Consider the following 57,671-nt stretch of genomic DNA (forward strand, 5'->3'; position numbering starts at 1 on the left):
AAGTCGGCCCCTGCCCCCATGGCGTGCACCAGATAGAAGACGGTGTCGATGCCCGCCAGCGCAGGCAACAGGGTGATGGGCTTGAGGCTGTCGGCGAGGCGAAACTCCACCCCGGGCGGCAGCCGGCAGGGGCGCCGCGCCCCGGCAATCACCCGATAACCCAGCTCCTGCAGATGGGGCACCAGGTAAGAACCTATGTAGCCCGCAGCCCCCATCACCAGACAATTCCTCATTCACTCGCTCCTGCTCTGCATCCCTCGTCAACCACACCACCATAGGGCAAAGCGGGCCCTGACAGAACGCCGACCAATAAAAAAGGCGCCCATCGGGCGCCTTTTTCAGAATTCTTCAGAAGTAAAATTACTTCTTGGTGGTCATCGCACCGAAACGCTTGTTGAACTTGTCTACGCGGCCGCCGCTAGAAACTTCTTTCTGCTTGCCGGTGTAGAACGGGTGGCACTCGGAGCACACGTCCAGGTTCAGATCTTTACCAACGGTAGAGAAAGTGTTGATGACGTTACCGCAAGAGCACTTGGCGGTGATGGCTACGTAGTCAGGGTGGATACCAGCTTTCATGGACAACCTCAAAGTAATAGGCCGTGTCGCCATCCGATCTTCTGTCGGACACCACACGATTGTTGAACACAGTTTCAAAGGCTGCGAATAATATAGGAAATGCCTGAGATCAGGCAAGTGGCTTCGCAGAAAAAATAGGCAATCTCTGGTGAATTCTTCCCAAACCCTGGATCTGGTTCGTGTGGCTGTGCCGGTACCGTTACGCCGTCATTTCGACTATCTCTCCCCCCTGCCCTTGCCTGCCCCCGGCTGCCGGGTCGAGATCCCGTTCGGCCCGCAAACCTTGGTCGGACTGGTGGTGGATCACCCGGCCGAGAGCCAGGTATCGCGCAACAAGCTCAAACCCATCAAGCGGGTATTGGACGCAGCGCCGGTGCTGGGGCCGGATATTCTGGCGCTGATGAACTGGAGTGCCAGCTACTACCAGCATCCACTGGGGGAGGTACTGCCCCACGCCCTGCCGGTGCTGGTGCGCAAGGGGGAGCCCGCCGCCTATCGCGAGCTGGAGTTCTGGTTTGCCACCGAGGCCGGCATGGCCATAGATCTCAACGAGCTCAAGCGGGCGGCCAAGCAGCAGCAGGCCCTCGCCCTGCTGCGCAAGGGGCCGCAGACCCCCTCCGCCCTCAAGCAGGAGGAGATCCAGAGTGCAGCACTCAGCGCACTGGAGAAGAAGGGGCTGCTGGAGAAACGCTCGCTGGAGCCAAGCCATGAGGGTGACTGGGCCGCCCGCTTCGAGCCGGGCGAGGGGCTTCGCCTCAACGGCGAGCAGGCGCTGGCGGTCTCTGCCGTCACCAGCCAGAGCGACAGGTTCGGCGCCTTTTTGCTGGACGGCATCACCGGCTCCGGCAAGACCGAGGTTTATCTGAGCATCCTCGAGCCCCTGCTCAAGGCGGGCAAGCAGGCGCTGGTGATGGTGCCGGAGATAGGCCTCACCCCACAGACCATCAACCGCTTTCGCCGCCGCTTCAACGTGCCCGTGGTGGCGATGAACTCGGCCATGAACGATCGGGAGCGGCTCGACGCCTGGCTGGCCTGCCGCGACGGCGGTGCCGCCATCCTGATCGGCACCCGCTCCGCGGTGTTCACCCCGTTTCACGACCTCGGCATCATCATCATCGACGAGGAGCACGACGGCTCCTTCAAGCAGCAGGACGGCTTTCGCTACCACGCGCGGGATCTGGCGGTGATGCGGGCCCATCGCGCCGGTATTCCCATCCTGCTGGGCTCAGCCACCCCGTCGCTGGAGACATTGCACAACGCCCGCAGCGGCAAGTATCACCACCTCAGCCTGACCCGGCGTGCAGGCAACGCCCAGACCGCCCGCCAGGTGATCCTGGACATCAAGAACGTGCGGCTGCAGGCCGGCCTCTCACCCCAGCTGGAGCAGCTGATGGCGGAGCATCTGGCGGCCGGCAACCAGGTGATGCTGTTTCTCAACCGCCGTGGCTATGCCCCGGCCCTGATCTGCCACCAGTGCGGCTGGAGCGCTGCCTGCGAGCGCTGCGACGCCTGGTACACCTGGCACCAGGCCGGGCGGCGGCTGCACTGCCACCACTGCGACAGCGTGCGCCCGCTGCCCCACCACTGCCCCGAGTGTGGCAGCAACGAACTGATCGGATCCGGGGTCGGCACCGAGCAGCTGGAGCAGCTGCTCGGCACCGTGTTCCCGCAATATCCGGTGGTGCGCATCGATCGGGACAACACCCGTCGCAAGGGGGAGCTGGAAACTCACCTCGGCGACATCAAGGCGGGCAAGTACAAGATCCTGATCGGCACCCAGATGCTGGCCAAGGGCCACCACTTCCCGGACGTGACATTGGTAGGACTGCTGGATGTGGATGGTGCCCTGTTCAGTGCCGATTTTCGCGCCGCCGAGAAACTGGCCCAGCTCTACACCCAGGTGGCGGGCCGTGCCGGTCGCGCCAGCAAGCCCGGGCTGGTGGTGTTGCAGAGCCATCATCCGGAACACGCCCTGCTGCAGGACCTGACCCAGAATGGCTATGGCCATTTCGCCGACACGGCACTGAAGGAGCGCCGCCTGCTGGGGCTGCCCCCGTTTAGCTATCAGGGGCTGTTTCGGGCCGAGGCCAACGGCCGCGACGAGGTGCAGCTGTTCCTCGCCCGCCTCGCCGACACCCTGCGCAGCGCCCGCTACCCACATGTGCAGGTGCTGGGGCCCATCAGCGGCTTCATGGAGCGCAAGGCGGGCAAGTTTCGCATGCAGTTGCTGGTACAGGGGCCGAGCCGGGCGCCACTGGCCCAGCTGCTGGATTGGGCGGTGAAAGAGCTGGAGGGGTGGCCCGAGACCAAGCGGGTGCGCTGGAGCCTCGATATCGACCCCACCGAACTGAATTGAGTCAGGTTCTGGTTGCTGAGGGTGAAGCGGCCGGGTTTGCCATGCGGGCGCAGGGTTCAGACCCGCAGGTCGACCTGCTGCACCCAGCCTCCCTTGCCCTGCTCGGTCACATAGAGGCCGGACTGGCGCAACACCCCCTGATTGCCGTTTTCCCCCAGATGGTTGAAGGGGGTGTCGAGGGGATGCAACAGGATGGCTCCTATCCCTAGCTCCACCAGGGCGATGGGTGACTGGTCCGGCTGCCAGAACTGCAGCGCCGAGAACTGGCTGTCCCGCTCGTCCAGCACCCCATTGCCATCCTCATCCAGGGTCGCCAGCTCGCCAAACCCGTTGCCGGAGCGGGCGCCGAACAGCTCGCCGCCGTCATCTATGGTGCCGTTGCCGTTGCGATCCAGCGCCACGAAGCCACTCCCCTCACTCAGGCCGGGCAGGCTGTCCGCCTTGCCATCCTGATCGAGGTCGAAATTGACCCGGGCGTCGGTCAGGCCGGCTATCTTGCCGTCCAGGCTGAGCACCAGCGGATCCTTTAAGGCATTGAGGGTGGTGCGGCGCTGGCTGATGTCGAGCTGGCGCCAGTCCAGCACAAAGCCCAGATCCAGCTGCAGGTTCTGGCCATCCTGGGTCTGCACATTCGCCGCCGCCACCACGTTGAGCTGCTCTTTTTGCAGCAGGCTGTCGGTCACCTCCACCAGCTGATCCGGCTCGGCGGCGGGCTGGGCCCCCTCACCCGTCGGGGCACTCACCCCCTCCGCGCCCTGCTCGGCCGGCTTGATGGGCTCCGGCAGCTCTATCTTGTGGCCCAGCATGGCTTCGATCATCAGCTTGATCAGCCGCTGACGATTGTCGAGCCCGTCGTTAGGGATGCCATCCTGTTCGCTCTTGCCGGTCTCGGTGGACTTGGCCGACGCCGATTCAGGGGCACTCTGAGCCGCACCGGCGGCGCTGCGGCTGGCCATCTGCAGCGTCAGCAGGCTGCTGCGGGTGAAGGTGAGCTGGCTGCCGCTGGCAGCAGCGGGTGCAGAGTCCGCCGGCGCCGTGGCAGGGGACTGCACCTGGCTGGCTGGCGGCACGGGGCCGAGCCGGCGCACCTTGCGGGCCTGGGCCTGTTGCTGCTGGTATTGCACCTCCCCCTGGAGGTCGTAGTGATCGATGCGCATATCTTCGCCCTCGGCGCCATACATCTGGTCAGTTATCGACCAGCTGCCGGGGCGGGCTTAACACCGATTGGCTATATCAGCCGGCAGGCACCTCGCCGTCGGCGCATAACAGCGCCAATGCCAGCGACCTTGCCTGCACCAGTGCCAGCGGTTGCTGATAGCTGTGTGCCATCACCACGGCCCCCTCCAGCAACAGGCAGATGCCGGTGGCTTGCGCCTCGTGGCAATCGAGCCTGGTGCTGACCCAGTCCAGCAGCGCCTGCTTGTGCGCGACCACCAGCTTGCGAACCGGATGGCGAGGATCGGCAAACTCGGCGCTGGCGTTGATGAAGTTGCAGCCATAGAAGTCGCTGCGGCCAAACCACTCCCCGAAGCCGTCGAACAGAGCGTGCAGGCGGCTCTCCCGCCCTTCCAGCCCCTGCAGGCGCGCTTCCAGCAGGGCGAAAAACTCCCGCTCGCGGGACTGCAGCACCTCCTCGATCAGGGCATCCTTGGTGGGAAAATGGCGGTAGAGGGTGCGCTTGGTACTGCCGGCCTCCGCCCAGATGCGGTCGATGCCGGTGGCGTGAAAGCCATGGCGGTTGAACAGACGGTAGGCCGTCTCCATCAGCAGCTGCCGTTTTTCGCTCATCGCGTTTTTCCCCTTGAAGTACACCGATCTGTCTACCTAATGTGCCTAATCACGGCTGACAAACCAAGAAGGAAACCGTGATGACGAGATGGTATGGCCCCTTGTGGGCAGGAGTGGGGGCGGCACTGGCGATAGGTGTGCTGGGCTGGTTGAACATCAGCTGGCATACCGCCCTGATCATGGCGCCCTTCGGGGCCAGCTGCGTGTTGCTGTTTTCCCTGCCGGCGAGCCCGCTGGCACGGCCGTGGAACGTACTCGGCGGCCATCTGCTGACGGCCACCGTCGGTTTGCTGGTACAGGAGCTGCCCCTGCCGCTGGAGCTGCAACTGGCCCTGGGAGTGGGGCTGGCCATCGCGCTGATGCAGGGGCTGGATTTGATCCACCCGCCCGCCGGCGCCAACCCCCTGCTGGTGTTGATGACGGGGCAGCAGTGGCCCTTTCTGTGGCACACGGTACTGCCCGGCGCCCTACTGCTGATCCTGCTGGGTTACGGCTTCCAGCGGGTCAAATGGCAGCGACGACTTGGTACCGGTTAAACAGACGAGGGAGGCCTGGGCCTCCCTCGTCGTTCATGCTGACACCCTGGTCATTGCGCCTGCTGGGAGACCCCCTCCAGTCGCACTTCCACCCGCCGATCCGGTGCCAGGCAGGCGATCAGCGCCGGTCTGGAGCCGCTGCTGCAGTTGTGGCCGGTGATCGGAGAAGACTTGCCGCGCCCCTCGACCCGCACCTTGTCGGCAAACAGCCCCTTCGCAATCAGGTAGTCGGCCACGCTGCGGGCGCGCTGCTCGGAGAGCGCCTGGTTGTAGGCATCGGAGCCGATGCGATCGGTGTGGCCGATCACGGTTGCCACCCCGTCTTTCGGATTGGCCGCCACTATCTGGCTGAACAGAGCGTCGAGCGCCTGGCTGGCAGCCGGCTTCAGGGTCGCCTTGTTGAACTCGAACAGCACGTCCGAGCTCAGGCTGAAGGTCTTGGGCACCACAACCACCGCGGGAGCAGGCGCCGCAGCCGGGGCCGGTACGGGCGCCGCCACTTCGCCGCCCTGCTGACCGAAGCGATAGAGCATGGCGAAGGCCAGCAGGCCGTTGTCCATCTCGATGCCGGAACGATCGAGGGAGGTATCCCCGAGCGGGGTGGTGTACTGGTATTCGAGGCGGGCGGCCCAGTCACGGTCGATGGCGTATTCGGCCCCCAGCGCCCCGACGAACACGGCGCCATGCTTGTTGCCGGTATCCTTGATGAAGTCGGTGGCCGTCTGGGCCGACAGTTCGCTGTTGGTCCAGGCGTAGCCACCGCCGATCCGGCCATAGAGATCCAGCGCATCGTTGACCGGGAACCCTATCTTCATGGTGGTCTGGATCATCTGGCTCTTGGCTTCCCCTTCCACCCTCACCCCGCTCAATTCGCCGGACGAGGTGTACTTGCCGAACCAGTCATAGCCGAATTCGAAGCCCAGGTTGGGGTTGAGCTGATAGCCTGCAAAAGCGCCCAGCCCGAGCGTATCCTTGCTGGTGCTGGTGTTTTGCAACGCCCCCAGGGTGTCGGAGACGACCTGCTTCTGATCCACGTCGAAGAACTTGGACCAGCCGGCCTTGCCGCCGACGTACCAGGTGTTGTCCTGAGCGGCAGCCTGCACGGCCCCGCTGACGAGCAGGCCGCTGACCAGCACGGCAAGTATCGATTTGTTCATGGTAAAAGCCTCTGCAATGAGTCGTGATGGGCGCTCTTGCGCCTCTCTTCCCTGATGGGGCAAACCCGGCCCCGCCCATCAGGTTATCCCATCTGTTGTCAGCCTCAAATGACTTGGGACTCAAGAGTGTGAAGCGCCCGGCATTCCCGGCCGTAAAACGCCCCATGCAGGGGTATCCACGGGTGCGCCGGCAACACCATGAAAAAGGGAGGCCGATGGCCTCCCTCTTGTTGCTTGCAACGCACCTAGCTGGCCAGAAACAGCCGGTAGGCGGGGTCGTCGCTCACCTCTTTCCAGCCGTAACCAATCTCGTGCAGGTAGTCGTGGAATGACGCCACGTCCTCGTCCGGCAGCTCGAAGGCACAGAGCACCCGGCCATAATCAGCGCCGTGGTTGCGGTAGTGGAACAGGCTGATGTTCCAGCGACAGCCCAGAGTCTCCAGAAAGCGCATCAGGGCGCCAGGCTGCTCCGGAAACTTGAAGCTGTAGAGACGTTCACCGAGGGGCCGGGCCGGGCGGCCGCCAATCATGTAACGCACGTGGTTCTTGGCCAGCTCGCTCTCGGTCATGTTGACCACCGGATAGCCGTTGCCACCGAGCTGATCGATGATCTGGCCGAGCTCCTCGTCACCGCCGCTGAGGCGCACCGAGACGAACAGCGACGCCTGCTCGGCATCGGCGTAGCGGTAGTTGAACTCGGTCACCATGCGCGGCCCCAGATTGCGGCAGAAATCGAGGAAGGCCCCCTTGCGCTCGGGGATGGTCACCGCCAGCATGCCCTCGCGCTTCTCGCCTATCTCGCAGCGCTCCGACACGTAGCGCAGGCTGTGGAAGTTGACGTTGGCGCCGGACAGAATGGCCGCCATCCGGCCCCCCTTGACCTGCTCCCGCTCGCTGTAGGCCTTGAGACCGGCCAGCGAGAGGGCCCCCGACGGCTCGGCGATGGCGCGGCAGTCGTCGAAGATGTCTTTGAGCGCGGCGCAGATCTGGTCGTTGGAGACGGTCACCACCTCGTCCAGATACTGGTTGCAGAGGCGGAAGGTCTCCTCGCCGATGCGCTTGACCGCCACCCCGTCCGCAAACAGCGAGACTCGCTCCAGATTGACCGGCTCGCCGGCCGCCAGCGCAGCCTTGAGGCAGGCGGAGCCCTCCGCCTCCACCCCGATCACCTTCACATCCGGCAGCAGCTGCTTGATGTAGACCGCCACCCCGGCGGCCAACCCGCCGCCCCCCACCGGCACGAAGACGTGGGTGAGATGGGTGTCCTGCTCCAGCAGCTCCTTGCCGATGGTGCCCTGCCCGGCGATCACCTCGACATCGTCAAACGGCGGGATCAGGGTGTAGCCCTCCAACTCGGCGAGGCGGCGGCTCTCGCCGTAGGCCTCGTCGAAGCTGTTGCCAAACAGCATGACGTTGCCGCCCTGGCGGCGCACAGCGTCGATCTTGATGTCCGGCGTGGTCTTGGGCATCACGATGATCGCCTTGATGCCGAGCCTGGCGGCCGACAGGGCGACCCCCTGGGCGTGGTTGCCGGCAGAGGCGGCGATGACGCCGCGCTCCTTCTGCTCCTGGGTCAGGGTAGCGATCTTGTGGTAGGCGCCGCGCAACTTGAAAGAGTGAACCGGTTGCAGATCCTCCCGTTTCAGACTGACGTGATTGCCGAGCCGCTCGGAGAGTTTTTTCAGGGTTTGCAAAGGGGTGACCCGCGCCGCCTCGTAGACGGGGGAGAGCAACACCTTGCGTAGATAATCCGCCGCAGAGACCATGACTTATTCCCCCAGCATCGAGCGATCGCGCCACATCAACCCTTTGTCGGCGCAAAGACCGACCAGTCGGGTCGACTGCTCATAGTTCATATTGGAATTCATCTTTATTCCCCCAACAGGGTGCGATCACGCACCGCGCCTTTATCTGCGCTGGTAGCGAACATGGCGTAGGCGCGCAGGGCAAAAGAGACCTGACGCTGGCGATCGAGTGGCTTCCAGCCACGGGCCTCGACGGCCACGCGGCGGGCGGCCAGCACGCTGTCAGCCACCTCCAGCACCATGCTGCGGGCCGGGATGTCGATGTTGATGATGTCGCCATCCTCCACCAGACAGATAGTGCCGCCAGAGGCCGCCTCCGGCGAGACGTGACCGATGGAGAGACCCGAGGTGCCGCCGGAGAAGCGACCGTCGGTGATCAGCGCGCACGCCTTGCCGAGACCCATGGATTTCAGATAGGTGGTGGGGTAGAGCATCTCCTGCATGCCGGGGCCCCCTTTCGGGCCCTCGTAGCGGATCACCACCACTTCACCGGCCTGGACTGTGCCATCCAGGATGCCGGCGACCGCCGTGTCCTGGCTCTCGAATACCCGGGCCGGGCCACGGAAGGTGAGGTTCTCCTCGTCCACCCCGGCGGTCTTGACGATGGCGCCGTTAAGCGCCAGGTTGCCGGCCAGCACGGCCAGGCCGCCCTCCAGGCTGTAGGCGTTGTCCAGCGAGCGGATGCAGCCCTCGGCGCGGTCCAGATCCAGCTCCGGCCAGCGGCAATCCTGGCTGAACGCCTTGGTGGTACGGATGCCGGCCGGGCCGGCGCGATAGAAGTCCACCACCTCCTGACTCGGCTGGCGGCTGACGTCATACTCGGCCAGCAGCTCCACCAGCGAGGTACCCAGCACGTTGCGGGCATCGCCGTGCACCAGGCCCGCTTTTTCCAGCTGGCCCAGGATGGCGATGACGCCGCCGGCGCGGTGCACGTCTTCCATGTGGTACTTCTGGGTGGAGGGTGCCACCTTGCACAGCTGGGGCACCTTGCGCGACATGCGGTCAATGTCGGCCATGGTGAAGTCGACGCCCGCCTCCTGGGCCGCCGCCAGCAGGTGCAACACGGTATTGGTGGAGCCGCCCATGGCGATGTCCAGCGCCATGGCGTTCTCGAACGCCGCCTTGGTGGCGATGTTGCGCGGCAGGGCACTCGCATCATCTTGTTCATACCAGCGCTTGGCCAGCGTGACGATGCGCTGGCCCGCCAGCTTGAACAGTTGCTCACGGTCTGCGTGGGTCGCCAGCAGGGAACCGTTGCCCGGCTGGGAGAGGCCCAGCGCCTCGGTCAGACAGTTCATGGAGTTGGCGGTAAACATGCCGGAGCAGGAGCCGCAGGTGGGGCAGGCGCTGCGCTCCACCTGTTCGCTCTGGGCATCGGAGACCTTGGGGTCAGCGCCCTGGATCATGGCGTCCACCAGATCCAGCTTGATGATCTGATCGGAGAGCTTGGTCTTGCCCGCTTCCATCGGGCCGCCGGAGACGAAGATCACCGGGATGTTGATGCGCAGGGCGGCCATCAGCATCCCCGGGGTGATCTTGTCACAGTTGGAGATGCAGACCATGGCGTCGGCGCAGTGGGCGTTGACCATGTACTCCACCGAGTCGGCAATCAGCTCGCGCGACGGCAGGGAGTAGAGCATGCCGCCGTGGCCCATGGCGATGCCGTCATCCACGGCGATGGTGTTGAACTCCTTGGCGACGCCGCCGGCGGCCTCGATCTCGCGGGCCACCAGCTGGCCCAGATCCTTGAGGTGGACGTGGCCCGGTACGAACTGGGTAAAGGAGTTGACCACGGCGATGATGGGCTTGCCGAAATCCTGATCGGTCATGCCGGTGGCACGCCAGAGGGCGCGGGCCCCGGCCATGTTACGTCCGTGGGTGGTGGTGGCGGATCTCAACTTCGGCATTGTCTCTACTCCCTGAATGCCCAGCGGGCTCATTATCTTTGGAAATGAAAAAGTGACTCTCGGATCGGGAATCGATCCTGGTGAGGGCACCGCCGGATGCCCTGACCGGAAGCGACTCGGGGAGGCACATCGCCTCCCCTCATTTGTCAGTCAGCCACCGGCGTCAACCAGCCCCACTTGTCTTCGGTCTGGCCGTTGAACAGGCCGAAGAAGGCGTTCTGCAGCTGCTCGGTCACCGGACCGCGGCAACCGGCACCCACCTGCATCCGATCGACGGAGCGCACCGGGGTCACCTCGGCTGCCGTGCCGGTCATGAAGATCTCGTCTGCGACATACAGGGCCTCACGGGGCAGCGCCTGCTCGCGCACCTCGTAACCCAGATCGCGGGCCAGCGTCATGATGGTGTCGCGGGTGATACCGGGCAGGATGGCGGCGGTAGCGGGCGGGGTGAACAGCACGCCGTTCTTCACCAGGAACAGGTTCTCCCCCGCCCCTTCGCTCAGGTAACCGTTCACGTCCAGCGCCAGCCCCTCGGCGAAGCCGTTGCGCTTGGCCTCGCGACTGATCAGCTGGGAGGACAAATAGTTGCCGCCCGCCTTGGCACCGGTGGGAATGGTGTTGGGAGCGAGCCGGTTCCAGGAGGTGACGCACACATCCACCCCGTTCTTCAGTCCCTCTTCGCCGAGATAGGCGCCCCAGGGAATGGCCGCCACGATCACGTCGGCCTTGGCATCCTTGGGAGGATGCAGGCCAAGGCCCACGTTACCGATGAAAGCCAGCGGGCGCAGGTAGCCGCTTTTCAAGCCGTTCTCGCGCACCACGGTGCGGCAGGCCTCATTGATCTCGGCCTCGTTGTAGGGAACCTCCATCCAGTAGATCTTGGCGGAGTCGAACAGGCGGCGGGTGTGCTCCTGCAAACGGAAGATGCAGGTCCCCTTGGGGGTGTCGTAGGCGCGAACCCCCTCAAACACCGAGGAGCCGTAGTGCAGGGCGTGGCTCATCACGTGCACCTGGGCATCATGCCAGGGCACCAGTTTGCCGTTGAACCAGATGTATTGGGGATGAGTGGCGGATTGGGAAGGCTGTGACATTGGCTTGGCTCCTTAAGCTCTGATCCGGGGTTGCTGTTCCAGTGCATCGACCCGGGAGACGTCCACCAGCTTGACCAGCTGGCTCCACAACTGCTGGATGGGACGCACCGACTCGACAGTAACCGTGATCCGCAGTTGTTGGCAATCCTGCTCCATGTTGAGAGCGCAGAGGTTGAAACCGCGGTGACGCACCACCCGCAGCACCCGCTCCATCACTTCGGGTCTGGGCTGGGCATGGATTTGCAAGGTATTGAACTGACTCATGGGCGTTGCTCCATCATCTGGTGGTTGGCGACTCCTGGCGGAACCAGGGGCCAGACGTTTTCTTCCTCTGAAATGGCCACATGCAGCAGATAGGCGCTCTCACTCGCCAGCAGGCGGTCGAGGGCCGGGACTATCTCCTCCTTGCATGTGATGGTCTCGCCCGGAATGCCGAAGGCGGCGGCCAGGGCCACGAAATCGGGGTTGTCGGAAAGGATGGTCTCGCTGTAGCGGCCGTCGAAGAACAGCTCCTGCCACTGGCGCACCATGCCGAGGCGCTGGTTGTCCAGCAGCACCATCTTCACCTTGAGCTGGGCCCGGCGGATGGTGCCAAGCTCCTGCACGTTCATCATGAAAGAGCCGTCGCCGCTCACCAGCACCACCTCATCTTCGGGGCGCGACATCTTGGCGCCGATGGCGGCGGGCAGGCCGAAGCCCATGGTGCCGAGACCGGCGCTGGAGAGGTGGTTGCGCGGGCTGGTGAAGCGCATGTGCTGGGCCACCCACATCTGGTGCTGACCCACGTCGCAGGCCACCACGCTGCTCTCCGGCAACCTGGCAGAAAGCTGCTTGAGCAGTGCCGGGGCATAAATGGGCTGGCCGGGATGGTCGTAACGAAAGGCGTACTCGCGGGCCATGTTCGCGCAGTGCTCACGCCATGGGTCGACGGCAAGGGACATGGCGAGGCGCGGCAGCACCTGTTTCAGATCCTGGGTGATGCCCACTTCGGCGGCGCGGCGCTTGCCGAACTCGGCGGCATCCACATCGAGATGGATGACTTTTGCCTCGGGGGCGAACTCCTCCAGCTTGCCGGTCACCCGATCATCGAAACGGGCACCCACCACCAGCAGCAGGTCGCACTGCTGCACCGCATAGTTGGCGGCCTTGGTGCCGTGCATGCCGAGCATGCCCAGATAAACGGGGCTGTCGGGATCGAGCGCCCCTATCCCCTTGAGGGTGGTGACCGCAGGCATGCCAGTGGCGGCGGCAAAGTTGCGCAGCTGCTGCTCGGCGTTGGCCATCCCCACCCCGCCACCGACGTAGAGCACCGGACGCTCGGCAGCAGCAAGCAGGGTGCGAGCGGCCGTCAGCTCGGCCGGATTGAGATGCTCGGGCTCCGCTACCGCAAACAGCGGGCTCTGGGCCGGCGCTTTGGTCAGTTGAACATTGGCCAGTTGCACGTCCTTGGGCAGATCGATCAGTACGGGGCCGGGGCGCCCCTCGCTGGCGATGGCGAAGGCCTCGGCGATCACCTGAGGCAAATCCGCCACGTCCGTCACCATAAAGGAGTGCTTGGTGCAGGAGAGAGACATGCCGAGCACATCCACTTCCTGGAACGCATCGGTTCCCACGGCAGCGCAGGGCACCTGGCCGCTGATGGCCACCAGCGGCACCGAATCGAGCAGCGCCTCCGCAAGGCCAGTCACCAGGTTGGTGGCACCCGGGCCCGAGGTGGCGATGCAGACCCCCACCTGACCGGAGGCGCGGGCAAAGCCCACCGCCGCCATGGCGGCCCCCTGCTCGTGGCGGCAGAGCTGGTGCGCCAGACCGCCGTCATACAAGGCATCGTAGACCGGCATGATGGCCCCGCCCGGGTAACCAAACACCTGGGTCACACCCTGTTTCTTGAGAGCCTGTACCAAAAACTGCGCACCGTTCATCTGGAAAATCCTGTCCTTTGGTCGAAAAAAAACCCCCGGGCCGTGAGGCTCGGGGGTCGCTTGTTTCGTTCTGTCCGGTGGTGGGTCTATCCCTTGTTCCGTGCAGCTAAACGAGCCCCGAGCGGTGAGATAATAATCACCACTAGGACCACAATAATGCTGACGAAACGGGAGGCCATGTTCATAGTTACAACCGGAAATCCTGTGAAATTGGGGGCGGTTTTTACCGCGAATGGCTATTAGAACTAGCACGGCGGATTTTATTGGGCAAGCGTTTTTTGCCTGACAAGACTCTGATTTTCACTGAGTCCAATCGCGTCAGTTGGAACAAAAAACTAATAAAAAACGGTTAACCAGCATATACATCAAACCAAGGACGGGATTTATGTCATTAGCTGTGGTTTATAGCCGTGCCAGCCTGGGAATAGCGGCCCCGCAAGTCACGGTGGAAGTGCACCTCTCCAACGGTCTGCCCGCCTTCAACATGGTGGGCCTGCCGGAAACCTCGGTGAAGGAGTCGCGGGATCGGGTGCGCAGCGCCCTGCTCAACGGCAATTTCGAGTTCCCGAGCAAGCACATCACGGTCAATCTGGCCCCCGCCGATCTGCCCAAGGAGGGGGGCCGTTTCGATCTGGCTATCGCCATCGGCATCCTCGCCGCTTCCAAGCAGATACCCGCAAAATACCTGCTCGATCACGAATTTTTAGGCGAATTGGCCCTGACCGGCGAGATCCGTCCCGTGCTCGGCGTGCTGCCCGCCGTGCTCGCCTGCCGGGACGCGGGACGCACCCTGCTGGTACCGCGGGAGAACGGCCCCGAGGCCTCGCTGATCCAGGACGCCGAGGTGCGCACCGCCCATCAGCTGCTGGCCGTCACCGCCTGGCTGGCGGGTCAGTACGAACTGCCGCTGCCGGATCCCCAGAGCGCGGAGAGCCTGCCCGATGTGCCGGATCTGCAGGATGTGATCGGCCAATCCCAGGCCAAACGGGCGCTGGAGATCGCCGCCGCCGGCAGCCACAACCTGCTGTTCATCGGCCCGCCCGGCACCGGCAAGAGCATGCTGGCCAGCCGCTTGCCCGGCATTCTGCCACCCCTTAGCGAACAGGAGGCGCAGCAGACCGCCGCCATCCACTCCATCGGCGGCCTCACCCCTCGGGCCGGTCACTGGCACCACAGACCCTATCGCACGCCGCACCACAGCGCCTCGGCCGTGGCGCTGGTGGGCGGTGGCAGCCACCCGCGGCCCGGCGAAATATCCCTGGCCCACAACGGGGTGCTGTTTCTGGATGAACTGCCGGAGTTCGAACGCAAGGTGCTCGACTCCCTGCGCGAGCCGCTGGAAACGGGCCACATCACCATCAGCCGGGCCGCCCGTCAGGTGGATTTTCCCGCCCGCTTCCAGCTGGTCGGCGCCATGAACCCCAGCCCTTGCGGCCACTACGGCGATGGCCAGACCCGCTCCAGCCCGGATCAGATACTGCGCTACCTCGGCAAGCTCTCCGGCCCCTTTCTCGACCGCTTCGACTTGACGGTGGAGGTGCCACTGCTGCCCAAGGGGAGCCTGACCGGCAAGGCGGAGCGGGGGGAGTCGAGCCAGCAGATCCGCGAACGGGTGCTGGGCGCGCGGGAGCGCATGCTGAGCCGCAACGGCAAGCTCAACAACCTGCTTGATAGCCGTGAAATCGAAGAAATTTGCCGATTATCGCCGCAGGATGCCGAGTTTCTGGAGAACGCCATCCAGAAGCTTGGGCTCAGCATCCGGGCCTGGCACCGCATCCTGCGGGTATCGCGCACCATCGCCGATCTGGCGGGGCACGCCACCATCGCAAGAGAGCACCTGATCGAGGCGCTCGGTTACCGGGCGATGGATCGGCTGCTGTCACGGCTGCGCAGCGGCTGATGGGTCGCAAGCGCACCTGACGGCCCTGCATGGTCTCGCGGGCCATCGGCTGATATTATGGCCACAGATCTGACCACTTGATGGCCCTTTATCGACAGCAAGACGGACCCGACCCATGCCCAACAAGCTGATTGAGCGACTGCGCGGCAGCCTCTCGACCCTGCTCTATTTTCTCAACACCCTGTTCTGGTTTATCCCGATCCTCTCGCTGGGCCTGCTCAAGCTGATGCTGCCCCTCAAGGGCTGGCGCACCTTCTGCAATGCCCTGCTGGATGGCAGCGCCGGCTGCTGGATCGGTTTCAACAACCTGATCCAGAAAACCATCATCAGAACCCCTTTCGATGTGGTCGGAGTGGACAAAGGGCACCGGAATGAGTGGTATATGGTGATTGCCAACCATCAATCCTGGGTCGACATACTGGTACTGCAGCGGGTTTTTAATCAAAAAATCCCCTTCCTGAAGTTTTTCCTCAAGAAAGAACTGATTTGGGTACCTTTTCTCGGGCTGGCCTGGTGGGCGCTGGACTTCCCCTTCATGCAGCGATATTCCCGCAAACTGCTGGAAAAGAAGCCCCATCTGAAGGGAAAAGACATAGAGACCACGCGCAAGGCCTGTGCCAAGTACCGCCACATGCCGGTGAGCGTGATGAACTTCGTGGAGGGCACCCGCTTCACCGCCCGCAAACACGACAAACAGGCAGCGCCCTATCGTCACCTGCTGCACCCGAGGGCTGGCGGCATTGCCTTCACCCTGGCAGCCATGGGCGATCAGCTGCACAAGCTGGTGGATGTGACCATCGCCTATCCGGGCGGCATCCCCAGCTACTGGGACTTCATGTGCGGTCGGGTCAAGGAGATCAAGGTTCGGGTCCGCTTTCTGCCGATCGAACGCAATCTGGTGGGGGATTACTTCAATGACCCCGAGTTCCAACAAGAGTTTCAGCAGTGGTTGAACGGGATCTGGCACGAGAAGGACCAGACCCTGAACCAGCTGCTGGCAGACAAGACGCCCCAAACTACGCCATGCTAAGCCTGCTCCCGGGTCCGCTGGTGCTGCTCATCAGCGCCAGCCTGACCATACTGTTTACCGCCCTGTGCGCCAGCCTGATCCTGCTGGTGTCGCTGGTCAAACTGCTGCCCGTTCCGCCCCTGGCCCGTGCCTGCAGCCGGCTCAACAACCGCTTCATGCGGCTGTGGCTGGCCTGCAACGCCCTGGTGATCCGCCTCACCACCCGCATCGACTGGCAGGTGGAGGACGACACCCGGCTGCGCAAGGATGGCTGGTATCTCATCATCAGCAACCACATGAGCTGGACCGACATCGTCGTGCTGGGTCACCTGTTTCGCGACCGGCTGCCGGTGCCCAAATTCTTCATGAAGCACGAGCTCATCTATATACCGCTGCTGGGGCTGGCCTGCTGGGGGCTGGACATGCCCTTTATGCGTCGCTACTCACGGGAGTTCTTGCTGCGCAACCCGCATCTGCGGGGCAAGGATATCGAGACCACCCGCAACGCCTGCGAGCAGTTTCGCCACATCCCCACCACCGTCATCAACTTCGTGGAGGGGACCCGCTTCACCGAGGCGAAGCGCGATGCCTCCCGCTCCCGATACCAGCATCTGATGCCGCCCAAGGCGGCGGGGCTGGCCTTCACCCTGGCGGCCATGGGGGAGCAGTTCGACAGCCTGATCAACGTCACCATCAGCTATCCGGACAACGTCGAGACCCCCTTCAAGGACTTCCTGATGGGGCGAATGAAGCGCATCCGGGTGCGGATCGAGGAGCTGCCGGTGGACGAGCAGCTGGTGGGGGATTACTTCAATGACAAGCAGTTCAAGCGCGGCTTCCAGGAGTGGCTGAACCAGCGCTGGCAGGAGAAGGACGCCGTGCTGGCGCAGTGGCAGGCGGCCGATGCGGCGGCTCAGACCGATCCGCAGGCCGCCGAGGCGAGCGCCGAGGCCAGCTCGGGCAGCTGATCCTCGCTGAACACGGCGATGCCGTGGCGACGCAGCAGGGCAGTGGTCATGCCCTCGCCCGCCACGGACTGCCCCTCGAAGCGGCCGTTGTAGATGCGGCCGCTGCCGCAGGAGGGGCTCCCTTCTTTCAGCAGGGCGAAGCGAATCCCCTGCTGCTGACAAGTCGCCAGCGCCAGTGCGGCGCCACGGGCAAACTCCGCCGTCACATCCAGTCCGCTTGCGGTCACCACTCGCTCCCCCTGCCGCTCGGCAGGGGGGCGCGGCGTCGGCAGACCGCCCGCCACCTCGGGACAGAAGGCCAATGCCCGCCCCTCGGCCCCCAGCGTTTGCAGCCAGTCGCTGACGATGCCCTTGCTCTGGCCGTCGTAACGAACCGGCTGACCCAGCAAGCAGGCGCTCACCAGTACCTTGTGCACGCTGGTCTCACTCATGCTTTGCTCCCCCGCTGGCTAAAACCAGGGCCCTCGTAGCGCAACGAACATGGTCCCAGCAGACAGGCGCTTACCAATACCTTGTGCACACCTGCACCACTCATGCTTCCGCTCCGTGCATCACCTGATCGAACATCACGCAGCAGGGGCTCTCCAGCCGGTAGAGGATGGCGGGACGCTGCTTGCCGGTGCGCTTGCGGCCGGTGTCCACCAGGATATCGGCGCGATGGATGCGCTTGCGAAAGGCGGCCGTGTTCATCGGGGTCTGCAGGATGATTTCGAAGGCCCGCTGCACCTCGGAGAGGGTGAACTCGGCCCCCAGCAGTTGTAGCGGCAGGGTGCTGTAACGGCTCTTGATGCGCAGTCGCTCCAGCCCTCTGGCGATCAGCTGGGTGTGGTCGAAGGCGAGGCTGAGCCCCGGCAGGGCAGAGAGCGGGTGCCAGCAGCCGTGGAGAACCTCCACCTCGGGATCCACCAGACAGAGGTAGACCAGGGTGGTGGACCAGCCACGGGGATCCCGCTCCAGGTTGCCCAGGGTGCAGACCTGCTCGCTGTAGCAGTGGCCCAGCCCCCATTCGGTCAACAGACGATGGCGAGCCGCGTCCAGATCCCGATCCCGGGTCTCGTCGATGCGCAGGGCCGGCAGTTGCCAGCAGTGGGCAAAGGGCGGGCGATCGCGGGTCTCCAGCAGCAGCTCGAGCCGCTCCTCGTTCAACCGCAGCACCACCATATCCAGACTCATTCTCAACATGCCGATCGCCCTGCTCGCCTTCGATTAATGTTTGGTAGATAATATCACACGAATAGTATGTGCAGGAGCCACTCAATGGGAACCGTCGCCAGCCTGGATATTGATGCGCAGAAGGGGTTTACCCCCCTCTGCCCGAACGAACTGCCCGTCGCGGGCGGGGATGATATTGTGGCTGCGCTCAACGCTCAGGCCACCCTCGCCAGCCTGCGGGTCGGCAGCAAGGATTCACACCCGGCCAACGCCGCCTGGGCCGTCAGCGACCCTGCCGGCATGCTGCTGCCGCTGGATATGCCCAACGCCGACCTCACCTGGCCGGTGCACTGCGTGCCGGGCACTCGCGGCTTCGAACTGCTCGACGGCCTGCCGGCCCCGGTCGATTACGACTTCTTCGTCTGGAAGGGGGTCGAGCCGGATCTGCACCCCTACGGCACCTGCTTCCACGATCTGGCCGAGCGTCGCAGCACCGGGCTCATCGAGTTCCTGCAGTCCCGCGGCGTCGCGACCGTGCTGGCCGGCGGTCTCGCCACCGACTACTGCGTCAAGACCAGCGTGCTGCAGCTGCGCCGCGCCGGCTTCCGGGTGATCGTCCACCTTGATGCCTGTCGTGGCATTGCCCCCGAAACGGTCGCTCAGGCCCACACCCAGATGATCGAGGCCGGCGCCGAACTGGCCCAGACCCTTGCCGATGTACAACGCCTGCTGGACGCCTGATATGCCTCCCATTCTCAACAGCCTGCCCGATACCGGCGTCTGCAATCTACAAAAGCGGCAGGGGAGCGCTCTTGCGTTCACCCGCCTGCGGGGAGTCTGATATGCCACCCATACTCAACAGCCTGCTCGATACAGATGCTTACAAGCTGCACATGCAGCAGGCGGTGTTCCATCGCTATCCGGATGCCGAGGTGGTGGCCGAGTTCCACAGCCGCAACGAGGAAGATCTGCTGCCAATGATGGGTCAGATTGAGGAGCAGCTGCGCCTCGCCGGCTCCCTGCGCCTGACCCGGCCCGAGCTCAACTTCCTGGCGGAGCGCCCCTTCTTTACCCCTGACTACCTCGACCACCTGCGCCGCAAGCCGCTGGATGCCTCCCTGCTCAAGGTGTTCGAGCAGGATGGTCGCATCAACGTGCGGGTCGAGGGCCCCTGGCAGGACGTGATCCTGTGGGAGATCCCGGTGCTCGCCATCATCAGCGAGATGCGCAACCGCTTCCGCTACCCCCAGTTTGGCGTCACTCAGGCGCTGGAGCGGCTCGATCAGAAGCTCGACAAGCTGGAGCGGGAGCTGAGCCGGGAAGAGATGAGCGAGTTCAACCTCATCGACTTTGGCACCCGTCGCCGCTTCTCCCTCGCGGTACAGGATGCGGTGGTGGGTCGCCTCCAGGAGCGGCTGCCGGCGTTTCGCGGCACCAGCAACTACCTGCTGGCCCAGAAGTACGGCCTGCCGGCGGTAGGCACCCAGGCTCACGAGTGGTTCCAGGCCCATCAGCAGCTCGGCTTCCCGCTCGAGCACAGCCAGCGTGCCGCCCTCACCAGCTGGCTGGATGAGTTCACCAACCACCTCGGCATCGCGCTCACCGACTGCATCACCATGGATGCCTTCCTGCGCGACTTCGACTTCGAGCTGGCCAGCCGCTATCAGGGGCTGCGTCACGACTCCGGCGATCCCGTGGTATGGGGCGAGAAGGCCATCAGCCACTATCAGCGGCTCGGCATCGACCCCACCGAGAAGACGCTGGTCTTCTCCGATGGCCTCAATCTCGACAAGGCCGTCGAGCTGCTGCGCCACTTCCGCGGCCGCATCAACACCAGCTTCGGTATCGGCACCAAGCTCACCTGCGATCTGCCCGGCGTCAGCCCGATGAACATCGTCTTCAAGCTGATCGAGTGCAACGGCGGCCCGGTCGCCAAGATCTCCGACAGCCCGGGCAAGACCCTGTGCCGGGACGCGGACTTCATCCGCAACCTCAAGCAGGCCTTCCACGTCGGGGTCTAACGCCTATTTTTGGGGGCGCATCTTGCGCCAGTGGCCAGTGGCCCCCTACCATTCTCTCCTCGTCAGGTCCGACTGGTGTCGGGCCTTTCTATTGCCCGAACGACAGCCCACCAAGGAGTGCACCATGACCCGCAAATGGATATTCGCCCTCACCACCCTGTTCACCAGCCTGAGCGCCATCGCCACCGAACCGCTGCGGGTCTCCGCCATCCCGGACGAGGCCCCCACCGAGCTGCAACGCAAGTTTGCCCCGCTGGGTGACTACCTGGCCGAGAAGACCGGCCGCGAGGTGGTGTTCGTGCCGGTCAACGACTACGCCGCCGTGGTCGAGGCGCTGGCCGCCGGCAAGCTGGACATGGCCTGGCTCGGTGGCTTCACCTATGTGCAGGCCCATCGTCGTGCCGACAAGGTGGTGCCCCTGGTTCAGCGCCAGGAGGATGCCCAGTTCACCTCCAAGTTCATCGCCAATGCCGACAGCGGCATCAAGACCCTGGCCGACACCAAGGGCAAGGACTTTGCGTTCGGCTCCCCCTCCTCCACCTCCGGTCACCTGATGCCACGCCACTTCCTGGCCGAGCAGGGCATCAACCCGGAGCGTGACTTCGCCCACGTCGCCTTCTCCGGCGCCCACGACGCAACCGTCGCCTGGGTCGCCTCCGGCAAGGTGCCGGCCGGTGCGCTCAACGCCTCCGTGTGGGAGAAACTGGTGGAAGAGGGCAAGGTCGACACCGCCAAGGTCAAGGTGATCTGGACCACACCGACCTACTTTGACTACAACTGGACCGTGCGCGGCGGCCTGGATCCGGCCCTGCAAGAGAAGATCAAGCAGGCCTTCCTCAGCCTGGATCCGGCGGTGCCCGCCCAGGCCGAAATCCTCAAGCTGCAGCGCGCCAGCCGCTTCATCGAGACCAAGCCCGAGAACTACCTGGGCATCGAAGCCGCCGCCACCCAGGCCGGCCTGCTGAAGTGATCGCCGTCGCGCTGGACGGGGAAGGATTGCGGCTCGGCCAGAGCCGCATCCTGCAGCCGTTCAACCTGCAGATAGCGGCAGGCGAGTGCGTGGCTATCATAGGGCCAAGCGGCGCTGGCAAGACCAGCCTGCTGCGGCTGATCGGCACCGAGCTGCGTGGCGAAGGCAGGCTCGCCCTCTGGGAGCAGGATCCCTGGTCCCTCTCCACCCGGGACCGCCAGCGGCTGCGCAGCCGGATCGGCATGGTCTGGCAGCAACCGCCGCTGCCCGCCTCCCAGCAGGTGGTGACCGCCGTGCTGGCCGGCCGGCTCGGCCAGTGGTCCCTCGGCCGCTCCTTGCTCTCCCTGCTGCGCCCCTGCGACCCGCAAGGCGCGCGGGCCGAACTGGCCCGCCTCGGCCTCGCCGACAAGTGGCAACAGCGCTGCGGCGAGCTCTCCGGTGGCCAGTTGCAACGGGTCGGCATCGCCCGGGTGCTCTATCAGCAGCCTGATCTGATCCTGGCCGACGAGCCTGTCTCCGCCCTCGATCCCGTGCTCGCCCAGAGCAGCCTGGATGCCCTGCTGGCCCAGGCCCGCGCCCGGGGCAGCACACTCATCGCCAACCTGCATGCGGTCGAGCTGGCGCTCGGCCGCTTCCCCCGCATCATCGGCCTGCGCGAGGGGCGAGTGCAGTTCGACTGTCCGGCGACGGCCGTCACCCCAGCCATGCTGGCCGAGCTCTACGCCGGTGATGACGAGGCGGCTGCGTGTTTGAACTGACCCACCGCTGGCGCCATCCCCTGCCCTGGCTGTTGCTGCTCATCGGCTACAGCCTGTGGCAGCAGGCCGACGGCTGGCTCGGCCTGTTCGACGGCCAGAGCTGGCGGCAGATGGGTAACTTCCTCGCCACCAGCTGGCCACCCCGTTTTGATCGGGACTTTCTCGCCCTGACCCTGACCGCGACCCTGGAGAGCCTGGCCGTCGCCACCCTGGGGCTGGCGGGCGCCCTGCTGCTCGGCGTGCCGTTTGCCCTGCTCGGCTCCCGCGCCCTGTCGCTGGCCGAACTGGGGCCGGTGCCCAGCCCGCTGCGCAGCGCCTTGCGAGCCCTCTCGCGCCTCGTCGCCATCGTGCTGCGCAGCCTGCCCGAGCTCATCTGGGCACTGCTGTTCGTGCGCCTGTCCGGGCTCGGGCCGCTGGCCGCCATCCTGGCCATCGCGGTCAGTTACGGCGGCATGCTGGCCAAGGTTTACAACGAGATCATGGAGAGCGGCGCCCTGCAACCAGCCCGCGCCCTGCTGCTGGGTGGTAGTGGCCGGCTGCAGGCACTCTGGTACGGCGTGCTGCCCGCAGTGCGCCAGGAGCTGCTCTCCTACACCGTCTACCGCTGGGAGTGCGCCCTGCGCGCCTCCGTCATCATGGGCTTCGTCGGTGCCGGCGGGCTCGGCCAGCAGCTCGAGCTCTCCCTGCGCATGTTTGCCGGTGGCGAGGTGGTGACCCTGCTGCTGGCCTTTATCCTGCTGGTAACCCTGGCGGATGGCCTCAGCGCCTGGTTGCGCCACAGCCGCTCCCCCGGCCTGCTGTTGCTGATCTGCCTGGGGCTGGCCGCAACTCTCGCTCTTTATCAACTCGACTGGCGCATGCTGAGCTTCTCCTTCGGGGGGCTGGGCACCTTTCTGGGGGAGTTCTTGCAACCGGACTGGTCATGGCCCTTCCTCAAGACGGTGGCCAGCGGCCTGCTCGATACGGTGCAGATGGCGCTGCTGAGTACCCTCTTCAGCGCCCTGCTGGCCCTGCCGCTGGCCTGCCTCGCTCGCCACTGCTGGCCGCTGCGGCTGTTGTTCAACCTGCTGCGCTCGGTACCCGAGCTCATCTTCGCCAGCCTGCTGGTGATCGCGGTCGGGCTGGGGCCGGTGGCTGGCATACTGGCGCTGACCCTGCACACCACCGGGGTGCTGGCGCGCCTCTTCGTGGAGACCCTGGAGAACGCCGATCCTGCCCCCCGCCTCGCCCTGCAGCTGAGCGGGGCCGGGTCCATTGCCAGCTTCTGGTACGGGCTGTTTCCCCTGGTCACGCGCCAGTGGCTGGCCTACAGCCTCTATCGCGGCGAGATGAACCTGAGGGCCGCCACCATACTCGGCGTGGTCGGCGCCGGCGGACTGGGGCAGCAGCTCTATGTTTCCCTGAGCCTGTTCCGTTACGATCAGACTGCCACCCTGCTGCTGGCCATCCTGCTGCTGGTCTGGCTGGCGGAGGCCATCAGCCGCCGCACCCGCTTGCCGCGCCCGGCCCCCACTCAGCGGGATTGCCAGATCTGACGCAGGCTCCTGATAAACAAAAAGCCCGCCGGTTTGCACCGGCGGGCTTTTTTCATGGGATCAGACGAGGTCAGTCTTTCTTGGCCAGCAGGAATTTCACCAGCTGGTTGAACTGCTCCTGGGAAGTAATGGATTCGATTTTCACCATGTACTTGCCGTTCACCAGGAAGGCCGGCACACCGCGGATGTTGTAGCTCTCGGTGTTGCGGTCAAACTGGGAGACCATGCCGGAGACGGCGAAGCTGTCGACGGCACCGTCGAACTCTTCGGCCGGTACGCCGTTGTCCACGAAGATCTGCTTCACGTCGGCGCGGCTCTGCGGGATCTGACGCTGGGTGTGGATCTTGTCGAAGATGGCCGGGGTCAGCTTGCCTTCAACGTTCAGCAGGCTGGCAACGGCGTAGGCACGCTGCATCTCCGGACCCATTTCGCGGCCCAGGAAGGCCACCGGGTTCTTCTTCATCGGCACGCCTTCCGGCAGGTTCTTCTTCAGATCCTCGGCAATCGGCTCGAACTTGGCGCAGTGGGGGCAGTAGTAGGAGAAGAACTCCAGTACTTCCGGCTGGGCGCTACCGGTCTGCTTGACCACATCATAGTTGACGCCTTCCTTGAATTCGGGGGCGGCGTGAACCATGGGCATCATCAGCATGGCAGCAAGGAAAAACAGAATTTTTTTCATGACGTTTCCTGTTAAGGGATCACTGTGAGGCACGCCCGGCGAACCGAAGCAGTGCCAAGCCTATTGCGTCACCACTGCACAGTCAATGATCAAGCAGGGGTGCGAGTCCCATCCCTCGCGCACCAGGTCGTCAAGCTCTCTCCCCGGCGCCCGCGTCAGCGCGAACGCCTTGATAGCCTGCCGCGGGTCTGCGGCAGGCATGGCGAACGGCCGGCAACCCGCCACATCACCAGCCCGGCATCAGGGTCAGGGGCGGCGCCTTGAGTGCCTCCAGCTGATCGTGCAGGGTGGCGATCTGCTGGCGCCAGTAGTGCTCGGTATTGAACCAGGGGAAGTGGCGGGGGAAGGCGGGATCCTCCCAGCGCCGCGCCAGCCAGGCCATGTAGTGGACAATGCGCATGGCCCGCAGCGGCTCGATCAGCGCCAGCTCGCGCGGGTCGAACTCCATGAACTCCTCGTAGCCCGCCAGCAGGGTGTCGAGCTGGATCTGCTGCTCGCTGCGCTCGCCGTTCAGCATCATCCAGAGATCCTGGATGGCCGGACCGGTGCGGCAGTCGTCGAGATCGACAAACATGGGACCGTCGCGCCACAGGATGTTGCCCGGATGGCAATCGCCATGCAGGGAGATCTGCGCCACATCCAGGGTCATGGCGTCACTGACATGCTTGATCAGCTCGTCGAGCACCCCGAAGAATTGCTTGGCCAGCCCGCTCGGCAGCCACTCGCCGGACGCCAGCAGCTGACGCGGCTCGTGCAGCATGGTCTCCACGTCGAGCCGGATCCGGTGGTGAAACGGCTTGCTGGCACCGAGCTGATGGATGCGGCCGAGGTAGCGCCCCACCCACTCCAGCTGGTCGAGGTTGTCCACCTCGAACTGGCGTCCCCCCACGCTCTGCCAGATGGCAAACGGGTAGCCCTGATGCTCCAGCAGGGTCTCGCCGGCAAAGGCGAGCGGGGCGGCGACCGGGATCTCCGCCTCGCACAGGCGAGCGGCAAACTCGTGCTCCTCGAGGATCTGGGCCCGGCTCCAGCGGCCGGGACGGTAGAACTTCACCACGTAGCGGCGACGCTCCTCGTCCTGGAACTGATAAACCCGGTTTTCGTAGCTGTTGAGCTCGATGAGGCCCGAGTCGAGCCGCAGACCGCTGAGATCCAGCGCATCCATGATGAGGTCGGGTGTGAGATCGGAATAGTTGAAACGCATGTCATCCACCATGAGAAAGGGGCGCCGTTGCGCCCCATTCTATCACTACTGTCCGCCGTTGCCGTGCATGGCAGTGTGCCTTGCCGTCACAACCGGCTGATGAACTTGCTGGGCTGGCGCAGGGTCCCCTTGCTGTCGTCCGGCGCCGCCCCTTCGCGTTTGAGCACGAAGCGGATGTCCAGGGTCGGCTTCTTCAGGTTGTAGGGGTCGACGGCCACGCTCACCGGCAGGGTATAGATCTCGCCGGCCTTCAGGGTCACCTCGCGCGGACCAAACCACTCGTGCTCCGGCAGCCCCTCCACATCCAGCTGATAGGTCTGGGGATGCAGGGTCTTGTTGAGGATCTTGAGGGTATAGGTGTTCTCGATGAGCCCCTCGCTGTTCTCGCGGAACAGCTGGTTGCGATCCCGCAGGATGTCGAGCCCCATCGGCATGATGGACATGGCGTTGTAGACGAACACCCCCAGCATGATGGCCATCACCAGGCCGTAACCGATCAGCTTGGGCCGCGCCACATGGGTGGAGTCGTTGGCCAGCTTGTGCTCTGTGGTATAGCTGATGAGCCCTTTCGGATAGCCCATCCGCTCCATGGTCTGATCACAGGCGTCGACGCAGGCGCCGCAGTTGATGCACTCGTACTGCAGGCCGTCGCGGATGTCGATGCCGGTCGGGCAGACCTGCACACAGAGGTCGCAGTCGATGCAGTCCCCCAGTCCCAGCGCCTTGGGATCGGCCTTGCGGGCACGGGCCCCCCGGGTCTCGCCGCGCTTGGTGTCATAGCCGACGATGAAGGTGTCCTTGTCGAACATGGCGGACTGGAAGCGGGCATAGGGGCACATGTGAATACACATGATGGCGCGCATCCAGCCGGCGTTGCCGTAGGTGCAGGCGGCGAAGAGCACCACCCAGAAGATGACCCAGCCGCTGGCCTGCAGGGTGAAGAAGTCAGGCACCAGCTGGAACACATCCTGGAAGTAGGCGACGAAGGTGAGGCCGGTACCCAGCGACAGCAGGAGCCAGGCCAGGTGCTTGGCCCCCTTGCGGGCCAGCTTCTCGCCGTTCCAGGGCGAGGCGTCCAGCTTGCGGCGCTTGTTAGCGGAGCCTTCCAGCTTCTCTTCGAACCAGATGAACATGAAGGTCCACACCGTCTGCGGACAGAGGTAGCCGCACCAGACCCGCCCCAGGAAGGTAGTCACGAAGAAGAGGGCAAAGGCGGCGATCATGAAGACCCAGGCCAGCAGGGTGAGATCCTGCGGCCAGATGGTGGCACCGAAGATGTGGAACTGCTGATGGCCGATATCGAACAACACGGCCTGTCGACCGTCATAGCGCAACCAGGGAATGGCGACGAAGAGCACCACGAAGAACCAGCCCATGGCCTTGCGCATCCGCTGCCAGTAGCCGGTCTGGGCCCGGACATAGATGCGGTTGCCGGGGTTGAACCTGTCGTCGCTGGCTTTGAAGGTATTGGGGTTGAACGTCCCCGTTACATCGCCGGTGACATCCTTGATATCGATCTTGTCCTGGTCGGCCATTGCAACACTTCGCTCCATTAATTAATTGTTATGGGGCGGATTATATCTTAAACAGCCTGCTAATTGTGTGGGTAAAATGTATCTAATGTTCGAGTGGTGTCGCAATTTCAAGCAACAAAAAAGACGTATCGCCAGTTGACGAAACGCCTTTTCAAGAGATTCCTTTGAAAACCTTCAAGCTTCCAGCAAGCGCACTCTTTACTTGATGCCGCGGGCCTTGAGCAGGGCTTCCTTGAAGTCGGGCACGTGGTCCTTGGCCAGACCGGGGATCATCGCCTGCTTGTCGGATTCACGCATCTTGAGGTGGTAGATCAGCATGTCGTCGGTCAGCTCGGACAGAGGCCCTTCAAATCCCGCTTCCTCGGCCAGTTTGGCAACAAACTGTACCAGGCTGAGATCCTGTTCCTTGATCCAGGCAGGCTGCAACAACTCCAGCAGCTCTTCGATACGATGACATTGCATAGACGACCTCTTTAATCTGTCTTGTGAAACTCAGGCAACCTTACCCATCAAGGCTACTTCGATACGATCCCGCCCATTATGCTTGGCCTGATAGAGGGCCGCATCCGCTTTTTGTATCAGCTCGCTGATGGAGAGGGTCTGATCCGGTACCAGGGTCGCCACCCCGAAACTGCAGCTGACCCGACCGGAAACTAGGGACTTCTGATGGGGAATGCTCAACTCCTTGAGGGCCACCCGCACGTTTTCGGCGATCTGCATGGCCCCCTGCATGCTGGTGCAGGGCAGCAGCAGCGCAAACTCTTCACCGCCGTAACGGGCGGCGAGGTCATCCTCCCGCCGCTGCACCTCGGCCAGCAGACCCGCCACCTGCTGCAGACACTCATCCCCCAGCTGATGGCCGTAGAGATCGTTGAACTGCTTGAAGTAGTCCACATCCACCAGCACCAGTGACAGGGGAGCCCGGGCACGGTGGCAGCGACGCCAAGCGCGCTCGAGGCAGTAGTCGAGGTGGGCCCGGTTGGCGATGCCGGTCAGCCCGTCCAGCCGGGAGGTGAGCTTGAGGTGCTCGGAGACCGCCTTGAGCTCGGCCACCAAATCGGCGTTGGAGAAACGGTGATAGAGGGAGGCCACCTGATCCCGCCGCAGGCGACGCAGCAGGGTCGGCAGGAAGACAAACAGGTAGCCGGCCAGCATGCTGGAGACGATCCGCTCCTGCTCGTTGCCCGCCCCCAGTTCGAACACCATGGCGAGCCCGAGCGGCAGCACGGCGCCATAGAGGGAGCGGCGACTGCCAAACAGCATGATGGCACTGCCGGTGAGGATCAGGCTGGCGAGCATCATCATGGCGGCGCGGTAGGTATCGGGCAGCTTGTCCATGTAGAGCAGCACGCCCAGCGCCCAGATGATGGAGGTGATGGTCACCCCGATGAAGAGTTCGCGCTCCAGCACCGGCAGCGGGATCTGTGCCAGCCTGGGCTGGCGCCAGCGCAGGTGCCAGCCCCGGCAGAGCAGCAGCAGCAGCACGCTCGCCAACCAGCCAAGCGCCTCGCTGGCGGGCAGGTAGTCGTGGAACAGCAGGCTCCAGCCAAGTGCCAGCAGACCCAGGCAAGGCAGGCTGAATGAGGCGTGGGTATAGAGCTGGGCCATGATGGCCTGCTTTACCTGACGTGTCACACTCTGGGTCAACTGCGTACTCCCTGTACAAGAGCCGCACAGTCTACCACTACCCCTTCGGAGCCAACAATAAAACGTCCGTTATTAAGCGGTTAGTCAGCCTCGCTCCAGCTCGTCGAGGATCGGGCACTCGGGATTCTCGTCCCCGTGGCAGCAGCCGACCAGCCCCTCGAGGGAGCTGAGCATGGCCTGCAGGCCGGCGATGCGGGCGCGCAGATCGACGATCTTCTCCTGCGCCAGCTTCTTCACCTGGGCGCTGGTTCTGTGCTCGTCCCGATAGAGCGCCAGCAGCTCCTGACACTCCTCCAGATTGAAGCCGGTCTCCCGCGCCCGCTTGACGAAGCGCAGCTCGCGCAGGGCCGAGTCGGTGTAACTGCGATAGCCATTGTCACTGCGCACCGGCGCCGAGATGAGGCCGATGCTCTCGTAGTAGCGGATGGTCTTGGCGGTCAGTCCCGTCGCCTTGGCTACCTTGCTGATGTTCATGGATGACTCCTTAACGGTTCGATTCAGTGCTGACATGGTGGCTGGCATGGGCGAGCGCCCGCGGTTGCCAGCGTTTCAGTAACAGGGAATTGCTCAAGACTGTGATGCTGCTCAGGGCCATGGCCGCCCCCGCCAGCTCGGGGCTGAGGTAACCCAGCGCCGCCAGCGGAATGCCGATGATGTTGAACACGAAGGCCCAGAACAGGTTCTGCTGGATGGTGCGCCAGGTGGCCGCCGAGATGTCGATGGCATCGGCCACCAGCCGCGGATCAGAGCGCATCAGCGTGATGGCGGCGGTCTCCATCGCCACGTCAGAGCCGGAGCCCATGGCGATGCCCACATCCGCCGCAGCCAGCGCCGGGGCGTCGTTCACCCCGTCCCCCACCATGGCCACCAACCCGCGGGTTTGCGCCCGCAGCGCCTCCACTTTCTCCACCTTGCCGGCCGGCAGCACTGAGTCAAAGGCCCCGTCCAACCCCAGCTTGGCGGCGATATGGGCCACCGGCGCCGGCGCATCGCCGCTTACCAGCCAGCTGGCGATGCCGCGCTGGCGCAGGGTGGCGATGGCCTCGGGACTCTCGGGGCGCAGGGTATCGGCCAGGGCCGCTATGCCGGCCACCACGCCGTCGATGGCCACCCAGACCCGGGTCGCGCCGTCGGCGGGTTGTTCATCCTGTTGTGGCGGTTCAATACCGAGCTGGGCCAGTAGACTGGCATTGCCGATGGCGACCGAGTGGCCCGCCACCTGGCCGACTATGCCGGCACCGACCCGCACCTCCACCGCCTCCGGCTGGGGCAGCGTAGCCTCCTTGCCGACTGCCTCGCGCATGGCCAGCGCCAGCGGGTGTTCGCTCGCCTGCTGCAGGGCAGCGGCGAGGCGCAACTGCTCGTCGTTGCCGCTCCAGCTCGCCAGCACCGGCCGGCCCTGAGTGAGCGTACCTGTCTTGTCGAAGATCAGCGCCTTGATGGCGTGGGCCTTCTGCAGGGTATCCACATCCTTGATCAGGATGCCGTGGCGCGCCGCCACCCCGGTACCGGTGACGATGGCGGCCGGCGTGGCCAGCCCCAGCGCGCAGGGGCAGGCGATCACCAGCACCGCCACCGCCGCCAGCAGCGCCTGACCGAAGTCGTTGCCGATGGCGTACCACACCAGCAGGGTAAAGAGGGCGATGGCCATCACCACCGGCACGAACACGGCGGAGACTTTGTCCACCAACTGCTGCAGCGGGGCCTTGCCCATTTGGGCGCTCTCCACCAGAGCGATGATCTTGCTGAGGCTGGAGTCCTCCCCCACAGTCGTGGCCTCGATCTCCAGCACGCCGGAGCGGTTGATGGCACCGCCGAGCACCTTGTCGCCCTCGCCGCGGGGCACCGGCAGGCTCTCGCCGGTGAGGATCGACTCGTCCAGCTCGCTCTCGCCGCTCAGGATCTTGCCATCCACCGGTACCCGCTCACCCACCAGCACCCGCAGCCGATCGCCGCGCAGCACCTCGTCGATGGCCACGCTCTGCCAGCTCTCGCCACGCCAGACGGTGGCGGTTTCCGGCCGCAGCGCCATCAGTTCGCGAATGGCGGACTGGGTGCTGCGTCTGGCCCGGGCCTCCAGCAACTTGCCGAGGGAGATCAGGGTGATGATGATGGCGCTCGCCTCGAAATAGAGCTGGCCGCTGGCGGCCATCCCCAGGGTCAGCAGCAGATAGAGGCTGTAGAAGTAGGCCGCGCTGGTACCAGTCGCCACCAGCACGTCCATATTGGCGGAGCGGTTCTTGATGGCGAGCCAGGCACCGCGATAGAAGCGGGCCCCGATCCAGAACTGTACCGGGGTGGCGAGCACCAGCTCCAGCCAGGCGGGCAGATGCCAGGGCAGCAGACCGGCCATTGAGAACATACCCACCAACAGCGGCAGGGTCAGCAGCGCCGAGACGATGACCCGGGTCTGCGCCTGACGGGTGCTGGCGGCCTCTTGCGCTTCCCGCTCCAGCAACTGCTGACGGCGGCCGCTGGCCGAGCCCTGCGCCAGCTGGGCACCAAAGCCGAGGGCTTCGATCTGCTCGCGCAATGCGGCGGGGGTCTGCATCCCGGGCACCAGCACGATACGGGCCTGCTCGAGCGAGAAGTTGACGTCGGCTGAAATGACACCGGGCAGCGCGGCCAGCATTTTGTTCAGACGGGCCGAACAACCGGCACAGGTCATGCCGCTGATCTGGAAGGAGAGCGTCTCGTGGCCATAGTCATAGCCCTGTGCCTGAATGCTCTCCAGCACCGCCGGCAAACGATCGGGGCTGGCCAGGTCGATGGCGGCCTGCTCCAGCGCGAAGTTGACGGTCGCCTCGACCCCCTCCAGCTTGTTGAGGGCGGTCGTGATGCGGCTGGCGCAATTGGCGCAGCTCATGCCTGTGAGCGGCAGCTGCAGATGGATGGGTAATTGAATATGAGTGGTCATGTTGTTCCTCCTCGGAACCCGTCGGCCAGAACGAGCGCCGACCAGCAAACCCTAACCTTTACTGTAAGGGTAAGCTCAAGCCACCTGACTCACTTTTTGCAGATGAAAAAACGGCGCCCGTTTGCTGCCAGGGAGCAAACGGGCGCCGACTTCAACTATTACGCGGTGTGATCGGCTCAGATACCGTACTGGGCGCGGTACGCCTTCATGGCAGCCAGTTGCGTAGCCAGCTCAGGCTGCTCGGCCTGCTTCTCTTCCAGATAAGCGATCAGGTCGCTCATCTGGATGATGGCGATGATGTGGGCGCCGTAGTCACGCTCCACCTCCTGAATGGCGGAGAGTTCACCCTTGCCCTTCTCCTGACGGTCCAGCGCGATCAGTACACCGGCCAGGGAGGCACCGTTGGCCTGGATCAGATCCATGGACTCGCGGATGGCGGTGCCGGCGGTGATGACGTCATCCACCAGCATGATGCGCCCCTTGAGCGGGCTGCCCACCAGATTGCCGCCCTCGCCGTGATCCTTGGCTTCCTTACGGTTAAAGCACCAGGGCACGTCCACGTCGTGCTGCTCAACCAGCTGTACCGCAGTGGCGGAGGCGATGGGGATCCCCTTGTAGGCCGGGCCAAACAGCACGTCGAACTCGATGCCGGCATCCATCAGGGCGGCGGCATAGAAGCGGCCGAGACGGGCCAGATCGCGGCCGCTGTTGAACAGACCGGCGTTGAAGAAGTAGGGGCTTTTACGACCGGATTTCAGGGTAAATTCACCGAATTTGAGGACCTGTTTCTCCAGGGCGAACTCGATAAATTGACGCTGGTAGGCTTTCATTCTGGCTCCTTGCTTGGCTTGTCGTTTACTTTCGTGGGGTATAAAAAAACGCGGACAATGCCGCGTTTTTAAAATCATGCAAGTGACTGCTTCTGCAGCGCAATGATGTCGGCGATGCCGCCCTTGGCGAGCGCCAGCATCTCCAGCAGCTCTTCGTGGGTGAAGGGCTCGGCCTCCGCGGTGCCCTGCACCTCGATGATGCGACCATCCTCGGTCATCACCACGTTCATGTCGGTCTCGGCGGCGGAGTCTTCGATGTACTCCAGATCGCAGATGGCTTCCCCTTCGAACATGCCGACGGAGACGGCGGCGATCATCTGCTTGAGCGGGCTCTGCTTGATCATGCCCTTCTCCACCATCCAGTTCAGCGCATCCACCAGCGCCACGCAGGCACCAGTGATGGCGGCGGTACGGGTGCCACCGTCGGCCTGCAGCACGTCGCAGTCAACTGTGATGGAGTGCTCGCCCAGGGCGGTCAGGTCTACCGCGGCGCGCAGGGAGCGGGCGATCAGCCGGGAGATCTCCAGGGTGCGGCCGCTCTGCTTGCCGGAGGCCGCTTCGCGGTTCATCCGGGAGTGGGTGGAGCGCGGCAGCATGCCGTACTCGGCAGTGACCCAGCCCTGATTCTTCCCTTTCAGGAAGCGCGGTACGCTGGTGTCGACGCTGGCGGTGCAGAGCACGCGGGTGTTGCCGAACTCCACCAGCACAGACCCTTCAGCATGCTTGGTGAAGTGGCGGGTAATGGTGACCGGACGAAGCTGCGCGGCAGTGCGATCGCTGGGACGTGACATGGGACGGACCTCTGGGCTGGCTGAATTGGCGCAGGAGTATAAGTGATCCCAGCCCAAATATCAGCCGCTAAAACCACGCTGTCGGCTGACGGAGCAGGTCTGGCTGAGTATACTGGCCGCACACTTCATCAAGCCCGGAACAATCAATGATTCACAGCATGACCGCCTACGCCCGCAAGGAACTCAAGGGCGACTGGGGCACAGCCGTTTGGGAAATTCGTTCGGTCAACCAGCGCTATCTGGAGACCTACATTCGCCTGCCGGAACAACTGCGCAGCCTGGAGCCGGTTCTGCGTGAGCGCTTCCGCGCCAAGCTGCAGCGCGGCAAGGTGGAGTGCAACCTGCGTTTCGAGGCCGCGCAAGCCGCTGCCAGCCAGCTCCACATAAATGAAGAGCTGGCCAAGCTCATCATCGACAGCGCCAACTGGGTGATGAAAGAAGCGGGCCAGGGCCAGCTCAATCCGGTCGACGTGCTGCGCTGGCCGGGCGTCATGGCTGCCGCCGAGCAGGACATGGATGCGGTTGCCACCGAGCTGCTCGGTGGATTTGACCTGACCATGGAAGATTTCCTCGCCTCCCGCGCCAGCGAAGGGGCCAACCTCAAGGCCCTGATCGAGCAGCGTCTGGCCGGCATTCAGGTAGAAGTGAAGAAGGTGCGCGTGCACCTGCCGCAGATCATCGAGTGGCAGCGCCAGAAGCTCACCGACCGGCTGGCCGAAGCCAAGGTGGAGCTGGATCCGGCCCGCATCGAGCAGGAGATCGTGCTGCTGGCCCAGAAGATCGACGTAGCCGAAGAGCTGGATCGGCTGGAGATGCACATCAGCGAAACCAACAAGATCATGAAGAAGGGTGGCGCCTGTGGCCGTCGTCTCGACTTCATGATGCAGGAGTTCAACCGCGAGTCGAACACCCTCGGCTCCAAGTCCATCAACGCCGAGGTGACCCAGTCCGCCGTCGAGTTGAAAGTGCTCATCGAGCAGATGCGCGAGCAAATTCAGAACATCGAATAATCCCGGTTCGATAGCGTGAAAAAGCCATTGGAGACAATGGCTTTTTCTTTTTATGCGGAGCAGGCGAGCACAGGGTGCGCGCAGGCGGTGGGCTCGGCCGCCGGGCCGAGATCCCGCACTATGTCGCGGATCACCGCATCCAGCTGATGAAGGCTGTGATGATGGGGCAGGGTGATGAGGTGGGAGTGCTCGCCCGAGGTCGCCAGGCAATGGGTCTTCCAGGTGCGTTCCGAGGGGCGCGGGAAGACCACGGTAATGGAGTGCGGATGCCGCCAGGCGGGCACCCCCTGCTGATTCAGCCGCTCTACCAGCTGCTGGGCCATGGCCAGGCAGCGCCCGGTCCGCTCACGCCATTGGGCCAGCGTCCGTCCCTTGATGGCGGCCCACATCAACAGGGGAGTGAAGCCGTTGCGCGATCCGCTGATGGTCTGATCGCTGGCCGAGATGTAGTCCACCTCCACGGCGATGCGATCCACAAAACGCCGCCTGGCCAACACGATGCCGCACGGGATCGGCGACCCCATCATCTTGTGGCCCGAGACACTGATGGAATCGATGCCGTCGGCAAATGAAAAGGCCGGCGCATCGTCCACAAACGGCAGTATCATACCGCTCAGAGCCGCATCCGCGTGCAGGTAGTAGTCCTGACGCGGGATGCCGATGGCCGACAGCCGCCGTTGAATGGCGCCGATGTCGTCGACCGCCCCCTTCATGGTGGTACCGATATTGGCAAATATGATGGGATGACGCTCGCCATCATCCACTATCTGCTCTGCCAATTTATCGCAGTCAATTTCCCCGCTGGGCAGTGTGGGAATTTCCTTGGCCTTGATCCGCAGCAACCTGATTATTTTGGCAACCGAATAGTGTGTCTCTTGTGAATAATAGAGGGTGCCTTCAGGAAACAACTCTCTGGCAAGATAACAGCCAAACATATTGCCTTCGGTGCCGCCATTGGTCACATAACCCCAGCTCTGCTCTGGCGGGATTGAAAATAGCGATGAGAAATAGTGCATGACCTCTCGCTCAAATTCGAAGGTATTGAGCAAATAATTTCCAGGCGCGCCCCAGTCGCCACAGTTATTGATAGAAAACTGTAAAAACTTGTGCAGCTGGGAATAATCAAAGTCGGCAGCCTCCGGATAACCGACATTGAAATATTGATGGGTAAGGCAGAACTGCCAAAACTGCTCGAGCCTGTGCTGATCTTCTGCTGACAGCGTCATGATGGTGTCCGTGGCGAGCGCCATGACCTGGCGCCGCCCTTGCTGAATGATAAGAGCAATGCGTTAAATTGATTGAATATATACAGCCAGTCAGGCCGCCGGGGAGCCGCTCAGGAGCGCCCACCAGGCTGACAGGGTGGGCCTGTGCGCCAGCTCGTCAAAGCCGACATCGACCCCCTGTGCCTTCAGCTCTGCGGTAAAGCGCATGATGCTGAGGGAGTCCAGCCCATACAGCACCAGACTCTCCTCCGGATCCAGCTCCCCCTCCTCCACCAAGCTCTGTACTCGTTCATTCAACCACTCACGGGTCATGAATGTTGGTCTGCTCATGTTATTTCCTCACTGTCTGTCATGGTTATTTCTAGTCGTGAATTTTTAATCACCGCTCCCACCCAATTGCTGAAAACTGGATCGACGGCTGCCAAAAAAGAGGCCCAGTCATACCGGCCTGAAATACCGTCCAGAGTCATCTCTGGCCACGACTGATGCCAATTTAATTAAACGACTTATCGATATAACCATATGGGTTGACGGATTAAATTAACCTTGAAATGAAAATCATTCTCACCTTTAAATATATAAACAACGAAACACGACAAGTTGTCAACGCCATGAATGAGATGAAAGAACTGACCGCGATGCAGGCGGCTTGCTGGATGGGACGCAGCGCACATGCCCATCTGGGGGGCGTCAGTGCCCACCTCTACGCCGAGTTTGACGGCCCGGCCCTCGATCTGGCGTGCCTGCACGGGGCGCTGGAACGTCTCTATCAGGCGCACCCCATGCTGCGCCTCACCGTCACACGGGAGGGAACCCAAACGCTGGGGGATCCTGCCCCGGCCGTGCTGGAGATAGATGATTTCCGCTCCCTGAGCGGCCAGCCACTGGCCGATGCCCTGGCCCGCAAGCGGCAGGAGTGGACCCACCAGCAGCTCGATCTGAGCCGGGGTCAGGCGGCCCGCTTCTCCGTCACCCGGCTGGCAAACCAGCGCCAGCGGCTGCACATCGACACCGACATGATGGCCGTCGATCCCTCCAGCGTGCGGATCCTGCTCGCCGACCTGGCCCGGTGGTACGAAGAACCGGCGTGGACGCCGCCACCGGCCCCTTCGTTTTTTGCCTGGCACGAAGCGGTGCAGACAAGCCTGCGCGCGCGCCGGGAACAGGATCGGCAGTGGTGGCGACAACAGCTGCCAACGTTGGCACCGGCGCCCACCCTGCCGACCGTTCCGCAGCAGACGCCCCCCGCCAGCGAGCGTCTCAGCGCCACCCTGGATGCCGCCACCTGCCAGGCCCTCACCACCCTGGCACGGCAGCGGCGCCTGACCCTCTCCAGCCTGATGCTGGGCCTCTTCGCCCACGCCCTGGCCAAGGCCACCGGCGACAGGCGTTTTCGCCTCAATGTCCCCTTCTTCTGGCGCGAGCCCATGCTTGGCAACGAGCAGCGGATCGTCGGCGAGTTCGCCAACCTCACCCTGGTGGACGTGGACCTTGACCAGGCAGGCACGCTGGATGCGCTATGCCGGCAACTGGCGGCCCAGTGGCACCAGCGCCTCGGTCACGGCGCCTATTCCGGCGTGGCGGTGATGCGCGATCTCTCCCGCCACCACGGCTCGGCCCAGCTGGCCCCCATCGTCTTCACCGCCGCCCTGGATCTGGAAGGGGGCTCGCTGTTTGACGAACGGGTGCACAGGGTCTTCGGCGCCATGAACTGGGTCATCTCCCAGGGCCCCCAGGTGGCGCTGGATGCCCAGCTGGTGCGCCTGCGCGGCGAACTGCTCATCAACTGGGACGTTCGCCTCGATGCCCTGCCGCGCCCCTGGATCACCGCCCTCTTCGACGATCTGGTGGCACAGTTGCGCCAGCTGGCGCGGGATCCCGCCCTGCTCGACGCCCAGTTGCGCCGCCGCCGCGAGGCCCCCCTGACGCCGCTGCAGCAGGCCTACCTGCTCGGGCGCACCACCCAGTTTCCGCTCGGGGGCGTGGCCATGCAGGAGTACCGGGAGTACCGCGGCAAGATGGAGCCGGCGCTGCTGCGCGCCCGCCTGCGGGAGATGGTGCAGCGCCACGATGCGCTGCGTACCCGCATCGATGCCGACCGCCTGGTACAGGTCGTCGATGACGAGGCGCACCTCAATCTGCACGAACAGGACCTGCGTCAGCTGACCGAAGAGGAGGTGGCTCCCAGGCTCGCTCACCACCGGGAGGCATACAGCCATGCCCTGTTCGACCTGACGCAGTCCCCCTGGGATCTGACCCTGCTGCACCTGCCGGGAGACGAGCTGGTCGTCTTCGTGCGCATCGATGCCCTGATCCTGGATGGGCACGCCATCGCCACCCTGATGCGCGAGCTGTTCGAAGGGATTGTGGCCCCCGCGCTGCCCTCCCCGCCCGCTCACGAGCCCACGGCGGCGCAGCGGGAGCAAGCCGGGGACTACTGGCGACGCAAGCTGGCCAGGCTCGAGGGGCCACCGCGCCTGCCCTGGACCCAGCCGCTCGAAGGTCTGCGCAGTGCCCGCTACGCACGCCAGCGGCAACGCATACCTGCCGGGCAGGCGGCCGCGCTCTACAAGCTGGGTGCCCGCCAACACCTGTTCAAGAACACCACCCTGATGGCCGTCATCCTGGAGGTGCTCTCCCGCTGGCGCGACGAGGGGGATCTCTGCGTGGCCGTGCCGGTGGCCCCGCCACCCGGCGGGCCGCTGACCAACCGTTCCAGCTTTATCGCCCTCACCTGGCTGCCCGCGGAGGGCACCCTGCTGGAGCGGGCCCACATCCTGCAGCAGGACGTCATGGAGGGGCTGGATCGGCTCGCGTTCTCCGGGGTCGATATCGCCCGCCAGCTGGTGGAGACCCATGGCGGCGGGCCCGCCCTGCCCGTGGTCATCACCAACGGGCTGGCCTGGCCGGTGGCCGCGCCAGAGAGTCCCATGCAGTGGCAAGGGGGCCTGACCCAGACACCCCAGGTCGCCATGGACATCCGCATCAGCCAGCAGGCCGACGGCACCCTGGTGCTCGACATCGACTACGCCATCGAGGCTCTGGAGGCCGGGCTGGTGAGCGATCTGCTCGCTGCCATGGCGCGTGCCGTGGCCCGGCTGGCGGAGGGAAAGGCATTTCACCTCCCTGACCTGGTCACCCCCACCCATGCCCGTCACAACAGCCTGCCGGACGCCGCCTGCCACACCGACTTCCTGCAGCGCATCGCCGATCGCCTGTTCCATCCGCAGCACGAGGCTGTGGCCCTGATCCAGGGGGAGCGACAACTCAGCTACCTGGAGCTCGGCCACGGCGTAGGGCACGTGATGCATGCCCTGAGCGAGGCCGGCATCAAGGCCGGGCAGGTCGTCGCCATCTGCCTACCGCGCAGCCCAGAACACACCATGGTGACCCTGGCCTGCGCCCTCAGCGGCATCATCTGGGTGCCCGTCGATGCCGCCTCGCCAGCCGATCGCCGCCGCTATCTGCTCGACAACTGCTGCCCCGACCTGGTGGTGGCAGAGCCAGGCACAGAGACGGGCCACCCCACGCTGACCCCGGCCACCCTGCTGGCCGGCTCCGACGCCCCTCCCGGCACGCCCTGGGCGGGGCTCAGTGCCCACACCACGCCGGCCTACTACCTCTATACCTCAGGTACCACGGGGCGCCCCAAGTGCGTGGTGCTGAGCAACCAGGCCACCGCCAACGTGATCGGCAGCACCCTGCAGCGCTGGGGCATCACAGAACAGGACAGGTTTCTCTCCGTCACCCCGCAGCACCACGACATGTCGGTCTTCGACGTGTTTGGCTGCCTGACCGCCGGCGCCACCCTGGTGCTGCCGGAGCCCGGCGCCGACAAGGACGCGGTGCACTGGGGCCGGCTCATCGCGCACCACGGCGTCACCCTCTGGTGTTCGGTGCCGGCCATGCTGGAGATGCTGCTCGCCTGCCACCCGGTCGACACGCTGCAGAGTCTGCGGCTCATCGCCCAGGGGGGGGATTACATCAAGCCGGGCATCATAGAGCGCCTGCGCACCGGCCTGCCTGCCGCCCGCCTCTTCTCCCTCGGCGGGCCGACCGAAACCACCATCTGGAGCATCTGGCACGAGATAAGCGCCAACGATCGGCAGCGCATACCCTACGGCACACCGCTGCCGGGCAATGCCTACTGGCTGCTGGACGAGCGCGGTGAGCACTGCCCGCTCGGAGTGGCGGGCCGTATCCATACCAGCGGCGTCAACCTGGCCCTCGGCTACCTCGAACAGGGGCAGCTCGTCCAGACCGACTTCGTCACCCTCACCGATGACAGGGGCCAACCGGTGCGTGCGTTTCGCACCGGCGATCGGGGCCGCTACCGCCGCGACGGCACCCTGCTGTTCGACAGCCGGGTCAACGGCTACATCAAGGTGCGCGGGGTGCGTGTCTCGCTGCCCGACGTCGAGAGCGCCCTCATCACCCATCCGGCCCTCGCCCAGGTGCTGGTAGTGGAGTACGGCGATGAGCGACAGGGGGAGCTTGGGATCGGGCTGCTCTACGTCTGCGCCACCGGCCACCGGCTGGACCCGGCCGCCCTGCGCGAGTTTGCCCGCGCGCAGTTGCCGGCCTCCCATGTGCCGACCCGCGCCCTGGCCGTCGCGCAGTTGCCCCTCACCGCCAACGGCAAGCCGGACAAGCCCGCCGCACGCCACCTGCTGGTGCAACCCGCCCCCCGTCACGGGGTACTCGACATCTATCTGGAGGTGCTGGGCGCGGCACCGGGCAGTGCCGACAGCCGGCAGCCCTTTACCGCACTGGGGTTGCGGCCCCAGCACCTGAAGACCATTTCGGCCCGGCTGCGCGAACGCTTCGCCGTGGAGCTGTCACCGGGCCAGCTGCTGGCCTGCCGCACGGCGGCCGACGTCGAGGGACTGCTGGCCAGCGTGCACGCCTGACCCTGCGCCCCGGCATGGCCGGGGCGCATCACCTTTCCTTTGGGAGTGTTTATGGAGACCACACACGTGGATATCGCCGGGGTCGGCATCGGCCCCTTCAACCTGGGGCTGGCGGCCCTGCTGGACCGGCATCCCGAGCTGAGCGGGGTATTTCTGGATCGCAAACCGGCCTTCAGCTGGCACCAGGGGCTCCTGCTGCCGGGCACCACGCTACAGGTGCCCTTCCTGGCCGATCTGGTCACCCTGGCCGATCCGACCCATCCGCTGAGCTACCTCAACTACCTGCACCGGCACGACCGGCTCTACCCCTTCTACTACTACGACCACTTCCAGATCCCGCGCCGCGAGTATGACCACTACTGCCGCTGGGCCGCCGATCAGCTCCCCAGCTGCCGTTTCGGCGAAGAGGTGGTGGCGGTGCATTACGATGCGGGCAAGGAGCGCTTCTGCCTCGAGAGCCGCGACGCCGACGGCCGGCCCCGCCACTACCAGAGCCGTGATCTGGCCATCGGCATCGGTACCCGCCCGGCCCTGCCAGCCTGGGCGCAGGGGATCGATCATCCCAATCTGCTGCACTCCGCCGACTTCCTGCACGCCAGGGAGCGCCTGACCGCCTGCCGCCGGGTGACCGTGGTCGGCTCGGGGCAGAGTGCGGCCGAGTGCGTGCTGGCCCTATTCCAGACGCTCACGCCGGAGCAGGTGGCCGCCGGGGCGGCCATCCAGTGGATCACCCGGGCCCCCGGCTTCCACCCCATGGAGTACTCCAAGCTGGGGCAGGAGTGCTTCACCCCCGGCTACATGGACTATTTCCAGCGCATCCCGCGGGAGAAACGGCGCGCCATCGTGGCCGGACAGGGGATGCTCTACAAGGGGATCAGCTTCGCGACCATAGGCGCCCTGTTCGACCTGATCTACGAGCGATCCATCGGCGGCCAGACACCCGGGCTGACCCTCTTCTCCAGCTGCAATCTGGAGGCGGCCGAAGTCCTGAGCGACGGCGCCCTGCGTCTGACCTGCCACCACACCCAGCTCGATCAGCGTTGTACCCTCGAGGCCGATGCCGTGGTGGCCGCCACCGGCTATGCCCACGCCTGGCCCGCCTGGTTCGAACAATTGAAGGGCGAGGTGCTGGCCGTGGACGAACAGGGGGACTGCATAGTGCAGGAGGACTTCACCGCCCGCCGCGCCGATCGGGGCACGGGCCGGGTCTTCATCCACAATGCCGACATCTTCCAGCAGGGGGTAGGCTCGCCGGATCTGGGGCTCGGGCCCAACCGCAATGCCCGCATCCTCAACCAGCTGCTGGGCCGCGCCCATTACCACCTGCCCACCCGCACCACCTTCCAGCACTACGGTCTGCCGACCGACTGAGCCAAACAGTGAGCCCCCTTGCGGGGGCTCACGCCATCACACCTGTGGGGCCAGGGCTGCGAGCGGGCTGGCGGTACCCTCCCGCACCAGCTGTTCGAGCAACCGGTCAAGCAGGGCACAGAGAGTCTGTATCTGGGCCGGGCTGTAGCGTCCGTCCCGGTAAGTAATGACCAGCCGCAGCCGCCGCTCATCGTCCAGCACATCCTCCATGATCTCGAACTGCAGGCCGAACATGGTTTCGGTCTTGTCCGCATCGATCTGGCGGTAGCGCAGCCCCTCGCCCGCCGGGGTCGGCAGACGGCCGTTGAGGGCGTTGCTGGCGTGGATCTGGATGTAGACGTCGAACAGCAAGCCGTCGGCAGGCGTCATGCCCAATCCCTGCTGGATCTGTTCGAGCGGCACATCCGCATAGCAGAGTGAGTCGTTGATGGTGCGGGTCACCTGGCGCAGCAGATCGCCAAACCGGGTGGTCGCGGCAAACGACACCCGATGCGCCACCATGGTAGTGAAATAGCCCACCGAGTCGAAGAAGGCGGGATCGGTGCGCCCCGAGGTCGAGGTACCGATCAGGATCTCCTCAGCCTGACCCAGCTGGTGCAAGGAGAGGGCGATGGCCGTGTACATCAGGGTAAAGAGGGAGGCATCGTGGGCGCGGGCCAGCTCATAGAGCCGGGCCAGCGTGCCCTCGGCCGGCTGCCACTCGTGCCAGCGGGCGGCCCAGGTTTCCCCCTGCAGGGGCATCACCGGCAAGGGAGGACGGCGGGAAGCCGGCACGGCGCCGTGCAGCAGACGGGTCCAATAGGCCAGGTGCGTCTCGTTGATCCCATCCGCCGCCTGCCGGCGGGCAAAATCGTGAAACGCCGGCGCCGGTGCATCCCAGCGGGGGGCAATTCCGGCGGCGCGAGCCAGGTAAGCCTGGGCCAGCTCCCCCATCATCAGGTTGATGGACCACTCGTCCACCACCATGTGATGCACCAGCAAGGAGAGCTGCTGGCGCCCCGTGGCCGGATCGCGCAGGAAACGGATCCGCAGCGGCAGCTCCCGGGTCAGGTCGAAGCGATGGGCCGCTGCGTCGGCCAGGGTCATCCCCTGCGACTCGGCACTGCCCCAGAACCAGCGATAGCCGGCCAGCTGATCGACCGGGAGAATACGTTGTCGCACTTCGCCATCCTGCGTCATGAACAGGGTCCGCAAACTGGCGTGGCGCTCGATAATATCGGCAAAGGCGCGAGCAAACAGGGGCTCGTCCACCTCGTCAATAAAGTCGAGGGCAAACGGAAGATTAAAAATGGTGCCAAAGTCGTGGGCTTCATAAGCCCGCCACAGAGAGGCCTGCGCCAGGGCGAGCGGAGCCGGTGCCCTGTTATTTGCCGCGACGGCGTTTGGCAATGAAGCCTGCTCTGATATCACGGCCTTGCGTGCCAGGGCAGCCGCCGTCGGCGATTCGAAAAAGTCGTTGAAGCGGCACTCGATACCGTGCTCGCTCAGTAATTTCCCAATAATTCTGGTCGCCAGCAGGGAGTGACCACCATTATCAAAAAAGTCATCATCCGGTTCCATATCGGGCGATGACAAGGCACGGCGAAATTCCTCAAGAATAATCCGTGAAATATTCTTGCCGACATCATGAGCAGGGGCACAAGAGGCTGGTTCTGCAATGTGTACCGGGGATGATAGCAGCAGCGGCGTTTGCCCGGCCTGGCCGGTAGCCAGCCGATCGTAATGCTGCTTCAGCGCCGCCATCAGGGTCTGTGGCGAACCCTGTTCCGCAAGCACAGGATGCAGCACCAGCGCCAGTGTCACACTACGTTCTGCGTTGATAATCAATGCCTTGAAAGGCGGTTGGCGGGCACTGTCCCAGGAGGCCTGCTGCACTCGCCGTACCAGCTCATCCACCTCGTCAGCCGCCAGACGATGAAATTCCAGACAGGGATACCAGCCATTTATCTGATATTTAAATAGATCACCGTCGGCACTGAAAAAATAACGGGCATTGAGTTCCGGCTGCTCCTTTATTAATAACTCAACACTCAATATCAATAGCGAAATATCAATATCGTCAGGGAGCGGCCAACACATCGCCTGTTTAATTATCTGCTCGGGCTGCTGTTGTTGTAACAACCAGCAGCTCTCTTCATGGGCACTGACAGGCAGCTCAAGCAGCCCCTCATTATGGAATTGCAGCAAAAGCCATCTCCTTCTCTGTGGAAATATAACCCTGTGAATTACATCTGTTTTATTTGAAATAACCACGGACGCATGCCCCTCCCCCCTAATTGGCGGGAAAGGCATTGCGATATATCGATGAACACGATACCGTGCAAATGATTACCATAATGATTTTCATTCTCAAATAAAAATAACACGAGGTTCAGGAGAGAAATCGTGGAAATGGGCACAGGCTCCTTCCAGGCGCAGTTGCATCGTCTGTATCAGGAACATCACGGATGGCTCTGCTCGCTGCTAAGACGCAGGTTGGGCAACAGCTGCGACGCCGCGGATCTGGCGCACGACATCTACCTTCAGCTGCTGCGCAAGGGACACATCCCCACGGCGGCCGAGTGCCGTCGCCATCTGATGCAGATCGCCAAGGGCAAGGTGATCGATCTCTATCGCCGGCGTGCGCTGGAGGCCCGCTACCTCGAACAGCAGAGCTACCAGCCCGACGCTCAGGCCCCCTCGGAAGAGCTGCGCGCCATGCAGCGCGAGGCGCTGGGAGCCGTCGCATCAGCCCTGCAACGCCAGTCCCCCAAGATCCGCCAGGCCCTGTTGCTCTCCCGCCTCGGCGGCCTCGGTTATCAGGACATCGCCAGCCAGCTGCAGGTGTCCGTTTCATCGGTCGAGAAATATATCGCCCAGGGCGTGCAAAGCTGCCATCGCAGCCGGCCCGGCGGCGGCATCTGACCCGGATGGGGGAAATGAAAAGATTCATTTGAGGTTTTTTGTCCCCCGTACGGAAAACCACAGAGATCCGGTCGCTCGTCGCGGCCACCATCACTTCACCGTGGAGAAATAGCCATGAAGGCAGACGATGTGCAGTGCCCCGAGGCCAATGCTGGCGGGCCCATCAGCCGCGTGCTGGCCCCCATTCGCGGCCACCTGATCGCCGCCGCCCTGCTGGCGGCCATCGGCGCCATGCTGACCCTGGTCCCGCTGGCCGGGATCGCCCACCTGGCGGGCTTGATGCTGGCCGATGCCGCCGTGCCAGGCGACGCGATCACCACAGTGCTCGGGGTCAGCCTGGCCAGCCTGTTCGCCGGCATGATCCTGCTCAGCGCCGGCGATCTGGTGGCCCACCTGGCCGACAACCGCATCACCGGCCAGCTGCGCCTGGCCCTGACCAGGCGGCTGGCCCGGGTGCCCCTCGGCTGGTTCACCGCCCGCGCCTCGGGGGAGGTCAAACAGGCGATGCAGGACGACATCGGCACCCTGCACAGCCTGACGGCCCACTTCTACACCACCCTGGGCCGCTGCAGCGGCGCTGTACTCATCTCCCTGCTCTACCTCTTCGCCATGGACTGGCGGATGGCCCTCATCGCCCTCTCCCCCTTCCCGCTCTTCTTTCTGTTTTCCGCCCGCGCCCACCGCGCCAGTGCCGCCAACATGCAGCAGTTCGGCGCCGGCATGGCCCGCATCAACAACGCCGTGGTGGAGTTCGTGAGCGGCATCCCCGTGGTCAAGGCCTTCGGCGTGCAGGGCCGGCTGCACACCAGCTACCGCAACGCCATCGATGACTTTGCCCGCGCCTTCACCGACTTCACCCGTCCGCTGGTCGCGGCCATGGCCAACGCCAACGCCATCATGGCCCCCGCCTCGGTCCTCGGGGTGGTGCTGGCCGGCGCCGTGGTGATGGTGCGAGCGGGTGCCATGACACCGGCCGAGGTGCTGCCCTTTGTGCTGATCGCACCGGGGCTGTGCGCCCCCCTGATGCTGCTGAGCTACCTCAAGCACGATCTCGGCAGCGCCACCGCGGCCGCCGAACGGCTCCACGGCCTGCTCGCCACCCCGGTATTGACGGAGCCCGCCGCCGACACCGGTTTGCAGCCGGCCGACAACACCCTGCGCCTCGAGCGGGTGAGCTACCGCTACGACGACCAGGCCCCGGTGCTCAGCGAGCTGACCGTCACCCTGACCCCGGGCACGGTCACCGCCATCGTCGGCGCCTCCGGGGCCGGCAAATCGACCCTGGCCAGGCTGCTGCTGCGCTTCTTCGACCCGAGCGAGGGGCGCATCACCCTGGGCGGGGTGGACCTGCGCGATCTCGAGAGCCGCGAGCTCTATCGCCACATCGGCTTCGTGCTGCAAGAGGTGCGCCTGGTGCACGCCAGCCTGCACGACAACATCGCCCTTGGCCGCCCCGGCGCCAGCCGCCAGGAGGTCGAGGCCGCCGCGCGCCGTGCCAACATCCACGACCGCATTCTGGCCCTGCCGCGGGGCTACGACGCCGTGGTCGGTGAGGACGCTAACCTCTCTGGCGGCGAGCTGCAACGGGTCAGCATCGCCCGTGCCCTGCTGCTCGACCCGCCGGTGCTGGTGCTCGACGAGGCCACTGCCGCCGCCGACGCCGACAACGAGGTGAAGCTGCAGCAGGCGCTCTCCACCTTCGCCTGCGGCCGCACCCTGGTCGTCATCGCCCACCGGCTCGACACCGTGATGCACGCCGACCGGATCCTGGTGCTCGACAACGGCGTCCTGTGCGAACAGGGGCGCCACCACGAACTGCTGGCCCGCCGCGGCCGCTATGCCCGCCTGTGGGAACAGGGGGGATACGACACTCCCACCCAGACCCACACCCCTCATCAGGAGGCCGTCCCCACATGCTGAACACCTTCCTGCGCCTGCTCGGCGACGATGCCGTCCTGCTGCGCCGCTACGGCCTGCTGGCCCTGCTCTACGGCCTGCTCTGCGGCCTGACCCTGGTCTGCCTCATCCCGGTGCTCACGCATCTGCTGCGCGCCGAGACCGACGCCGCCACCGGCTGGCTGCTGGTGCAGCTGATCGGCGTGCTGCTCTGCTGGAACCTGCGCCGCCGGGTGGAAAAGGCTGGCATCGCCGTGGGGATCGCGGTGCTGCGCACCGGCCGCCACGCCCTGGGCGAGCACGTGGGCAGCCTGCCCATCGGCTGGTTCACCCCGGCCAACACAGCCCGCCTCAACCACCTGGCCTCGCAAGGCATGATGGAACTGGCCCAGCTGCCGGCCCACGTCTTCACCCCCCTGCTCGGCGGGGTGATCACCCCGCTGGTGGTGCTGGTGGCCCTGTTTGCCCTCGATGTGCAGCTCGGCCTCATCGCCCTGATCGCCCTGCCGCTGCTGGTGGCGGTCTTCCTGCTCACCACCCGCCTCAACCAGCACGCCGACCAGACCTTCCACCAGCATGCCGCCGATACCAGCCAGCGCATGGTGGAGTTTGCCCAGGCTCAGTCGGTGCTGCGCGCCTTCAACGGCGAGCAGGGGGGCACCCGCTTCCTCGAGCAGGCCATTGCCCAGCAACAAGCCTCCGGCAGGCAGCTGATCCGGCTCACCGCCCTGGCCTCCGGGCTCAACGTCTGGGCAGTGCAGGCCTGCTTTGCCACCCTGTTGCTGGTGGCCGCCCAGCACCTGGGCGGTGCCGACAGGGAGAGCCTGATCGCCGCCCTGGTGACCCTGGTGCTCATCAACCGCTTCATCGATCCCCTGCTCGACGTGGCCGGCTACAGCGACGTGCTGCGCGGCGCCCGTGCCCAGCTGGCGGCCCTGCAGACCATGTTCGACTACCCGGCCCAGCCGCAGCCGGCCACTCCTGCTACCCCGCTGGATGGCTCAGTGGAACTGCGCGGGGTGCACTTTGGCCATGACCCGGCCCACCCGCAGGTGCTCAAGGGGGTGGATCTGGCGGTGGCGCCCGGCAGCATGACGGCGCTGGTCGGCGCCTCGGGCTCGGGCAAGAGCACAGTACTGCGGCTCATCGCCCGCTTCTTCGACGTCGACGAGGGGGCCGTGCTGGTGGGAGGGGTGGACGTGCGCGCCATGAGCGGTGAGACCCTGGCCAGTCACATCAGCCAGATCTTCCAGGATGCCTATCTGTTCCAGGGCACCATTGCCGACAACATCCGCATCGGCAAGCCAGAGGCCAGCGATGCCGAGCTGCTGCACGCCGCCCATCAGGCCGGGGTGAGCGAGATAGTCGAGCGCCTGCCGCTCGGGCTCGACACCCAGGTTGGCGAGGGTGGTGCGCGCCTCTCGGGGGGCGAGCGCCAGCGGATCGCCATCGCCCGCGCCCTGCTCAAGGACGCCCCCATCCTGCTGGTGGATGAGGCCACCGCCGCGCTGGATGCGGAAAACCAGGCCGCCATAACAGAGACGCTGGCCCGGCTGCGGGGCAAACGCACCCTGATCGTCATCGCCCACCAGCTCTCGACCGTGGCCATGGCCGATCAGATAGTGGTGCTCGACGATGGCATGGTGTGCGAGCAGGGCCCCCACGCCGTGCTCAGTCGCCAGCCGGGACGCTACGCCCACTTCCTGGCGCAGCGCGCCAGCGCCAAGGAGTGGCGCCTGACCGGAGAGGACGCGTGAGGGCGCTCCTGCTGCCGGCGACCCTGCTGGTGCTGGCCGCATGCTCCCTGCTGATCGGGGCGCGCCCCCTCCCGCTGGCGGAGCTCTTCGCCGGGGATGGCCTGCTCACCCTCACCGCCAGTCGCCTGCCGCGGCTGGCGGCGGTGCTGTTGACCGGCGCCGGGCTGGCGGTGGCCGGCGTCATCCTGCAGCAGATAGTGCAGAACCGCTTTGTCGAGCCCGCCACCTCCGGCGGGCTCGACGCCGCCAAGCTCGGCATCCTGATCGCCCTGACCCAGCTGCCCGCCGCCGGCACCACCGGCCGCATGCTGGTGGCGCTCGCCTTCTGCTTTGCCGCCAGCCTGCTGTTCATCGTCATCGTGCGCCGTATCCGCTTCAAGAATACCGTGCTGACCCCGGTGATCGGGCTCATGTATGGCAGCGTGCTGAGCGCCCTCGCCGAGTTCTACGCCTACCAGCACAACATCTTGCAGAGCATCCAGGGCTGGATGCTGGGGGATTTTTCCAAGGTGGTCGAGGGCAACTACGAGATCATCTACCTCATCCTGCCCATCACCCTGCTGACCTATCTCTACGCCCACCGCTTCACCGTGCTCGGCATGGGGGAGGAGGCCGCCGCCAGCCTGGGGCTCGGGTACTCGGCCACCGCCACCCTCGGCCTGTTGCTGGTGGCGGTCACCGTGGCTGCCACCGTCATCACGGTCGGCGCCATCCCCTTCGTCGGGCTGGTGATCCCCAATCTGGTGGTGCTGCGCCACGGCCAGCACCTGAGAAAGACCCTGCCGCTGGTGGCCCTCTACGGAGCCCTGCTGCTGCTGGCGTGCGACCTGCTGAGCCGGCTGCTGATCCACCCCTTCGAGGTGCCCATCGGGCTCACCGCCGGCAGCCTCGGCGGCGTGCTGTTCCTGCTGCTGATCCTCTGGCAGCGCCGATGAGAGAGACTCTTATGCGTTACGGGATCTGGGGGCTGGTAGCCCTGCTCGCCGCGACCTTCGTGCTGTTCGGATCGGATCTCGATACCGGCTACATCATCCCCCAGCGGCTGCTGCGCCTGGCCGCCATCACAGTCGCCGGCGTCTGCATCGCGGTCTCGGCCATCAGCTTCCAGACCCTGGCGGGCAACCGTATCCTGACCCCCGCCATCATGGGGTACGAGGCGGTCTATCTGCTGCTGCAAGCCCTGCTGGTGCTGCTGCTCGGCAGCCAGAGCCTGCTGCTGCTCGGGCGCGAGGAGAACGGCGTGCTGTCGCTGCTGCTGATGCTGGGGTACTCGGCCATCATCCACCGCTGGCTGTTCCGGCCCGGGCAGACCGATCTGTTCCAGCTGCTGCTGACGGGGCTGGTGTTGACCATGGTGTTTGGCACCCTGACCCAATTTGTCCAGCTCAAGACCAGTCCGGGAGAGTTCGCCATCCTGCAGGGGTTCGGCTATGCCTCGTTCAACCGGGCCCAGCCGCCGGAGCTGCTGATGGGGGGCGGCCTGGTCGCCCTGGTCTGTCTCGTCATCGCCCGCCGCCAGGCCGAGCTCGACGTGCTGGCGCTCGGGCGCGAGCAGGCCAGCTCGCTCGGGGTGGATTACCGGCGGGCGGTACGCCTGCACCTGGCGCTCATCGCCGTGCTGGTGGCCGTCTCCACCAGCCTGGTCGGCCCCACCGCCTTCATGGGGGTGTTCGTGGCCAACATCAGCTATGCCCTGGCGCGCACCTTCCGCCATCGGGTCACCCTGCCGCTCGGCTGCGCCATCGCCATCGCGCTCTTCATCCTGGCCCAGTTCCTGGTGGAGCAGATCTTCAACTACCGCACTACGGTCAGCATCCTCATCAACCTGGTGTGCGGCACCTACTTCCTCGCCCTGATGGTCAAAACCAGAGGATCGCCATGATCTCCCTCGAACAGGTTCACCAGCGCTACGGCGATCGCGCCGTCCTGCGCGACATCACAGTCGACTTCCCGGCCGGCCGGGTCACCTCGCTGATCGGCCCCAACGGCGCCGGCAAGAGCACCCTGCTGATGGCCATGGCCCGTCTGCTGCCCATCAGCCAGGGACGGATACGCCTGGGGGACACCGACCTGCACCGCTTCACCGCCCGTGACTACGCCAAGCGGGTCGCCACCCTGCGCCAGTCGCCGGACGTGGGGCTGCGACTGACGGTCGACGAGCTGGTCGCCTTCGGCCGTTTCCCCTACAGCCAGGGCAACCTGACCCGGGAAGACCGCATCGCGGTCGACGAGGCCATCGAGTTTCTCTCCCTCGCCCCCTTGCGCCGGGCCTACCTCGACGAGCTGAGCGGCGGGCAGCGGCAGCTGGCCTACCTCGCCATGACCGTCGCCCAGCAGACCGACTGCCTGTTGCTCGACGAGCCCCTCAACAACCTCGACATGAAGCACGCGGTGCAGCTGATGCAGGCGATCCGCCGCCTCAGCGACGAGCAGGGGCGCACCCTGATCCTGGTGGTGCACGACATCAACTTCGCCGCCAACTATTCCGACCACATCGTCGCCATGAAGGGGGGCGTGCTTGCGGGCAGCGGCCCGGTCGCCGAGATGGTCACCCCGGCCAACCTGGAGGCGCTCTACGACCTGCGCTTCGACATACTGCCGAGCCAGCGCGGCCTGCTGTGCAACTACTTCAACCCAACCCCGTCTGGAGAATTGTTATGAGGATCAATACGCTCACCGCCGTGCTGCTGGCCGCCATCGCAGGGCTCACCGGCTGCGACGCCCCCAGGGAGCAGGCCGCCACCGGGGCCGACGGCACCGTGGTCACCGTGACCCACCAGCTCGGCACCACCCGGGTCGTCACCCCGCCCAAGCGGGTAGTGGCCTTCGACATGAGCGAACTCGATACCCTGGATCAGCTGCAGGCCCCGGTGGCCGGCATCGCCAAGGATTACGTGGCGCACTTCCTGCAGCGTTACCGGGACGACCCGGCCGTGATGGACGTGGGCACCACCATCCAGCCCAACCTGGAGCGGCTGCACAAGCTCAAGCCGGATCTCATCCTCATCTCCCCCCTGCAGGCCCAAAGCTACGAGGCGCTGAGCCAGATAGCCCCGACCCTGCACTACGACATCGACATGACCAACCGCGACGGCCACATCCTGGAGGCCGCCAAGGCCCACCTGCTCACCCTCGGCACCCTGCTTGGCCAGGAGGCGCTGGCCAAAGAGAAGGTGCAGCAGATGGACGCCAAGATCGCCGAGGTGCAGGCGCTGACGCGGGATCGCCCGGAAAGAGCGCTGATCGTGCTGCACAACAACGGCGCCTTCACCGCCTTTGGCACCCAATCCCGCTACGGCTTCCTGTTCGACACCCTGGGGGTCAAGCCGGCCGGATTGGAGCGGGACACCGGCATGCACGGCCAACCCATCTCCAACGAGTTCATCCAGCAGGCCGATCCGGACATCCTGTTCGTCATCGACCGCACCGCCGTGATGGAGCGACGCACGGCCATCGACGCCAGCACCCTGGACAACCCGCTGCTGCGCCAGACCAAGGCGTGGCGCAACGGCAAGGTACGCTTCGTCGACCCCGAAACCTGGTACCTCTGCACCGCCAGCTTCACCTGCCTGAACCGCATCGCCGACGAGGTGATGGCCGCCTATCGCAGCTGATCCCCCGTGCCCGGCCAACGCCGGGCACCAATACGCAAATGAGAGTTATTTTTATTTGAGGGTTTGAGAGTGTCATCCGGAAAGCATAAGGAGACAAAAACGCACTCCTCACCCTGAAAGGAATCCTGCATGCAGACATTGCACTCATCCTCCCTTGCCGTGCCGCGCCACGGACTCTCCCGCCTGACGCTGGCCATCCTGGCCGGCCTGCAACTGGGCAGCGCCTGGGCCGCCCCGGCTCCCCGTGAAGAAGCCGCCCCCCGTCCCGACGAGGTCGTCGTGGTGGAGGGTCGCAAGGCCTACGCCGGCGGCCAGGTCGCCGCCGACAACCGGGTCGGCCTGCTCGGCAACAAACCCTTCCTGGAGACGCCGTTCAACACGGTGAGCTACACCGAGGAGTACATCGAGGATCGCCAGGCCCAGGACATAGGCGCCGTGGCCGGTGCCACCAACCCCTCGGTCTATGTGCCGAGCAAGCGCAGCCTGTTCGAGACCTTCTACATCCGCGGCTTCAACACCAACGCCAACGACATCACCTTCAACGGCCTCATCGGCATGGCACCGAACATGCGCAGCTCCACCGAGATGGCCTCGCGGGTCGACGTCCTCAAGGGGCCCTCGGTACTGCTCAACGGCATGCCGCCGGATGGCAGCGTGGGCGGCAACATCAACATAGTGCCCAAGCGCGCCGGCAAGACCCCCCTGGCCAAGGTCACCGCCAGCTATGAATCGGACGGCCTCGGCGGCGTGCACCTGGACCTGGGTCGCCGTTTCGGCGACGAGCAGCAGTGGGGGGTACGCTTCAACGGTGTCTATCGGGACGGGGACACCGCGGTCAACGACCAGCAGCACAAGATGGAGCTCACCTCGGTCGGGCTGGACTGGCGTGGCGAACGGGCCCGCGCCTCGGCCGATCTCTACCGTCAGCACGAGCGGGTGGACGGGGTGAACTACTTCGGCATCTTCTCGGTCGCCAGCCAGGTGACCCAGCTGCCTGAACCCAAGCGTGGTGACTACTCCCTGGCGCCAGCCTGGGCCTACACCATCAACGACACCAAGGCTGCCGTGCTGCGTGCCGAGTATGATCTGACCGACAACCTCACCGCCTTCATCGCCTGGGGCCAGCGTGACGGCGGCTACAGCGCCCTCATCACCCGCAACACCCTGCTCAACGACGCCGGCGACATCAATGCCATGGCGGCCCGCTCCGAGCGGGACGGCACCCAGCGCTCCGGCGAGGCGGGCCTGCGCGGCACCTTCGGCACCGGCCCGGTCGATCACGCCTGGTCGCTGGCCGCCACCCGCTACACCTCGGAGCAGACCTTCCGGGACAAGATATTCTTCAACCACGCCATGACCAACTACGACCAGCTGGACTTCGGGCCCGCGCCGGATCTCGCCGGGTACGGTGCCGTCACCTCGCGCAGCGAGGCGACCCTGGCGAGCGTGGCGCTGGTCGATACCCTCTCCTTCCTCGATGGCGACCTGCAGTGGACCCTGGGGGCCCGCCGCCAGACGGTCGAGAGCAGCAACTTCAACGGCAGCGGCGACCAGACTGCCCGCTACGAGGAGAGCCGGGTCTCGCCCGCCACCACTCTGCTGGTCAAACTGCGCGACGATTTCGCCGTCTACACCAACTACATCGAGGGGTTGAGCCAGGGGGGCGCGGCGCCAAACACCGCCAGCAATGCCGGCGAGATCATGAAGCCCTATCAGACCAAGCAGTATGAGGTCGGTGCCAAGCTGGATCTGGGCCACTTCGCCCATACCCTGAGCCTGTTCCAGATCGCCAAGCCGAGCGCCTACACAGACCCCAGCTCCAACGTCTACGGGGTCTACGGGGAGCAGCGCAACCGCGGCATCGAGTGGGATCTGTTCGGCGAGCTCACCCCCGAGCTGCGCCTGCTGGGCGGAGCCTCCTACACCCAGGCTGAGCTGACCAAGGCGCTCAACGAGAGCAACGTCGGCCACCAGGCCACCGGGGTGCCCAAGTGGATGGTCAAGCTCGGCGCCGAGTACGATCTGGCCGCCGTGCCGGGGCTGACCCTGACCGGCAACACCCAGTTCATCGGCGAGCGCTTCGTCACCGATGACAACCGCCTCTCGCTGCCCTCCTACACCACCTTCGACCTGGGGGCCCGCTACACCATGCGGATCGCCGATCACGCGCTGACCGTGCGGGCCGCGGTGCAGAACCTCACCGGCCGCGACTACTGGATCGGCTCCTGGTCCGGCGGCGACGGCAGCGGCCTCTCCGGCGGCCTGGGGGCGCCACGCACCTTCCAGCTCTCCACCTCGCTCACCTTCTAAGCAGCAGAAAAGCCATTGTCAAAATGGCTTTTCTTTTATGTGCCTCGGATGCCGGCCCGGCCGGCTTGCGCCAGATCGGATTTTCACGCCGCACCGACAGCATCTGACTCACTTGTGCGGTATGCTGTCACGCTCACGATCAACCATGACCTCTGTTGAGGCCTGCCTTATGAAATACCTAGTAGTTCAAACCAAACAGATAGGGGATGTACTGATCTCCACCGCGCTGTGCAACAACCTCAAGCAGAATGACCCAAGCGGCGAGGTTCACTATCTGGTCATGGATTATTGCGCGGGTATGGCGCAGGGCAATCCCAATATCGATCGGCTCATCATCATCGAGAAGGCCAGGCGCAACGAGTGGCGCTACATGAAGGATCTGCTGCTGGCCATTCGCCGCGAACGCTACGATGTGGTGGTCAACAGCCAGGGCCAGATGATCGGCCTGCTCAGCTGCCTCTTCTCCGGTGCCCGCCTGCGCATCGGCTTTGACTCCTTCCCCTGGCGGCTCGGCCACAACCGCATCGTCCGTTTTCGCAAGGACACCGAGTTTCAGGGCAACAGCACCCTGGTCGACGACCGCTTCTCGCTGCTCAAGCCGCTCAAGCTGGCCCGCGAGGATCGCAACTACTACCTCTGGCTGAGTGAAGAAGAGAAACAACAAGGAAGGGATGCCCTGCTGGCTGCCGGCGTCGACCTGAACCGCCCGCTGATCGCCATGGGCGTCAACTCGCTAGGACACTACAAGCGCTGGCCTATCGACTGCTTCGCCAAGGTCGCCCAGTGGCTGATCGAGCAGCACAATGCCCAGATCCTGATCTACTGCGGGCCGGGGGAGGAGGAGTACAACCGCGGCCTGAAACCGCTGCTGCCCGCCGCCCTGCAAGCCAGCGTCTTCGACCACATCAAGACCCGCTCGGTACGGGAGCTGGTGGGACTGTTTGCCCACTGCCGGCTGTTTGTCGGCAATGACACCGGCCCCCGCCACATGGCACAGGCCATCGACCTGCCCCTGCTGACCATAGTGGCCCCCGGTGGCGACAAGATCATCGCCAACCCGGTCAACCACCCCCGCTATCAGGCCATTGATGTGTTCGATGCCAAGGGGCACGGCTTCCAGCTGCCGCAGAACGCGGAGAAGGACTTCATAGACGAAGCCCTGCTGCGCGCCATCACTCCCGAGCTGGTGATTGCACGGCTGACAGCGCTGCCTGATTGGCAAGCAGCCACGCCCTGAAAGTACACTCGAATTCGGCCAGATCGAGGGAGTTGATATCCTGCTCCCTGGTATTGGTCGAGAACAGCACTGTGGCTGACGGGGAGTTGGGGTGCCACTCGAGGAAGTTCTCGTTGCCGCCCCCTATATCCGGGTTATAGAGGCCAAGAATGGGCTTGTGCAGCCCGGCGGCGATGTGCACCGTGGCCGTGTCCACCGAGATCAGCCCCTGACACTGGCGCAGCTGGGCAAACAGTCCGGCCAGCGAGGGCGCATCCGGTGACAGCAGCAGACGATCCGGCCGGCTCAGGTCGGCCCGGATCCCGGCCACTTCTTCTTCCATGCCAGGCGGATAGAGCAGACAGATGGCGCCAGAGCCAGCCGCCAGCATCTGCTCAATCATCTGGCTGATAAGTTCGGGCCGCAGACGGCGGGAGCTGCCACTGCCATAAGGGTTGAAACAGAGGACCGGCGCAGCCGGCCACCAGCTGGCCAGCGCATCGGGCGGGCTCATGGTCGGGACTATGTACTGCTGATCCGGATTGCTCACGCCGAGCCGCTGCAGCAGCAGGGCAAACTTGTCGGAGAAGTGCATGCCGTTGGAGGCCTTGCCCAGCTTGAGGTTGACCGCCTGCAGGGCATCGTCCATGCCGGCGACCCAATCCGCCCTGACCTGACTGATGAAGAAGATATCCTTCATTTTCAGCATCTTGCCAAAATGCACCAGGCACTCCACTTCCCCCAGCGAATGGGCCAGCCGCTTGAGCTGGCCATAGCCCGGCCGCTTGGGCACCTCTATCACCTTGTCCATGCCGAAATGATCGCGAAACAGGGGCGCCATGGCCGCGGTCGTGACGATCCACACCTCCCGCTCCGGGCTGGCGCGCTTGATCTCGCGGGCCACCCAGGACGAGACGATGGCATCGCCCAGTTTGGCATCCCAGCGCAGCAACACTATCTTCCCCTTGTGCTCGTGCAGCGGAGCCGGCCGCTTGCGATCGAACAACAGCTGCCCCAGCTTGCGGCGAAGAATGTCACGCTGGAGTTGCAGATCGTTGATTAATGACATGAATCCACCAGAAGGGCCGTTGAATTGGGAGAACGATGATACCAGCCTGACGCGGCTAGAGCGCCATCAGGGCATCGACCTGACGACTGATTTCGGCTGGCGACAGGGCCGCCAGCTGGTCCGTGGTCGAGCGCAGGATGATATTGCGACCCGCCAGCGGAATGAAGGCATCGCGCCAGCGCTCGTTGTTCATCAACACCAGGGTGGGCACCCCGAAGGAAGAGGAGATATGGATGATGGAGGTATCGGTCGAGATGACCCCTCGCGCATCCTTGATGATCTTGGCGGCATCGAGAATGGTGTCGGGAAACAGCGCTCTCATGTCTTGCCGCGAACAGACCACGGGCTGCCTGGAGAACACCAGGTAGGAGATCCCTTCATAGGCAGGCAACTGCGCCAGGATGCCGTCGATCTGCGCCTCCGTCATCGAGTTGCCGACCTGGCTGCCCGTCAGGTTGACCAGCAGATAACGGCCATACGCACGGGTATCCAGCTGCTCATTGCAGGGGGACGGTATGGTGACCGGCACCCCGGTCTGCTCACCGGTCACGCTGAGCATGCGATAGACGAAGTGATCCCGCACTGGGCGTGACGACACTATGGTGGCCTTCTTGTTGAACAGCGGCAGCAACTTCTGCTGCCCTTCGCTCTTGAAGCGCAGGGGCAACGACTGCAAGCGCCCGTTGGCCAGCAACAGCAACTTGGCCATGGCGATATCGTCAGGCTCGTCAAACAGATTGATCACCAGATCATATCGCCGCTGCCTGAGTTCACGCAGCTTGCACCACATGCTCACCGGCAACAGGGTGTCGTTGAGGGTGATCACGTGACATTCGTCGATCCCGACGACCGACGCCGCCAGCAGCTGGTTGCGCCGGCTGCACACCAGCTCGAGGCGCGCGGCGGGGTACATTTCCCTGAGCCTGGCGATGGCCGGCAGGGTAAGAATGAAGTCGCCGATGGCGTCATAACCGACCACCAGCACCCTCTCCACCTGCGCTCCGGCAGGGCATGGGGCGGCGTCAGGCTCTCTGCCAATCAGCCATCTGGCAATGGAATGGGTAAGCAACTTTTTGAGGTTCATGGGTCATCCAGCATGTGTGGCCGCTGCTTTGGCAAGGCCCGCAGGGTGCCGACCCGCCGTCGGCACGCTCCGCCCTATTTCAGATAGTGGCCGTAGGCCCTGTCATCTATGGTGGTGGTGAACAGATCCACATCCAGACAGCTGGGCTCCACCCCGGATGCGGTCAGGCCATTGAGCTGCAACCGGCCGGTCAGATAGTCGGAAGGCATCCGCAGCGGATAGGCGCACTGCAACAGCTTCTTGGCCCCGG

Annotated in this window: 49 protein-coding genes (2 of these 49 running past the window's edge); 22 read left to right on the top strand and 27 right to left on the bottom strand. The window is 64.6% G+C overall.

The genetic code is table 11. The features are described 5' to 3' along the window. Both ACB033_RS19300 and rpmE read right to left on the bottom strand, forming a co-directional pair. A protein-coding gene (locus ACB033_RS19300; protein ID WP_139726370.1) for a DUF2867 domain-containing protein crosses the window boundary here: on the bottom strand, window positions 1-233 show its 5' portion. It extends 1,201 nt beyond the left edge of the window; 233 of the gene's 1,434 nt are visible here — the first part of the coding sequence; the start codon lies at window positions 231-233; its stop codon lies off the left edge, out of view. A 127-nt stretch (window positions 234-360) separates the two neighbouring features. Then, window positions 361-576, bottom strand: a complete 216-nt coding sequence (gene rpmE, locus ACB033_RS19305) for a 50S ribosomal protein L31 (protein ID WP_005306787.1) — start codon at window positions 574-576, stop codon at window positions 361-363. A 148-nt stretch (window positions 577-724) separates the two neighbouring features. Between rpmE and priA the strand changes: the two genes are divergently transcribed. Continuing rightward, entirely contained in the window at window positions 725-2,932 is a 2,208-nt protein-coding gene (gene priA / locus ACB033_RS19310; protein WP_371140693.1) for a primosomal protein N', read from the top strand. A gap of 56 nt (window positions 2,933-2,988) precedes the next feature. Here the strand turns inward: priA and ACB033_RS19315 are convergent, their stop codons facing one another. Together ACB033_RS19315 and ACB033_RS19320 are read right to left on the bottom strand one after the other, a co-directional pair. Next, window positions 2,989-4,113: a hypothetical protein gene (locus ACB033_RS19315; protein WP_162519989.1), complete on the bottom strand. Its 1,125-nt coding sequence runs from the start codon at window positions 4,111-4,113 to the stop codon at window positions 2,989-2,991. A gap of 52 nt (window positions 4,114-4,165) precedes the next feature. Beyond that, window positions 4,166-4,720 (bottom strand): TetR/AcrR family transcriptional regulator, encoded by a 555-nt coding sequence (locus ACB033_RS19320; RefSeq protein WP_139726461.1) that lies wholly within the window; start codon window positions 4,718-4,720, stop codon window positions 4,166-4,168. A gap of 137 nt (window positions 4,721-4,857) precedes the next feature. Here ACB033_RS19320 and ACB033_RS19325 point away from each other — a divergent pair, with 137 nt between their 5' ends. Continuing rightward, on the top strand, window positions 4,858-5,256 hold the full coding sequence (locus ACB033_RS19325; RefSeq protein ID WP_185450496.1) for an HPP family protein: 399 nt from the start codon (window positions 4,858-4,860) through the stop codon (window positions 5,254-5,256). 50 nt (window positions 5,257-5,306) lie between these two features. Here ACB033_RS19325 and ompA read toward each other — a convergent pair whose 3' ends face one another. The 6 genes from ompA to ilvG form a co-directional block, all read right to left on the bottom strand. Further along, on the bottom strand, window positions 5,307-6,413 hold the full coding sequence (gene ompA, locus ACB033_RS19330; protein WP_139726460.1) for a porin OmpA: 1,107 nt from the start codon (window positions 6,411-6,413) through the stop codon (window positions 5,307-5,309). A gap of 245 nt (window positions 6,414-6,658) precedes the next feature. Next, the gene (gene ilvA, locus ACB033_RS19335) at window positions 6,659-8,179 is read right to left on the bottom strand and encodes a threonine ammonia-lyase, biosynthetic (protein WP_139726459.1); all 1,521 of its coding nucleotides are present in this window, start codon (window positions 8,177-8,179) and stop codon (window positions 6,659-6,661) included. 104 nt (window positions 8,180-8,283) lie between these two features. Next, window positions 8,284-10,125, bottom strand: coding sequence for a dihydroxy-acid dehydratase (ilvD, locus tag ACB033_RS19340; protein ID WP_139726458.1), 1,842 nt, complete (start codon window positions 10,123-10,125; stop codon window positions 8,284-8,286). Window positions 10,126-10,271: 146 nt separating this feature from the next. Beyond that, window positions 10,272-11,216, bottom strand: coding sequence for a branched-chain amino acid transaminase (locus ACB033_RS19345; RefSeq protein ID WP_139726457.1), 945 nt, complete (start codon window positions 11,214-11,216; stop codon window positions 10,272-10,274). A 12-nt stretch (window positions 11,217-11,228) separates the two neighbouring features. After that, on the bottom strand, window positions 11,229-11,480 hold the full coding sequence (ilvM, locus tag ACB033_RS19350; RefSeq protein WP_005306810.1) for an acetolactate synthase 2 small subunit: 252 nt from the start codon (window positions 11,478-11,480) through the stop codon (window positions 11,229-11,231). After that, entirely contained in the window at window positions 11,477-13,138 is a 1,662-nt protein-coding gene (gene ilvG, locus ACB033_RS19355; RefSeq protein ID WP_139726456.1) for an acetolactate synthase 2 catalytic subunit, read from the bottom strand. Before ilvG ends, ilvM begins: the two co-directional genes overlap by 4 nt. 385 nt (window positions 13,139-13,523) lie before the next feature. On the opposite strand from ilvG, the gene ACB033_RS19360 reads away from it, so the two are divergent. The 3 genes from ACB033_RS19360 to ACB033_RS19370 all read left to right on the top strand — a co-directional run bounded on the left by ACB033_RS19360 (window position 13,524) and on the right by ACB033_RS19370 (window position 17,015). Beyond that, a complete protein-coding gene (locus tag ACB033_RS19360) occupies window positions 13,524-15,038 on the top strand; it encodes a YifB family Mg chelatase-like AAA ATPase (RefSeq protein ID WP_139726455.1) in 1,515 nt (504 codons plus the stop codon). 115 nt (window positions 15,039-15,153) lie between these two features. Continuing rightward, window positions 15,154-16,068, top strand: coding sequence for an acyltransferase (locus ACB033_RS19365; protein WP_139726454.1), 915 nt, complete (start codon window positions 15,154-15,156; stop codon window positions 16,066-16,068). After that, entirely contained in the window at window positions 16,062-17,015 is a 954-nt protein-coding gene (locus tag ACB033_RS19370) for an acyltransferase (protein ID WP_026141557.1), read from the top strand. Before ACB033_RS19365 ends, ACB033_RS19370 begins: the two co-directional genes overlap by 7 nt. Here the strand turns inward: ACB033_RS19370 and ACB033_RS19375 are convergent. Next, window positions 16,961-17,446 carry a DUF523 domain-containing protein gene (locus ACB033_RS19375; RefSeq protein WP_017781285.1) on the bottom strand — a complete coding sequence of 162 codons (486 nt, stop codon included), beginning with the start codon at window positions 17,444-17,446 and terminating at the stop codon, window positions 16,961-16,963. The two genes, ACB033_RS19370 and ACB033_RS19375, sit on opposite strands and share 55 nt — an antisense overlap. A 100-nt stretch (window positions 17,447-17,546) precedes the next feature. Further along, window positions 17,547-18,197, bottom strand: a complete 651-nt coding sequence (locus ACB033_RS19380; protein WP_017764913.1) for a DNA mismatch repair protein MutT — start codon at window positions 18,195-18,197, stop codon at window positions 17,547-17,549. A 75-nt stretch (window positions 18,198-18,272) separates the two neighbouring features. Between ACB033_RS19380 and ACB033_RS19385 the strand changes: the two genes are divergently transcribed. The 5 genes from ACB033_RS19385 (at window position 18,273) to phnE (ending at window position 23,451) form a co-directional block, all read left to right on the top strand. Then, window positions 18,273-18,908 carry a nicotinamidase gene (locus tag ACB033_RS19385; protein ID WP_043170538.1) on the top strand — a complete coding sequence of 212 codons (636 nt, stop codon included), beginning with the start codon at window positions 18,273-18,275 and terminating at the stop codon, window positions 18,906-18,908. 101 nt (window positions 18,909-19,009) lie between these two features. Continuing rightward, a complete protein-coding gene (gene pncB, locus ACB033_RS19390) occupies window positions 19,010-20,188 on the top strand; it encodes a nicotinate phosphoribosyltransferase (RefSeq protein WP_005306834.1) in 1,179 nt (392 codons plus the stop codon). 124 nt (window positions 20,189-20,312) lie between these two features. Then, the gene (locus tag ACB033_RS19395; protein ID WP_010635703.1) at window positions 20,313-21,158 is read left to right on the top strand and encodes a putative selenate ABC transporter substrate-binding protein; all 846 of its coding nucleotides are present in this window, start codon (window positions 20,313-20,315) and stop codon (window positions 21,156-21,158) included. Next, entirely contained in the window at window positions 21,155-21,916 is a 762-nt protein-coding gene (locus ACB033_RS19400; RefSeq protein WP_043170537.1) for a phosphonate ABC transporter ATP-binding protein, read from the top strand. The genes ACB033_RS19395 and ACB033_RS19400 overlap by 4 nt, the downstream gene beginning before the upstream one ends. Further along, the gene (gene phnE, locus ACB033_RS19405) at window positions 21,904-23,451 is read left to right on the top strand and encodes a phosphonate ABC transporter, permease protein PhnE (RefSeq protein WP_139726453.1); all 1,548 of its coding nucleotides are present in this window, start codon (window positions 21,904-21,906) and stop codon (window positions 23,449-23,451) included. The genes ACB033_RS19400 and phnE overlap by 13 nt, the downstream gene beginning before the upstream one ends. 70 nt (window positions 23,452-23,521) lie before the next feature. Here phnE and ACB033_RS19410 read toward each other — a convergent pair whose 3' ends face one another. The 9 genes from ACB033_RS19410 to rph form a co-directional block, all read right to left on the bottom strand. Beyond that, complete coding sequence (locus ACB033_RS19410; RefSeq protein ID WP_005306845.1) at window positions 23,522-24,130, bottom strand: thiol:disulfide interchange protein DsbA/DsbL; 609 nt, start codon at window positions 24,128-24,130, stop codon at window positions 23,522-23,524. Between the two features lie 226 nt (window positions 24,131-24,356). Then, a complete protein-coding gene (locus ACB033_RS19415; RefSeq protein ID WP_139726452.1) occupies window positions 24,357-25,346 on the bottom strand; it encodes a serine/threonine protein kinase in 990 nt (329 codons plus the stop codon). A 74-nt stretch (window positions 25,347-25,420) separates the two neighbouring features. Then, window positions 25,421-26,869 (bottom strand): cytochrome c oxidase accessory protein CcoG, encoded by a 1,449-nt coding sequence (gene ccoG, locus ACB033_RS19420; RefSeq protein ID WP_139726451.1) that lies wholly within the window; start codon window positions 26,867-26,869, stop codon window positions 25,421-25,423. Between the two features lie 198 nt (window positions 26,870-27,067). Further along, a complete protein-coding gene (locus tag ACB033_RS19425) occupies window positions 27,068-27,331 on the bottom strand; it encodes a YihD family protein (protein WP_005306857.1) in 264 nt (87 codons plus the stop codon). 30 nt (window positions 27,332-27,361) lie between these two features. Continuing rightward, window positions 27,362-28,516, bottom strand: coding sequence for a diguanylate cyclase domain-containing protein (locus tag ACB033_RS19430; RefSeq protein ID WP_371140694.1), 1,155 nt, complete (start codon window positions 28,514-28,516; stop codon window positions 27,362-27,364). Between the two features lie 84 nt (window positions 28,517-28,600). Beyond that, window positions 28,601-28,990, bottom strand: coding sequence for a Cu(I)-responsive transcriptional regulator (cueR, locus tag ACB033_RS19435; protein WP_005306864.1), 390 nt, complete (start codon window positions 28,988-28,990; stop codon window positions 28,601-28,603). Window positions 28,991-29,000: 10 nt separating this feature from the next. Further along, a complete protein-coding gene (locus tag ACB033_RS19440) occupies window positions 29,001-31,433 on the bottom strand; it encodes a heavy metal translocating P-type ATPase (RefSeq protein ID WP_371140695.1) in 2,433 nt (810 codons plus the stop codon). A gap of 176 nt (window positions 31,434-31,609) precedes the next feature. Continuing rightward, window positions 31,610-32,263, bottom strand: a complete 654-nt coding sequence (pyrE, locus tag ACB033_RS19445; protein WP_010635696.1) for an orotate phosphoribosyltransferase — start codon at window positions 32,261-32,263, stop codon at window positions 31,610-31,612. A 74-nt stretch (window positions 32,264-32,337) separates the two neighbouring features. Beyond that, window positions 32,338-33,054 (bottom strand): ribonuclease PH, encoded by a 717-nt coding sequence (gene rph, locus ACB033_RS19450; protein ID WP_005306873.1) that lies wholly within the window; start codon window positions 33,052-33,054, stop codon window positions 32,338-32,340. 146 nt (window positions 33,055-33,200) lie between these two features. On the opposite strand from rph, the gene ACB033_RS19455 reads away from it, so the two are divergent. Then, entirely contained in the window at window positions 33,201-34,064 is an 864-nt protein-coding gene (locus ACB033_RS19455) for a YicC/YloC family endoribonuclease (protein WP_011707879.1), read from the top strand. Between the two features lie 50 nt (window positions 34,065-34,114). On the opposite strand, the gene ACB033_RS19460 is transcribed toward ACB033_RS19455, so the two are convergent. Further along, entirely contained in the window at window positions 34,115-35,314 is a 1,200-nt protein-coding gene (locus tag ACB033_RS19460) for a histidine decarboxylase (RefSeq protein WP_371140696.1), read from the bottom strand. A 66-nt stretch (window positions 35,315-35,380) separates the two neighbouring features. Further along, the gene (locus tag ACB033_RS19465; protein WP_236665139.1) at window positions 35,381-35,620 is read right to left on the bottom strand and encodes a phosphopantetheine-binding protein; all 240 of its coding nucleotides are present in this window, start codon (window positions 35,618-35,620) and stop codon (window positions 35,381-35,383) included. 290 nt (window positions 35,621-35,910) lie between these two features. On the opposite strand from ACB033_RS19465, the gene ACB033_RS19470 reads away from it, so the two are divergent. Continuing rightward, the gene (locus ACB033_RS19470; protein ID WP_371140697.1) at window positions 35,911-40,200 is read left to right on the top strand and encodes an amino acid adenylation domain-containing protein; all 4,290 of its coding nucleotides are present in this window, start codon (window positions 35,911-35,913) and stop codon (window positions 40,198-40,200) included. A 66-nt stretch (window positions 40,201-40,266) separates the two neighbouring features. After that, window positions 40,267-41,571: a putative histamine N-monooxygenase gene (gene basC / locus ACB033_RS19475; RefSeq protein ID WP_371140708.1), complete on the top strand. Its 1,305-nt coding sequence runs from the start codon at window positions 40,267-40,269 to the stop codon at window positions 41,569-41,571. A gap of 36 nt (window positions 41,572-41,607) precedes the next feature. On the opposite strand, the gene ACB033_RS19480 is transcribed toward basC, so the two are convergent. Continuing rightward, window positions 41,608-43,758: a condensation domain-containing protein gene (locus ACB033_RS19480; protein WP_371140698.1), complete on the bottom strand. Its 2,151-nt coding sequence runs from the start codon at window positions 43,756-43,758 to the stop codon at window positions 41,608-41,610. Window positions 43,759-43,962: 204 nt separating this feature from the next. Between ACB033_RS19480 and ACB033_RS19485 the strand changes: the two genes are divergently transcribed. From ACB033_RS19485 to ACB033_RS19525, 9 genes are all read left to right on the top strand, one after another. After that, window positions 43,963-44,475, top strand: a complete 513-nt coding sequence (locus ACB033_RS19485) for a sigma-70 family RNA polymerase sigma factor (protein ID WP_019840901.1) — start codon at window positions 43,963-43,965, stop codon at window positions 44,473-44,475. 114 nt (window positions 44,476-44,589) lie between these two features. Then, window positions 44,590-46,395, top strand: coding sequence for an ABC transporter ATP-binding protein (locus ACB033_RS19490; protein WP_371140699.1), 1,806 nt, complete (start codon window positions 44,590-44,592; stop codon window positions 46,393-46,395). Next, a complete protein-coding gene (locus ACB033_RS19495) occupies window positions 46,389-48,128 on the top strand; it encodes an ABC transporter ATP-binding protein (protein ID WP_371140700.1) in 1,740 nt (579 codons plus the stop codon). Before ACB033_RS19490 ends, ACB033_RS19495 begins: the two co-directional genes overlap by 7 nt. Beyond that, window positions 48,125-49,063, top strand: coding sequence for an ABC transporter permease (locus ACB033_RS19500; protein ID WP_371140701.1), 939 nt, complete (start codon window positions 48,125-48,127; stop codon window positions 49,061-49,063). Before ACB033_RS19495 ends, ACB033_RS19500 begins: the two co-directional genes overlap by 4 nt. A gap of 11 nt (window positions 49,064-49,074) precedes the next feature. Further along, on the top strand, window positions 49,075-50,010 hold the full coding sequence (locus ACB033_RS19505; RefSeq protein ID WP_371140702.1) for an iron chelate uptake ABC transporter family permease subunit: 936 nt from the start codon (window positions 49,075-49,077) through the stop codon (window positions 50,008-50,010). Beyond that, the gene (locus tag ACB033_RS19510; protein ID WP_042005552.1) at window positions 50,007-50,789 is read left to right on the top strand and encodes an ABC transporter ATP-binding protein; all 783 of its coding nucleotides are present in this window, start codon (window positions 50,007-50,009) and stop codon (window positions 50,787-50,789) included. Before ACB033_RS19505 ends, ACB033_RS19510 begins: the two co-directional genes overlap by 4 nt. Further along, on the top strand, window positions 50,786-51,742 hold the full coding sequence (locus ACB033_RS19515; protein ID WP_043170520.1) for a siderophore ABC transporter substrate-binding protein: 957 nt from the start codon (window positions 50,786-50,788) through the stop codon (window positions 51,740-51,742). The genes ACB033_RS19510 and ACB033_RS19515 overlap by 4 nt, the downstream gene beginning before the upstream one ends. Before the next feature lie 129 nt (window positions 51,743-51,871). Further along, window positions 51,872-54,052 carry a TonB-dependent receptor gene (locus tag ACB033_RS19520; RefSeq protein WP_371140703.1) on the top strand — a complete coding sequence of 727 codons (2,181 nt, stop codon included), beginning with the start codon at window positions 51,872-51,874 and terminating at the stop codon, window positions 54,050-54,052. 169 nt (window positions 54,053-54,221) lie between these two features. Beyond that, window positions 54,222-55,289 carry a glycosyltransferase family 9 protein gene (locus ACB033_RS19525; protein ID WP_139726500.1) on the top strand — a complete coding sequence of 356 codons (1,068 nt, stop codon included), beginning with the start codon at window positions 54,222-54,224 and terminating at the stop codon, window positions 55,287-55,289. Here the strand turns inward: ACB033_RS19525 and ACB033_RS19530 are convergent. The 3 genes from ACB033_RS19530 to ACB033_RS19540 form a co-directional block, all read right to left on the bottom strand. Then, entirely contained in the window at window positions 55,225-56,337 is a 1,113-nt protein-coding gene (locus ACB033_RS19530; RefSeq protein WP_371140704.1) for a glycosyltransferase family 9 protein, read from the bottom strand. The genes ACB033_RS19525 and ACB033_RS19530 overlap by 65 nt on opposite strands. 55 nt (window positions 56,338-56,392) lie before the next feature. Beyond that, entirely contained in the window at window positions 56,393-57,421 is a 1,029-nt protein-coding gene (locus ACB033_RS19535) for a glycosyltransferase family 9 protein (RefSeq protein WP_162519993.1), read from the bottom strand. Between the two features lie 74 nt (window positions 57,422-57,495). Then, a protein-coding gene (locus tag ACB033_RS19540; protein ID WP_005306929.1) for a glycosyltransferase family 25 protein crosses the window boundary here: on the bottom strand, window positions 57,496-57,671 show its end. The gene runs 490 nt beyond the window's last position; only the last 176 of its 666 coding nucleotides appear in the window; the start codon falls outside the window, past its right edge — the gene reads right to left on this strand; its stop codon occupies window positions 57,496-57,498.

This window comes from Aeromonas sp. S15(2024) (assembly GCF_041402265.1).
Lineage (GTDB): Bacteria > Pseudomonadota > Gammaproteobacteria > Enterobacterales > Aeromonadaceae > Aeromonas > Aeromonas dhakensis.

What these genes read in the sequence shown, in the direction of transcription:
- rpmE (WP_005306787.1), bottom strand. Translation starts at nt 576, where the DNA reads ATGAAAGCTGGTATCCACCCTGACTACGTAGCCATCACCGCCAAGTGC.
- ACB033_RS19505 (WP_371140702.1), top strand. Translation starts at nt 49,075, where the DNA reads ATGCGTTACGGGATCTGGGGGCTGGTAGCCCTGCTCGCCGCGACCTTC.
- ilvG (WP_139726456.1), bottom strand. Translation starts at nt 13,138, where the DNA reads ATGAACGGTGCGCAGTTTTTGGTACAGGCTCTCAAGAAACAGGGTGTG.
- ACB033_RS19535 (WP_162519993.1), bottom strand. Translation starts at nt 57,421, where the DNA reads ATGAACCTCAAAAAGTTGCTTACCCATTCCATTGCCAGATGGCTGATT.
- ACB033_RS19415 (WP_139726452.1), bottom strand. Translation starts at nt 25,346, where the DNA reads ATGGTGGATGACATGCGTTTCAACTATTCCGATCTCACACCCGACCTC.
- ACB033_RS19345 (WP_139726457.1), bottom strand. Translation starts at nt 11,216, where the DNA reads ATGTCACAGCCTTCCCAATCCGCCACTCATCCCCAATACATCTGGTTC.
- ACB033_RS19490 (WP_371140699.1), top strand. Translation starts at nt 44,590, where the DNA reads ATGAAGGCAGACGATGTGCAGTGCCCCGAGGCCAATGCTGGCGGGCCC.
- ompA (WP_139726460.1), bottom strand. Translation starts at nt 6,413, where the DNA reads ATGAACAAATCGATACTTGCCGTGCTGGTCAGCGGCCTGCTCGTCAGC.
- ACB033_RS19385 (WP_043170538.1), top strand. Translation starts at nt 18,273, where the DNA reads ATGGGAACCGTCGCCAGCCTGGATATTGATGCGCAGAAGGGGTTTACC.
- cueR (WP_005306864.1), bottom strand. Translation starts at nt 28,990, where the DNA reads ATGAACATCAGCAAGGTAGCCAAGGCGACGGGACTGACCGCCAAGACC.
- ACB033_RS19365 (WP_139726454.1), top strand. Translation starts at nt 15,154, where the DNA reads ATGCCCAACAAGCTGATTGAGCGACTGCGCGGCAGCCTCTCGACCCTG.
- ACB033_RS19495 (WP_371140700.1), top strand. Translation starts at nt 46,389, where the DNA reads ATGCTGAACACCTTCCTGCGCCTGCTCGGCGACGATGCCGTCCTGCTG.
- ACB033_RS19375 (WP_017781285.1), bottom strand. Translation starts at nt 17,446, where the DNA reads ATGAGTGAGACCAGCGTGCACAAGGTACTGGTGAGCGCCTGCTTGCTG.
- ACB033_RS19370 (WP_026141557.1), top strand. Translation starts at nt 16,062, where the DNA reads ATGCTAAGCCTGCTCCCGGGTCCGCTGGTGCTGCTCATCAGCGCCAGC.
- pncB (WP_005306834.1), top strand. Translation starts at nt 19,010, where the DNA reads ATGCCACCCATACTCAACAGCCTGCTCGATACAGATGCTTACAAGCTG.
- ACB033_RS19440 (WP_371140695.1), bottom strand. Translation starts at nt 31,433, where the DNA reads ATGACCACTCATATTCAATTACCCATCCATCTGCAGCTGCCGCTCACA.
- ilvA (WP_139726459.1), bottom strand. Translation starts at nt 8,179, where the DNA reads ATGGTCTCTGCGGCGGATTATCTACGCAAGGTGTTGCTCTCCCCCGTC.
- ACB033_RS19395 (WP_010635703.1), top strand. Translation starts at nt 20,313, where the DNA reads ATGACCCGCAAATGGATATTCGCCCTCACCACCCTGTTCACCAGCCTG.
- ACB033_RS19315 (WP_162519989.1), bottom strand. Translation starts at nt 4,113, where the DNA reads ATGTATGGCGCCGAGGGCGAAGATATGCGCATCGATCACTACGACCTC.
- ACB033_RS19525 (WP_139726500.1), top strand. Translation starts at nt 54,222, where the DNA reads ATGAAATACCTAGTAGTTCAAACCAAACAGATAGGGGATGTACTGATC.
- ACB033_RS19470 (WP_371140697.1), top strand. Translation starts at nt 35,911, where the DNA reads ATGAAAGAACTGACCGCGATGCAGGCGGCTTGCTGGATGGGACGCAGC.
- ACB033_RS19515 (WP_043170520.1), top strand. Translation starts at nt 50,786, where the DNA reads ATGAGGATCAATACGCTCACCGCCGTGCTGCTGGCCGCCATCGCAGGG.
- ACB033_RS19465 (WP_236665139.1), bottom strand. Translation starts at nt 35,620, where the DNA reads ATGAGCAGACCAACATTCATGACCCGTGAGTGGTTGAATGAACGAGTA.
- ACB033_RS19485 (WP_019840901.1), top strand. Translation starts at nt 43,963, where the DNA reads ATGGGCACAGGCTCCTTCCAGGCGCAGTTGCATCGTCTGTATCAGGAA.
- ACB033_RS19410 (WP_005306845.1), bottom strand. Translation starts at nt 24,130, where the DNA reads ATGAAAAAAATTCTGTTTTTCCTTGCTGCCATGCTGATGATGCCCATG.
- ACB033_RS19520 (WP_371140703.1), top strand. Translation starts at nt 51,872, where the DNA reads ATGCAGACATTGCACTCATCCTCCCTTGCCGTGCCGCGCCACGGACTC.
- ACB033_RS19455 (WP_011707879.1), top strand. Translation starts at nt 33,201, where the DNA reads ATGATTCACAGCATGACCGCCTACGCCCGCAAGGAACTCAAGGGCGAC.
- ACB033_RS19360 (WP_139726455.1), top strand. Translation starts at nt 13,524, where the DNA reads ATGTCATTAGCTGTGGTTTATAGCCGTGCCAGCCTGGGAATAGCGGCC.
- ACB033_RS19320 (WP_139726461.1), bottom strand. Translation starts at nt 4,720, where the DNA reads ATGAGCGAAAAACGGCAGCTGCTGATGGAGACGGCCTACCGTCTGTTC.
- ACB033_RS19380 (WP_017764913.1), bottom strand. Translation starts at nt 18,197, where the DNA reads ATGTTGAGAATGAGTCTGGATATGGTGGTGCTGCGGTTGAACGAGGAG.
- ACB033_RS19530 (WP_371140704.1), bottom strand. Translation starts at nt 56,337, where the DNA reads ATGTCATTAATCAACGATCTGCAACTCCAGCGTGACATTCTTCGCCGC.
- rph (WP_005306873.1), bottom strand. Translation starts at nt 33,054, where the DNA reads ATGTCACGTCCCAGCGATCGCACTGCCGCGCAGCTTCGTCCGGTCACC.
- pyrE (WP_010635696.1), bottom strand. Translation starts at nt 32,263, where the DNA reads ATGAAAGCCTACCAGCGTCAATTTATCGAGTTCGCCCTGGAGAAACAG.
- ccoG (WP_139726451.1), bottom strand. Translation starts at nt 26,869, where the DNA reads ATGGCCGACCAGGACAAGATCGATATCAAGGATGTCACCGGCGATGTA.
- ilvM (WP_005306810.1), bottom strand. Translation starts at nt 11,480, where the DNA reads ATGAGTCAGTTCAATACCTTGCAAATCCATGCCCAGCCCAGACCCGAA.
- ACB033_RS19425 (WP_005306857.1), bottom strand. Translation starts at nt 27,331, where the DNA reads ATGCAATGTCATCGTATCGAAGAGCTGCTGGAGTTGTTGCAGCCTGCC.
- ACB033_RS19510 (WP_042005552.1), top strand. Translation starts at nt 50,007, where the DNA reads ATGATCTCCCTCGAACAGGTTCACCAGCGCTACGGCGATCGCGCCGTC.
- ACB033_RS19460 (WP_371140696.1), bottom strand. Translation starts at nt 35,314, where the DNA reads ATGGCGCTCGCCACGGACACCATCATGACGCTGTCAGCAGAAGATCAG.
- ilvD (WP_139726458.1), bottom strand. Translation starts at nt 10,125, where the DNA reads ATGCCGAAGTTGAGATCCGCCACCACCACCCACGGACGTAACATGGCC.